The sequence below is a fragment of the Arthrobacter sp. R4-81 genome (assembly GCF_054792365.1).
On sequence record NZ_CP096445.1, the window covers coordinates 1144469 to 1200858 of the forward strand.

The 56390-nt window shown below is 62.3% G+C and carries 56 protein-coding genes (2 of these 56 running past the window's edge); 34 read left to right on the forward strand and 22 right to left on the reverse strand.

Features of this window, described 5'->3' with window-relative positions; translation table 11 throughout:
* Both M1E05_RS05360 and M1E05_RS05365 read right to left on the reverse strand, forming a co-directional pair.
* A protein-coding gene (locus M1E05_RS05360; protein WP_458111809.1) for a 1,4-dihydroxy-2-naphthoyl-CoA synthase crosses the window boundary here: on the reverse strand, positions 1-635 show its 5' portion. Its footprint begins 340 nt before the window's first position; the window shows 635 of its 975 coding nt (coding positions 1-635); its start codon is at positions 633-635; the stop codon falls past the left edge of the window.
* Positions 636-656: 21 nt separating this feature from the next.
* Complete coding sequence (locus M1E05_RS05365) at positions 657-1097, reverse strand: VOC family protein (RefSeq protein WP_458114555.1); 441 nt, start codon at positions 1095-1097, stop codon at positions 657-659.
* A 264-nt stretch (positions 1098-1361) separates the two neighbouring features.
* On the opposite strand from M1E05_RS05365, the gene M1E05_RS05370 reads away from it, so the two are divergent.
* From M1E05_RS05370 to M1E05_RS05385, 4 genes are all read left to right on the forward strand, one after another.
* Entirely contained in the window at positions 1362-2636 is a 1275-nt protein-coding gene (locus M1E05_RS05370) for an ABC transporter substrate-binding protein (RefSeq protein ID WP_458111808.1), read from the forward strand.
* Between the two features lie 3 nt (positions 2637-2639).
* Positions 2640-3584 (forward strand): carbohydrate ABC transporter permease, encoded by a 945-nt coding sequence (locus tag M1E05_RS05375; protein ID WP_458111807.1) that lies wholly within the window; start codon positions 2640-2642, stop codon positions 3582-3584.
* A gap of 3 nt (positions 3585-3587) precedes the next feature.
* On the forward strand, positions 3588-4505 hold the full coding sequence (locus tag M1E05_RS05380) for a carbohydrate ABC transporter permease (RefSeq protein WP_458111806.1): 918 nt from the start codon (positions 3588-3590) through the stop codon (positions 4503-4505).
* A 63-nt stretch (positions 4506-4568) separates the two neighbouring features.
* A complete protein-coding gene (locus M1E05_RS05385) occupies positions 4569-6392 on the forward strand; it encodes a hypothetical protein (RefSeq protein ID WP_461164679.1) in 1824 nt (607 codons plus the stop codon).
* Here the strand turns inward: M1E05_RS05385 and M1E05_RS05390 are convergent.
* The gene (locus M1E05_RS05390) at positions 6361-7110 is read right to left on the reverse strand and encodes a lysostaphin resistance A-like protein (protein WP_461164680.1); all 750 of its coding nucleotides are present in this window, start codon (positions 7108-7110) and stop codon (positions 6361-6363) included. The two genes, M1E05_RS05385 and M1E05_RS05390, sit on opposite strands and share 32 nt — an antisense overlap.
* A 52-nt stretch (positions 7111-7162) precedes the next feature.
* Here M1E05_RS05390 and M1E05_RS05395 point away from each other — a divergent pair, with 52 nt between their 5' ends.
* The 6 genes from M1E05_RS05395 (at position 7163) to M1E05_RS05420 (ending at position 13329) form a co-directional block, all read left to right on the forward strand.
* A complete protein-coding gene (locus M1E05_RS05395; protein WP_461164681.1) occupies positions 7163-8116 on the forward strand; it encodes a metal ABC transporter substrate-binding protein in 954 nt (317 codons plus the stop codon).
* On the forward strand, positions 8113-8865 hold the full coding sequence (locus tag M1E05_RS05400) for a metal ABC transporter ATP-binding protein (protein WP_458111802.1): 753 nt from the start codon (positions 8113-8115) through the stop codon (positions 8863-8865). The genes M1E05_RS05395 and M1E05_RS05400 overlap by 4 nt, the downstream gene beginning before the upstream one ends.
* A 2-nt stretch (positions 8866-8867) precedes the next feature.
* Positions 8868-9743, forward strand: coding sequence for a metal ABC transporter permease (locus tag M1E05_RS05405; protein WP_458111801.1), 876 nt, complete (start codon positions 8868-8870; stop codon positions 9741-9743).
* 4 nt (positions 9744-9747) lie between these two features.
* On the forward strand, positions 9748-9894 hold the full coding sequence (locus M1E05_RS05410; RefSeq protein ID WP_461164682.1) for a hypothetical protein: 147 nt from the start codon (positions 9748-9750) through the stop codon (positions 9892-9894).
* A gap of 128 nt (positions 9895-10022) precedes the next feature.
* Complete coding sequence (gene abc-f, locus M1E05_RS05415) at positions 10023-11729, forward strand: ribosomal protection-like ABC-F family protein (RefSeq protein ID WP_461164683.1); 1707 nt, start codon at positions 10023-10025, stop codon at positions 11727-11729.
* Positions 11730-11868: 139 nt separating this feature from the next.
* Complete coding sequence (locus M1E05_RS05420) at positions 11869-13329, forward strand: amino acid permease (RefSeq protein ID WP_461164684.1); 1461 nt, start codon at positions 11869-11871, stop codon at positions 13327-13329.
* Positions 13330-13461: 132 nt separating this feature from the next.
* Here M1E05_RS05420 and M1E05_RS05425 read toward each other — a convergent pair whose 3' ends face one another.
* Complete coding sequence (locus tag M1E05_RS05425) at positions 13462-13638, reverse strand: CsbD family protein (RefSeq protein ID WP_309108095.1); 177 nt, start codon at positions 13636-13638, stop codon at positions 13462-13464.
* A 137-nt stretch (positions 13639-13775) separates the two neighbouring features.
* Between M1E05_RS05425 and M1E05_RS05430 the strand changes: the two genes are divergently transcribed.
* The 7 genes from M1E05_RS05430 to M1E05_RS05460 all read left to right on the forward strand — a co-directional run bounded on the left by M1E05_RS05430 (position 13776) and on the right by M1E05_RS05460 (position 19060).
* Positions 13776-14234 (forward strand): SRPBCC family protein, encoded by a 459-nt coding sequence (locus M1E05_RS05430; protein ID WP_458111798.1) that lies wholly within the window; start codon positions 13776-13778, stop codon positions 14232-14234.
* Between the two features lie 17 nt (positions 14235-14251).
* The gene (locus M1E05_RS05435; protein ID WP_461165194.1) at positions 14252-14908 is read left to right on the forward strand and encodes a pentapeptide repeat-containing protein; all 657 of its coding nucleotides are present in this window, start codon (positions 14252-14254) and stop codon (positions 14906-14908) included.
* 153 nt (positions 14909-15061) lie between these two features.
* Positions 15062-16291 (forward strand): thiolase family protein, encoded by a 1230-nt coding sequence (locus M1E05_RS05440; protein WP_461164685.1) that lies wholly within the window; start codon positions 15062-15064, stop codon positions 16289-16291.
* On the forward strand, positions 16291-17082 hold the full coding sequence (locus M1E05_RS05445) for an enoyl-CoA hydratase/isomerase family protein (protein WP_461164686.1): 792 nt from the start codon (positions 16291-16293) through the stop codon (positions 17080-17082). The genes M1E05_RS05440 and M1E05_RS05445 overlap by 1 nt, the downstream gene beginning before the upstream one ends.
* Positions 17079-17963, forward strand: coding sequence for a 3-hydroxyacyl-CoA dehydrogenase family protein (locus M1E05_RS05450; protein ID WP_461164687.1), 885 nt, complete (start codon positions 17079-17081; stop codon positions 17961-17963). Before M1E05_RS05445 ends, M1E05_RS05450 begins: the two co-directional genes overlap by 4 nt.
* A gap of 32 nt (positions 17964-17995) precedes the next feature.
* Positions 17996-18610, forward strand: coding sequence for a GNAT family N-acetyltransferase (locus M1E05_RS05455; RefSeq protein WP_461164688.1), 615 nt, complete (start codon positions 17996-17998; stop codon positions 18608-18610).
* Between the two features lie 39 nt (positions 18611-18649).
* Positions 18650-19060 carry an SRPBCC family protein gene (locus M1E05_RS05460; RefSeq protein ID WP_458111793.1) on the forward strand — a complete coding sequence of 137 codons (411 nt, stop codon included), beginning with the start codon at positions 18650-18652 and terminating at the stop codon, positions 19058-19060.
* Between the two features lie 50 nt (positions 19061-19110).
* On the opposite strand, the gene M1E05_RS05465 is transcribed toward M1E05_RS05460, so the two are convergent.
* Complete coding sequence (locus M1E05_RS05465; protein WP_461164689.1) at positions 19111-19947, reverse strand: SGNH/GDSL hydrolase family protein; 837 nt, start codon at positions 19945-19947, stop codon at positions 19111-19113.
* Positions 19948-20172: 225 nt separating this feature from the next.
* On the opposite strand from M1E05_RS05465, the gene M1E05_RS05470 reads away from it, so the two are divergent.
* Positions 20173-20916: a tyrosine-protein phosphatase gene (locus tag M1E05_RS05470; RefSeq protein ID WP_461164690.1), complete on the forward strand. Its 744-nt coding sequence runs from the start codon at positions 20173-20175 to the stop codon at positions 20914-20916.
* 71 nt (positions 20917-20987) lie between these two features.
* Positions 20988-23696, forward strand: a complete 2709-nt coding sequence (locus M1E05_RS05475) for a S1 family peptidase (RefSeq protein ID WP_461164691.1) — start codon at positions 20988-20990, stop codon at positions 23694-23696.
* 5 nt (positions 23697-23701) lie between these two features.
* On the opposite strand, the gene M1E05_RS05480 is transcribed toward M1E05_RS05475, so the two are convergent.
* Positions 23702-24067 carry a PaaI family thioesterase gene (locus M1E05_RS05480; protein WP_461165195.1) on the reverse strand — a complete coding sequence of 122 codons (366 nt, stop codon included), beginning with the start codon at positions 24065-24067 and terminating at the stop codon, positions 23702-23704.
* A 299-nt stretch (positions 24068-24366) separates the two neighbouring features.
* Between M1E05_RS05480 and paaZ the strand changes: the two genes are divergently transcribed.
* Positions 24367-26487, forward strand: a complete 2121-nt coding sequence (gene paaZ / locus M1E05_RS05485; RefSeq protein WP_461164692.1) for a phenylacetic acid degradation bifunctional protein PaaZ — start codon at positions 24367-24369, stop codon at positions 26485-26487.
* A gap of 118 nt (positions 26488-26605) precedes the next feature.
* Here the strand turns inward: paaZ and M1E05_RS05490 are convergent, their stop codons facing one another.
* On the reverse strand, positions 26606-27865 hold the full coding sequence (locus tag M1E05_RS05490; protein ID WP_461164693.1) for a glycosyltransferase 87 family protein: 1260 nt from the start codon (positions 27863-27865) through the stop codon (positions 26606-26608).
* 191 nt (positions 27866-28056) lie between these two features.
* Here M1E05_RS05490 and M1E05_RS05495 point away from each other — a divergent pair, with 191 nt between their 5' ends.
* Together M1E05_RS05495 and M1E05_RS05500 are read left to right on the forward strand one after the other, a co-directional pair.
* Positions 28057-28464: a VOC family protein gene (locus M1E05_RS05495; protein ID WP_461165196.1), complete on the forward strand. Its 408-nt coding sequence runs from the start codon at positions 28057-28059 to the stop codon at positions 28462-28464.
* A gap of 475 nt (positions 28465-28939) precedes the next feature.
* Positions 28940-29278, forward strand: coding sequence for a hypothetical protein (locus M1E05_RS05500; RefSeq protein ID WP_461164694.1), 339 nt, complete (start codon positions 28940-28942; stop codon positions 29276-29278).
* 192 nt (positions 29279-29470) lie between these two features.
* On the opposite strand, the gene M1E05_RS05505 is transcribed toward M1E05_RS05500, so the two are convergent.
* The 3 genes from M1E05_RS05505 to M1E05_RS05515 are packed head-to-tail and all read right to left on the reverse strand — an operon-like array spanning position 29471 to position 32026.
* A complete protein-coding gene (locus M1E05_RS05505) occupies positions 29471-30076 on the reverse strand; it encodes a TetR/AcrR family transcriptional regulator (protein WP_458111785.1) in 606 nt (201 codons plus the stop codon).
* Positions 30077-30113: 37 nt separating this feature from the next.
* Positions 30114-31472, reverse strand: a complete 1359-nt coding sequence (gene paaK / locus M1E05_RS05510; RefSeq protein WP_461164695.1) for a phenylacetate--CoA ligase PaaK — start codon at positions 31470-31472, stop codon at positions 30114-30116.
* Between the two features lie 14 nt (positions 31473-31486).
* Positions 31487-32026, reverse strand: a complete 540-nt coding sequence (locus M1E05_RS05515; RefSeq protein ID WP_461164696.1) for a hotdog fold thioesterase — start codon at positions 32024-32026, stop codon at positions 31487-31489.
* A 115-nt stretch (positions 32027-32141) separates the two neighbouring features.
* Here M1E05_RS05515 and pta point away from each other — a divergent pair, with 115 nt between their 5' ends.
* The 3 genes from pta (at position 32142) to M1E05_RS05530 (ending at position 36811) form a co-directional block, all read left to right on the forward strand.
* Positions 32142-34277, forward strand: a complete 2136-nt coding sequence (gene pta / locus M1E05_RS05520) for a phosphate acetyltransferase (RefSeq protein WP_461164697.1) — start codon at positions 32142-32144, stop codon at positions 34275-34277.
* Positions 34278-34286: 9 nt separating this feature from the next.
* Positions 34287-35441, forward strand: coding sequence for an acetate kinase (locus M1E05_RS05525; RefSeq protein ID WP_461164698.1), 1155 nt, complete (start codon positions 34287-34289; stop codon positions 35439-35441).
* 212 nt (positions 35442-35653) lie between these two features.
* Positions 35654-36811: a glutamate--cysteine ligase gene (locus M1E05_RS05530; protein ID WP_461164699.1), complete on the forward strand. Its 1158-nt coding sequence runs from the start codon at positions 35654-35656 to the stop codon at positions 36809-36811.
* A gap of 57 nt (positions 36812-36868) precedes the next feature.
* Here the strand turns inward: M1E05_RS05530 and M1E05_RS05535 are convergent, their stop codons facing one another.
* The 3 genes from M1E05_RS05535 to M1E05_RS05545 all read right to left on the reverse strand — a co-directional run bounded on the left by M1E05_RS05535 (position 36869) and on the right by M1E05_RS05545 (position 40255).
* On the reverse strand, positions 36869-37291 hold the full coding sequence (locus tag M1E05_RS05535; protein ID WP_461164700.1) for a YybH family protein: 423 nt from the start codon (positions 37289-37291) through the stop codon (positions 36869-36871).
* Between the two features lie 151 nt (positions 37292-37442).
* Entirely contained in the window at positions 37443-39662 is a 2220-nt protein-coding gene (locus M1E05_RS05540) for a S9 family peptidase (protein ID WP_461164701.1), read from the reverse strand.
* 218 nt (positions 39663-39880) lie between these two features.
* Positions 39881-40255, reverse strand: coding sequence for a cupin domain-containing protein (locus M1E05_RS05545; protein ID WP_461164702.1), 375 nt, complete (start codon positions 40253-40255; stop codon positions 39881-39883).
* Between the two features lie 188 nt (positions 40256-40443).
* On the opposite strand from M1E05_RS05545, the gene M1E05_RS05550 reads away from it, so the two are divergent.
* Complete coding sequence (locus tag M1E05_RS05550) at positions 40444-40815, forward strand: hypothetical protein (protein WP_461164703.1); 372 nt, start codon at positions 40444-40446, stop codon at positions 40813-40815.
* A gap of 63 nt (positions 40816-40878) precedes the next feature.
* Here M1E05_RS05550 and M1E05_RS05555 read toward each other — a convergent pair whose 3' ends face one another.
* Entirely contained in the window at positions 40879-41589 is a 711-nt protein-coding gene (locus M1E05_RS05555; RefSeq protein ID WP_458111775.1) for an ArsR/SmtB family transcription factor, read from the reverse strand.
* A gap of 136 nt (positions 41590-41725) precedes the next feature.
* On the opposite strand from M1E05_RS05555, the gene M1E05_RS05560 reads away from it, so the two are divergent.
* A complete protein-coding gene (locus tag M1E05_RS05560; protein WP_461164704.1) occupies positions 41726-42556 on the forward strand; it encodes a methyltransferase domain-containing protein in 831 nt (276 codons plus the stop codon).
* Positions 42557-42651: 95 nt separating this feature from the next.
* Here M1E05_RS05560 and M1E05_RS05565 read toward each other — a convergent pair whose 3' ends face one another.
* The 4 genes from M1E05_RS05565 to M1E05_RS05580 form a co-directional block, all read right to left on the reverse strand.
* Positions 42652-43167, reverse strand: a complete 516-nt coding sequence (locus M1E05_RS05565) for a DM13 domain-containing protein (protein WP_461164705.1) — start codon at positions 43165-43167, stop codon at positions 42652-42654.
* Between the two features lie 60 nt (positions 43168-43227).
* A complete protein-coding gene (locus M1E05_RS05570; RefSeq protein WP_461164706.1) occupies positions 43228-43419 on the reverse strand; it encodes a three-helix bundle dimerization domain-containing protein in 192 nt (63 codons plus the stop codon).
* A gap of 57 nt (positions 43420-43476) precedes the next feature.
* A complete protein-coding gene (locus tag M1E05_RS05575; RefSeq protein ID WP_461164707.1) occupies positions 43477-44556 on the reverse strand; it encodes an LCP family protein in 1080 nt (359 codons plus the stop codon).
* A gap of 143 nt (positions 44557-44699) precedes the next feature.
* A complete protein-coding gene (locus M1E05_RS05580; protein ID WP_461164708.1) occupies positions 44700-45341 on the reverse strand; it encodes an arsenate reductase/protein-tyrosine-phosphatase family protein in 642 nt (213 codons plus the stop codon).
* Between the two features lie 205 nt (positions 45342-45546).
* On the opposite strand from M1E05_RS05580, the gene paaA reads away from it, so the two are divergent.
* The 7 genes from paaA to galU all read left to right on the forward strand — a co-directional run bounded on the left by paaA (position 45547) and on the right by galU (position 51801).
* Positions 45547-46539 (forward strand): 1,2-phenylacetyl-CoA epoxidase subunit PaaA, encoded by a 993-nt coding sequence (gene paaA, locus M1E05_RS05585; protein ID WP_458111769.1) that lies wholly within the window; start codon positions 45547-45549, stop codon positions 46537-46539.
* Positions 46536-46994: a 1,2-phenylacetyl-CoA epoxidase subunit PaaB gene (gene paaB / locus M1E05_RS05590; RefSeq protein WP_458111768.1), complete on the forward strand. Its 459-nt coding sequence runs from the start codon at positions 46536-46538 to the stop codon at positions 46992-46994. Before paaA ends, paaB begins: the two co-directional genes overlap by 4 nt.
* A complete protein-coding gene (paaC, locus tag M1E05_RS05595) occupies positions 46991-47827 on the forward strand; it encodes a 1,2-phenylacetyl-CoA epoxidase subunit PaaC (RefSeq protein WP_458111767.1) in 837 nt (278 codons plus the stop codon). Before paaB ends, paaC begins: the two co-directional genes overlap by 4 nt.
* 5 nt (positions 47828-47832) lie before the next feature.
* Positions 47833-48390, forward strand: coding sequence for a 1,2-phenylacetyl-CoA epoxidase subunit PaaD (gene paaD / locus M1E05_RS05600; RefSeq protein ID WP_461164709.1), 558 nt, complete (start codon positions 47833-47835; stop codon positions 48388-48390).
* Between the two features lie 14 nt (positions 48391-48404).
* Entirely contained in the window at positions 48405-49643 is a 1239-nt protein-coding gene (gene paaE, locus M1E05_RS05605; protein WP_461164710.1) for a 1,2-phenylacetyl-CoA epoxidase subunit PaaE, read from the forward strand.
* A gap of 66 nt (positions 49644-49709) precedes the next feature.
* Positions 49710-50498: an enoyl-CoA hydratase/isomerase family protein gene (locus M1E05_RS05610; protein ID WP_458111764.1), complete on the forward strand. Its 789-nt coding sequence runs from the start codon at positions 49710-49712 to the stop codon at positions 50496-50498.
* A gap of 418 nt (positions 50499-50916) precedes the next feature.
* The gene (galU, locus tag M1E05_RS05615) at positions 50917-51801 is read left to right on the forward strand and encodes a UTP--glucose-1-phosphate uridylyltransferase GalU (RefSeq protein WP_458111763.1); all 885 of its coding nucleotides are present in this window, start codon (positions 50917-50919) and stop codon (positions 51799-51801) included.
* Between the two features lie 31 nt (positions 51802-51832).
* Here galU and M1E05_RS05620 read toward each other — a convergent pair whose 3' ends face one another.
* The 4 genes from M1E05_RS05620 to M1E05_RS05635 form a co-directional block, all read right to left on the reverse strand.
* Positions 51833-52375: a VanZ family protein gene (locus tag M1E05_RS05620; protein ID WP_458111762.1), complete on the reverse strand. Its 543-nt coding sequence runs from the start codon at positions 52373-52375 to the stop codon at positions 51833-51835.
* Positions 52376-52563: 188 nt separating this feature from the next.
* Positions 52564-53145 carry an LPXTG cell wall anchor domain-containing protein gene (locus M1E05_RS05625; RefSeq protein WP_458111761.1) on the reverse strand — a complete coding sequence of 194 codons (582 nt, stop codon included), beginning with the start codon at positions 53143-53145 and terminating at the stop codon, positions 52564-52566.
* A gap of 165 nt (positions 53146-53310) precedes the next feature.
* Positions 53311-55011, reverse strand: a complete 1701-nt coding sequence (locus M1E05_RS05630) for a DUF4012 domain-containing protein (RefSeq protein ID WP_458111760.1) — start codon at positions 55009-55011, stop codon at positions 53311-53313.
* 212 nt (positions 55012-55223) lie between these two features.
* Positions 55224-56390 carry the 3' portion of a tyrosine-protein kinase domain-containing protein gene (locus M1E05_RS05635; protein ID WP_461164711.1) on the reverse strand. 336 nt of this gene lie beyond the right edge of the window, so the window shows 1167 of its 1503 coding nt (coding positions 337-1503); its start codon lies off the right edge, out of view; it ends in the stop codon at positions 55224-55226.

The following is a 56390-nucleotide window of genomic DNA, read 5'->3' on the forward strand; positions in this document are numbered from 1 at the left end:
CGGGCCAGCAGCGCGGAGCCGTACCCGGCGTCGAAACTTCCCACCGTGGCGTCTGTCTGTTTGAATTTGCCGTGCTGGCGGGAAGCGATAGTGAGGTCCGAGACCACGTGGAGTGAGTGGCCACCGCCGGCGGCCCAGCCGTTCACGACGGCGATCACCACCTTGGGCATGGTGCGCATGAGGCGCTGCACTTCCAAAATGTGGAGGCGGCCTGCACGGGCGGGGTCGATGAATTCAGCGGACTCCCCGGCGGCTCCTGAAGCGCCGTCCAACGCATAGCGATACCCATCGCGGCCGCGGATCCGCTGATCGCCGCCGGAGCAGAACGAATGCCCGTCATCCTTGGGGGAGGGCCCGTTGCCGGTGAGCAGGACGGTAGCCACGTCCGGGGTCATCCGCGCATGGTCCATCGCCCGGTAGAGCTCGTCCACGGTTGCGGGGCGGAAGGCATTGCGGACTTCGGGCCGGTCGAAGGCAATGCGGACGGTGGGCAAGTCCCGCACCACGGAACCGTCCCCGGAACGTTCCACTTGCCGGTGATATGTCAGGTCCTGGAAATCGTCGAAGCCGGACACCGTGCGCCAACGGGAAGGGTCAAAGACGTCGGAAACCTTGGCAGGTAGTTGGGTGCTCACACACCGAGTCTAGTAATCGCGCTAGCTGATGCAGAACTCGTTGCCCTCGGGATCGGCCATCGTGTGCCAGGAATGGGGTCCCTGATTGGCTGTCCAAAGGAACGTTGCGCCCCGGGCTTCCAGGGCTTTCCGCACCTCGTCCTTGTCAGCGCTTTCGATCCTGACATCCCAATGAATCCGGTTCTTGACGGTTTTCTCTTCAGGAACTGTCTGGAACAGGATGCGCCGCGTTGGCTGCTTGGCGTCGATCTCATCCGGCGGCCGGATTGCGGCGCCCTCGCGCCAGACGAGCCTTCCCTGGTGGAGCTGGGTCTCTGCCTCTGTTGCGAATCCTTGCTCGATCATGGAGCGAATGAAGGACTCGTCCTGTGGTTCCACCGCCCACTCGAGGGTCTCGGCCCACCAATCGGCGAGCTCATGCGGGTTCTTGCAGTCGACTGCTAGCTGGATGTTCAGTGCCATGGAACGAAAATACTTCGGCTGGATGGTTCCCGGAAGGGCTTTGCGGACAAGTGGGGACCTGATCACGGCCTTTTCCCAGGTGGAATAAAGGGACCTATATGCCCCCAAACAAAAGCTTGACAGATTGTCATGACATGGGTCACAGTGGAGGCGTGGGAAAGGCTTTTCCAACGAGGAGTATTGGGGGATTCTCCCACTTGTTCTCAGCCGCCCCAGCTTGGTGCGGATCTACGTGACCAACCACGGAACAGACAGGAAAGTCCAGTGTCAGAGAAGACAATCTTTAGCCAGCTCAGCCGTCGCCAGCTTGGAAAGGCGGTCTTTGGCTTGTCGGCCGCCACGTTGGCTCTCAGTGCCTGTGGAGGCGGTGGCGGTGGGGGCGCAGCCGACCCGTCCAAGCCGCTTCAGTTGGTCCTCTCGGGTGACACCAACCAGGGTGGCGCCTTCGCCGCGGCAGCCAAGAAGTACAAGGAAGCCACCGGCATCACCATCGAGGTAGTGGACGTTCCCACCGCGGACATCACCACCAAGCTGAAGAATGCAGCAACCGCCAACGACCTGCCGGCCCTGGCCCGCGTTACCGGCCTGGATCCACTGTGGGCCCCCCAGCTGCAGGACCTGACGGACATTGCCAAGAACCGGAAGATCGATGAGAACTTCCTGCAGGAAGCCCCGGACGGAACCATCCCGGCCATCCCGTCGGACCTTACTGCCGTGGGCTTGTTCGTCAACAAGAGCCTCTTCGATAAGGCCGGCGTCGCATTCCCCACAGGAATCGCAAACTCCTGGACCTGGGATGAATTTGTCGCAGCCGTCAACCAGGTCCGCGAGAAAGCCGGCGCGAAGTACGGTGTGGTCATGGACCGCTCCGGCCACCGTCTGCGCGCCATGATGTACCAGTTCGGCAGCACGGCATTCCCCAAGGAAGGCGACAAGTACACTGCGGACGATAAGGCCGTTGAGACGCTCGAATACTTCCAGAAGATCAACGACGACAAGACTATGCCGAAATCCGTCTGGCTCAGCGGCGAGGACGGAAACGCGATGTTCAAGAGCGGCCAGGTCGCGGCGTACTACTCGGGCAGCTGGCAGGTGGCGGACTTCAACAAGAACATCAAGGACTTTGAGTGGATGTCCGTGCCGCTGCCCAAGCAGCCGCTGAACGCCACCAACCTGGGCGGCGGCTTTATGGTCGCGTTCAAGGACACGGGCCAGGACGAGGAAGCCAAGAAGTTCATTGACTGGTTCTACGATGACGCCAACTACACCGAGTTTGCCAAGCAGGGCGGCTACCTGCCGCCCAAGGACCTGAAGGTGGAGTACCCGTTCCAGCAGGCTGCTTTTGAGCTGTACCAGCAGCAGATCGCCCAGAACGAAGGCAAGGGCGAGAACCCCATCAAGCGTGTGGTCTCCGAGGCCTATGCGGCCACCCCGTTCTCGGGAGACCCGCTCCGCGAAGAGACAGTCAAGATGCTCGGCGGCAGCCAGGACGCAAAAACCACGGTGGATAACATCGTGAAGCTTTACAACGGCGGCTAAGCCGTGGCTACTCCAACCACGGGCTCCACAGTGACGTCTGAGGCGCTCCGCACGCCGGCCGTGCGGAGCAAGTCCCAGCAAAAGCGCCACAACCGTTACGTCCTTGCCCCGCTGATCCTGATCGGCGTCAATGTGGTGCTCTTCCTCGTGTTCTTCGTCTGGCCCGGGGCGCTCGGGCTCATCTATTCATTCACGGATTACCGCGGCATCGGCAGGCTGAACTTCATCGGCCTGCGAAACTTCGAGACGCTCTTTGCGGACAGCACCTTCTATGCTGCACTGAGCCGCACCTTCCTCTACACAGTGCTGTCAGTGCCGCTGGTCTACGTCTCATCCCTCGGTGTTGCCGCCCTCCTTGTCAGCAGGGCGGTCAGGGGGCGGACGGCTGCCAAGATCATCATTTTCCTTCCCTGGCTGATCTCGCCCATCGTGGTGGGTGTCATCTGGAAGTGGATGTTTGGCCAGGACTTCGGCTTCGTCAACTTCATCATCTCCACGCTGGGCGGAAACCCGCTGCCGTGGTCCAGCAACGGCAACCTGGCTCTTACCGTGGTGATCTTTGCCGCGGCCTGGGGTGGCACGGCCTTCAACATGCTGCTGTTCATAGCTGCGCTGAAGAACATCCCGGAGGCCCTGCTGGAGGCGGCGGAACTTGACGGAGCCAATGCATGGCAGCGCTTCCGGCACGTGACGCTGCCTGGCATCGCGCCGACGTCGTTCATGGTTATTCTGCTTTCCACCATCCATGCGATGAAGGAATTCGCCATGATCCAGGCGCTGACCAACGGCGGACCGGGAACTGAGAACGTCCTGATCGTCCAGTACATCTATAAGACCGGTTTTGAGCAGTCCAAGGTCGGCTACGCAAGTGCCGCATCCATGGTGTTGATGGTGGTCCTGCTGGCCATCGCGCTCATCCAGCTTCGCTTCAACCGGAAGAAGGGCTGAACCATGACAACAGCTGCCAACCTGCCGCCCGTCTCGGACGAGGTAGTCGTCGTTGGGGCCGAGGAAGCCGCCCGCAACGCTGACAAACAGAACATGCGGCACGGCCGGGCCAAGCTGTCCGCGCCGCTGACCGGCCTCATGTGGCTGATCGTGGGCATCTACGCCCTGCCGCTGCTGTGGTTCATCCTCAGTTCGTTCAAGCCGGGAAGTGAACTGTTCACCTATCCGCTGTCCATGATCCCCAGGGAATGGACGTTCCAGGGCTTCATCGACGCGTGGGAGCGCGTGGACTTTGCCCAGTACTTCCTGAACACGGCAACAGTGGCGCTCGTGACCACGGTGCTGACGGTCTTCTTCAGCGCCTGCACCGGTTACGCCCTGGCCAAGTACAACAATGCGGGCACACGCCTGTTTTTCGTCTGTATTCTCGCCACCACCATGTTGCCCACTGAGGTGATCCTGAACCCGACGTTCACCGTGATCCGGGATCTCGGCCTGTACAACTCCCTGTCCGGCATTATTGTGCCGTCTGTGCTGACCGCCACGGGTGTGTTCATGTTCCGCCAGTTCTTCCTGACGGTCCCCGACGACCTGCTGCATTCAGCCCGGATCGATGGTGCCAGCGAGCTGGCAATCTTCTTCCGGATCATGCTCCCGCTGTCCCGGCCCATCCTGTTCACGCTGGCCATCTTCTCCTTCCAGTGGCGCTGGAATGACTACATCTGGCCATTGATCGTGCTGAACGACCCCAAGTGGTACACCCTCCAGGTGGCGCTGCGGAGTATCGTCGGCGCGGAGAACATCGACTGGCCTGTGCTGCTGGGAGCCTCGGTGATCTCCATCCTGCCCCTGGTGCTCGTGTTCTTCGTCTTCCAGAAATATGTCCTCAACGCCGACGTCAGCGCCGGCCTGAAGGACTGACCACCCCTGTAGAAACCCAGCTAGAAGCCTCCCGCGTCCTGCGGAGGAGCACGAAAGGCAGCAGTGCGGAGCGCACAGATCCTTCAGACCACCCAGACTGATCAGGCCTTCCTGGCAAAGATAACGGGCGACGCCGACCACGAGACAGCGGGCATTCTGCCGCTGCTTGCGTCCCGGCAGGAGCGCGCCGCCACGGCGGGAATGCCTCACAGGTCAGCAATGAGTCATCTGCTTGGGCTCGTCACCGTATTTACCTGGCCGGAATCCCGATTTTATGGCAGCCGGCAGCTGGTTGGTCCCATGATGGGCTGCCTCGAACGGCTCGAGCTGCTGCAGGGCCCCGACGGATTGTTTGGCGGAGACAACCTGAGCTCACCGCCGGACTCGGCCTTCACCGTCAACGACGCCTGTCTGGCGGTGCAGCTGCTCCGGGCCCAGGGCAGCGAGTCAGCAGCGGTGCTGCAGGAGATCGAAGCGCGGCTCTGGCGGATCATCGCAAAAATCACTCCGGCTCTTGTCGAGGGCGGAGTCCACACACCGAACCACCGTTGGGAATTGTGCGCCGCGCTCGCCCAGATCCACGGCCTGGACCCCCGGCCTGAAATTGACCGGCGAATCGACGAGTGGCTGGCTGAAGGCATCGACCAGTTGCCGGACGGCATGTACTCGGAGCGAAGCCCGCTCTATGCCTCGGCAGTCACCAACCCTTCCCTGCTGATCATCGCCGACTCGTCCGGGCGCCCGGAGCTGCTGGACCCTGTGCGGAAGAACCTTGAGGCGTTCCTGCCGTGGCTCAACCCGGATGGAACGGTGGAATCGGTCTTTTCACGCCGCCAGGATCAGTGGCTGGACTTCGGCGCAGCCGGGTTCCTGCTGCCGTACCGGCGCCTGGCCATTCAGGACGACCGCAGCGACTTCGCCGCGGTGGCCCGCTGGCTGTCCGGGTTCCCGCTGCTGGAACCGGCAAAATTGCTGGCACAGACCAGGGCCCAGCCAGGACTGGCCGGAGTACTTCCGCAGGGACAGGAACGCGTTCCGCAGGAGCACAAGGAACAAGTGCAGCAGGAGCAGCAGGCCGGGCAAGTCCAGATGCCCTCTGTGCTCCAGCCCGTACGGGCCGCCCTCGAGAGCTGCGGAACTTACCGCTTCCGGCAAGGGGAAACAGCCGTGACGGTCTTCGGCGGCGGCGACCATTCGGCGTCGGGCGTTGCCTCAGGGTTGTCGAACAACCCCACCTTCCTGCGGTTCCGGCACGGAAACAGCGTTCTGAGTGATGTGCGCCTCGCGCGCAACTTCTTCAACCTTGGCCCCTTCCGCAGCATGGAAACCGTGGCGGAGGGGGAGAGGGTCCGGCTTCACGAGAGGGTGGAAGCTTCCTTTTACCTTCCGCTGCCCGCTGAACGGCGCCGGGAGGACGGAATCTACGAACAGTCCCATGAGGGACGCTTCAGTGCAGCCATGGACTTTGCAGGCAGGCCCACCATCCGGCATTGGCTCGGTACCGAAGTGACTGTTGCAGTCAACGGCCATCAGGCCGACGTCGACATCACCTTCGACGGCGCTGACACTTCGTTTGCCCTTGAGCTGACGTTCCGGCCCGGGGGTGTGCTCGAGGGTGTGGAAGAAGTATCGGAGGGTGTGTACCAGTTGGTGGACTCGATGGGCCGCTACTCGGTGGGCGCCGACGTCATCGAGTTCGGCCCGGGCTCGGCGGCAGATCCGGATACTCCTCCGGTGTACAACCCGGGGGAGAACTACACGTACCTGCGCGGGACCAACGCCACGGAGGGCACGAAGGTCTACATCACGGGCCGGACGCGTGGCACCAGGCGGCTGACGCTCCGGGGGACAGGCGCTACGGCTGGAGCTGCTGCAGCTGGTCCATAAGCTCCGAAGGTATGGCGTAGATGAAGACCACAGCCAGCAGGTTCTTCAACGCATGTACGAAGTAGGAAAACATGAGGTTCTTGCCGGTCCACACGTACACAAAGACCAGTGAGGCTCCCATGGCCAGGTACGGCAACAGCACCGTCAGCGTGAGATCCTGCTTGCCGACCACATGGAGGGCAGCGAAGAGAACCACGGAGAGCGCGCAGCACACCCAGATGTTGATCCGCCGGCTCAGTTTGCCGATCAGGAGATGCCGGAAAAAGTACTCTTCCACAAACGGCGCCACCACCACGAGCAGCGGCACGATGAGCCAGGCGGGCACCTGTTGGATCAGTTCCTGGACGGAGGCCTGATTAACGGAGGGCTCGACAGTGCCTGCCAGGGCAACCAGGATTGACGTCACTATCAGCATGCCGAGCAGGCAGGCGGGCACCATGAGCAAGGTGAACCACGGACGGGTGCCCAGGATCCTGAGGTCGCGCGCCACAATCCGCCGTGCAGCGAGAAACGCCACAATTCCTACGCAAGCGTAGGAGAGCAGGTTGACCGAGTAGGTAGCTATGGCCGGACTGGGAGAGACTTGCTCAAGCAATGGCAGCAGGAGATCGCTGGCAAGCGCGAACAGGGTTATGTACAGGCCCAGCGCCGTGAGATCCAGGGATGAGACGCGCTGAAGTTCCGGTGGTGCTGGCGGAATCCGTTGAACTGTACCCATGTATTAAGCCTAGCGTTGCAGGGATCCTCCGCGTTCTCCTACAATATTCGGTATGCCTAACTTTTTGTTTCGGTGCGCCAAAGTAGTCCGCCGAACCTCCGTTGCAGTAGTAGCAGCGGCTCTGACCCTTTCCCTTGCCGCCTGTGGCGGCACCTCTCCCGGCGCTACCGGGGGAGATGACAACCGGCCCGTTGTACTGACCACCTTCACGGTTCTTGCCGACATTGCCCGCAACGTCGCCGGGGACAAGCTCCGCGTTGAGTCCATCACGAAGGCGGGCGCCGAAATCCATGGCTACGAACCCACCCCGGGAGACATCCGCAAAGCCGCCCAGGCAGATCTCATCCTCGACAACGGACTGAACCTCGAGGTCTGGTTCGCCCAGTTTGTGGAGGGCCTGGACGTTCCCCACGCCGTCGTCAGTGACGGGGTGAAAGCGATGCCCATCGGAGAGGATGCCTACGAGGGAAAGCCGAACCCCCACGCCTGGATGTCCCCGGTGAACGTGCAGATCTACATCGACAACATGGTAAAGGCCTTCTCCAAGCTCGACCCCGACAACACTGCCGTCTTCGAAGCTAACGGCAAGGCGTACAAGGCCGAGCTCCAGTCCGTGCAGGATCAGATGGTCCAGAAGCTGGCAGCTGTCCCGGAAAAGCAGCGGGCCCTGGTGACGTGTGAAGGGGCCTTCTCCTACCTCGCCCGCGACGCCGGGCTCCGGGAGGTCTACATCTGGGCAGTCAACGCCGAGCAACAGGCCACGCCGCAGCAAATCGCACGGGCCATCGAGTACGTCAAAGCCAACAAGGTCCCGGCGGTGTTTTGTGAATCAACGGTTTCAGACGCCCCAATGCAACAGGTAGTGAGTGCAACAGACGCTGAATTCGGTGGAGTTCTCTACGTTGACTCCCTATCGGAAGCGGATGGCCCTGTGCCCACCTACCTTGACCTGATCCGGCATGACGCCAAGACCATCACGGAAGCATTGACAGGCTCGCCGTCATGAACCCCCGAACCGGCACCCCTGCAATCTCCGTGGACAGAGTGACCGTGCACTACGGTGAGGTCCTGGCGCTCGATGCAGCCTCCCTCACCCTGGACCCGGCGCGCATCTGCGGACTGGTAGGCATGAACGGTTCGGGAAAATCCACCCTCTTCAAAGTGATCATGGGGATGATCAAGCCCGACGCCGGAAAGGTCCTCATCCAGGGCGAGTCGCCTTCCAAAGCGCGCCGGCAAGCCGGCATCGGCTATGTGCCTCAAAGCGAGGACGTGGACTGGCAGTTCCCGTTGTCCGTCCGCGACGTCGTCATGATGGGCCGCTATGGCCACCAAGGGTTCACGCGACGTGCGAGCAAAGCGGACCGCGCCGCCGTCGAGCATGCACTGGACCGTGTGGAACTGACGGAATTCGCCGACCGCCAGATCGGGCAGCTCTCCGGCGGCCAGAAAAAGCGGGCCTTCGTTGCCCGCGGCATCGCCCAGGGCGCCACCATGATGCTCCTGGATGAACCCTTTGCCGGCGTGGACAAGCGATCCGAGGCCACCATCACACGCCTGTTGCGCGAACTGGCCAGTGACGGCTGCACCATCCTGATTTCCACCCATGACCTTCACGCCCTGCCGCAATTGTGTGATGAGGCTGTACTGCTGATGCGTAAGGTCCTGATGCACGGTCCGCCGGACGTGGTGCTGCAGCCCGAGAATCTGGCCATGGCGTTCGGCCTGGACGTCCTCAACCGCGGAAGGGGCTGAGGATGGACCTAATCGACATCCTGCTGGAGCCCCTCAGCTACGACTTCATGGTCCGCGCTATCATCACCACCGCGCTCGCCGCTGTGGTTTGTGCCGTCCTCAGCTGCTGGCTGGTGCTGATCGGGTGGTCCCTTATGGGCGACGCCGTTTCCCATGCCGTCCTGCCGGGAGTGGTCCTGGCGTACATGGTGGGGGCGCCCTTTGCCCTCGGCGCCCTCGTGTTCGCGCTCATTGCCGTGACCCTGATTGGGGTGGTCCGCAACACCAGCCGGGTCAAGGAGGACGCGGCGATAGGGATCGTGTTCACGTCGCTGTTCGCGTTGGGCCTCGTGCTCATCTCCGTCACTCCCAGCCAAACGGACCTGAACCACATCATTTTCGGAAACCTCCTGGGCGTCAGTGTGCCGGACCTGATCCAGGTCCTGGTGTTGGGAGTGGTGGCGTTCGCCATCCTCATCTTGAAACGGCGTGACCTCACCCTGTATGCCTTCGATCCTGTTCATGCCCACGCCATCGGGCTCTCTCCGCGGCGGCTGGGTGCGCTGCTTCTGGGACTCCTGGCTTTGACGTCCGTGGTGGCGCTGCAAACGGTAGGCGTGGTGCTGGTGGTGGCCATGCTCATCATCCCCGGGGCCACGGCGTACCTGCTGACGGACAGGTTCTCGCGGATGCTGCTCATCGCCCCGGTGGTCTCGGCTGCCTGCTCCATCGCGGGCATCTACCTCAGCTACTACCTGGACACTGCCTCCGGCGGCATGGTGGTGCTGACGCAGGGCGCCGTGTTCGCCGTCGTCTATCTCTTCAGCCCGCGGCAGGGCCTGATCGGGACCCGCCTGGCCAAGGCCCGCCGGAAGAAAGTGGCGGCACTTTCCGCCTAGAAACATGGCTCAGGAGCGTGAAGTCGCCGGAACAGTGCCGGCTCGCCGGAAAGTTCCGGCGAGTCCGCACCGTTCCGGCGAGTTCGACGACGGCGGGACCCGCCTTGACGTTGTGGCTGGCACTTGGCAGTCTGGATCGATGAAGTCCTAGTTGAAGGCGCCGCTCAGCCGCGCCTCACTCCGTTTGCCAAGGCCTCCGTCACGCTTTCAGGGATCGTCGAGTTTCCAGGAATCCCGTGCACGCTCCGGGGCCACCCTCCTGACGTTCAAGGACTTCCCATGACCGAACATCTCTCTCTTTCCGGCGTTTCCCATGGCTATGGCGATCGCCAACTCCTGGACGCCGTCAGCCTGGTCATCACTGCGGGTGAGCACGTGGCCGTCGTCGGCGAAAACGGGGCAGGCAAATCCACGCTCCTCCGCATCATGGCCGGCCTGGAGGCGCCGAATGAAGGCACCGTGGCCAGCCACGGACGGGTGGGCTATCTGGCACAGGCACATGGTCTGCCGGAGTCGTTCACGGTGGGAGCTGCCATTGACGCCTCCCTGGCATCCCTGCGTGCCATCGAGGCTGAGCTTGACCGCCTGGAGGCCGGACTGGCCGACGCCGAAGCCGAGGTACTGGAAGCGTACGGAAGGCTGCAGACCGAGTACCAGCTGCGCGAAGGGTACGCGGCGGAATCAAGGGTGGAGGCGGCGCTGGACAGGCTGGGCCTGGGTGGCCTGGACCGGAACAGGGTGCTGGGCTCGCTCTCCGGCGGCGAACAGGAACGGGTGGCCTTGGCGTGCGTTCTGGCCGATCCCGCGGAGATTCTGCTCCTGGACGAGCCCACGAACCATCTGGATGCCCGTGGAACCGCTTGGCTGGAGGACCGGCTCGCCGCCCACCGTGGCAGCGTGGTGGTGGTCTCCCACGACCGTGTGCTGCTGCGGAAAGTAGCCACCACCGTGATCGAGGTTGATGCCGAGCGCCGCTCCGTTACCCGCTACGGCAACGGTTACGAGGGGTACCTTCGGGAGAAGGCAGCGGAACGCCAACGCTGGGTCCAGCAATACGAGGCCTGGCTGGACGCCATGGAGGCCGAACAACGCCAGGCCGCCACCGTTTCCGGCAAGATGGGCTACGCCCGCCAGCGGGACGGCGACAAGATGGGTTTCGATTTCAAGGCCGGGACGTGGCAGAAGGCAGCCAGCAGCAAGGTCCGCAACGCCCAGGAGCGGCTACGACGCCTGGAGGAGAGCCCCGTTGACCGGCCGCCTGTTCCGTTGCGCCTGGCCGCAGAGCTTGATGTGGAGCCGGACCCGGAGACCCAGGAGACAGCGGATGTCCCCGTGAAGGTTCTGGATGCCCGGAGCGTGGCGATTCCCGGCCGCCTCGAGCCCACGGACTTCCATGCCGACGCCGGCGAGAAGATCCTCATCACGGGACCCAACGGTGCGGGCAAGTCGACACTGCTTTCACTTCTGGCAGGCACGCTGGAACCTGTTGAAGGGACCGTGACGAGGCCAGCGCGGATCGGCTACCTGCAGCAGGAACTGGAGCTCCCCAGACGGCCCGGTCTCCGTCTCCTTCCGGCATTCGCGGCCGGCCTGGGCGGAAACATCGACGAACACGCCGAGGCGCTGCTCCGCCTGGGACTGTTCCGCACCAGCGAGTTCCACGTTCCGGTGGGTGGCCTCTCCGCAGGGCAGCAGCGCAGGCTTGCCCTGGCCAGGCTGCTGCTGGGCGGTTACGGCACGCTGATCGTGGATGAGCCCACCAACCACCTGGCCCCGGTGCTCGTGGAGCAACTCGAGGAGGCACTGGCTGGTTTTGCCGGGACGCTGGTTATGGTCAGCCACGATCGCGCTCTGCGGGAGTGGTTCGCCGGCTGCGCGCGGAAGAGCGATAAGGCAAGGACGGACGACGCCGGACGCTGGGTCAGGTACTCGATGGAGAACGGCTCACTGTTGCCCGGGTCACGGCTCCAGCGGGGAGTCTTGTAGGATGGATGAGCCGTGCCACCATTCGGCCCCATGTGAGTTCACGCACAGATACTGCCTTCAAAAGAGGTAAAACCCGAATATTCTGTGCTGAAACGGGGGCTGAGGCGCGCAGCCAAACCCCTACCCACAAGGATCAGCTGTGCCACAAACCACCCCCACAGAACTTCAGAGCGCGACGACGCAACCCGCCGTCGTCGACTCCACTCTCAGCGCCGAGGGCTACAAGAAGTCCCTGAGCGGCCGTCAGGTCACCATGATCGCGATGGGCGGCGCCATCGGCGTCGGCCTCTTCATGGGTGCCGGCGGGCGCCTTGCCTCCACGGGCCCCGCCCTGATTTTCTCGTACGCCATTGCCGGCGTCATCGCCTACCTGCTGATGCGCGCCCTGGGCGAACTCGTAATGTACCGCCAGACGTCCGGTTCCTTCGTCAGCTATGCCGGCGAAATGTTCGGCAAGAAGGGCGCGTACCTGTCCGGATGGATGTACTTCATCAACTGGGCCATGACAGGGATCGCCGAACTCATCGCGATCGGACTGTACTTCCAGTTCTTCTTCCCCAACGTCCCGGTCGAATTGTCCGCGATTGCAGCGCTCCTGCTGCTTGTGGGCGTCAACCTCCTGAGTGTCAAGGCGTTCGGCGAATTCGAATTCTGGGCCTCCTGCCTCAAAGTGGGCGCTATCGTCATCTTCCTGGCCGTGGGCACATTCATGGTTGTCACCAACGCCCTGGTGGGCGACGGAAATGCCTCGGTCAGCAACCTCTTCGCAGCCGAGGGCGGAATGTTCCCCAAGGGTGCCCTCGTCATGATCCTGGTCCTGAACGCCGTGATCTTCGCCTACAACGGCATTGAACTCGTGGGCATCACCGCCGGTGAAATGCAGGACCCGGCCAAGGAAGTTCCCAAAGCGATCCGCGCCGTCGTCTTCCGGATCGTGGTGTTCTACGTCGGCTCCGTGACCCTTCTGGCCATGCTGCTGCCCTCGGACCAGTACGTTGCCGGCACCTCGCCGTTCGTCACCGTGTTCGGCCAGATGGGCCTGGGCTGGATGGGCGATGCCATGAACATGATCGTCATCACCGCCGCACTGTCCTCCTGCAACTCGGGCCTGTACTCAATCGGCCGTATCTTCCGCACCATGGCCAACAACGGCCATGCCCCGGAATGGCTGACCCGGATGTCCAGGAGCCACGTGCCGTACGCCGCTATCCTGGCCATCGGTGCCGTTTATCTCGTCGGCATCCTGCTGAACATCTGGCTGGGCGGCTCACATGCCTTCGACCTCGCCTTGAACTCCGCATCGATCGGCGTGATCTTCACCTGGGGAGCGATCTTCGCCAGCCAGATTGCCTTGGGCACGAAAAAGGGCGACGTTTCCAGCCTGCCGATGCCGGGTTCGCCGTGGAGCAGCTGGGCGGGCCTCATTTCTTTGTTGGCCATCACCGTGCTCATTGGCTTCGACACCATGACCAGCAAGACCGGCGAAGTGTTCCACCTGGGGCTGTGGACGCTGGCTACCATCCCGTTCTTCGCGTTGCTTCTGTGGCTTGGCTGGCAGAAGGTCAAGAACAACGAACCCAAGAACGCACTGTTCAGCTAGCCCTTATTCAGGGCAGATATTCAGGCAGAAGAAAACCGGCGGCGGACCTCCCCCAATGGAAAGGGTCCGCCGCCGGCGCATCAAAACCAGCTCAGCAGCTGGGGCCTGCACGGCCCTCGCTGCTGTTCCTGCTTAGTCCCTCTTGAACTCGTCCTTCACGTTTTCGCCAACCTTCTTGGCGTCAGCAACAACCTGGTCCTTCTGGCCTTCTGCGCGAAGGCGGTCATTATCCGTGGCGTTGCCGGCTGCTTCCTTGGCCTTGCCGCCGAGGTTTTCCGCTTCGTTCTGAATCTTGTCGCCGATACCCATGGTGTTAACCACCTTTCGTTGCCGGTTGAAAAACTAAGCACAATTACCGTAACACGAAGCATACTTACTATTTCAAGTGGGGGTTTGGGTGGTTTGCCGGTCTCCTGATTGTCGCCGCCCACGGCTAGGCTCGGAGTATGGAGCACACAACCACCATCACCAAGCACATTAACGCCACCGCGGATAAGGTCTGGGTTGTAATTTCGGACATTCCGGGCTCAGCGGCCACCCTTTCGGGCGTTGATTCCGTCCAGCTCCTCACGGACGGGCCCTATGGCGAGGGGACCCGTTGGAAGGAGACGCGCACTATGATGGGCCGCTCTGAAACTGTCGAAATGTGGGTGTCCCAGGCTGACCCGCCCCGCAGTACCACCGTGAAAGCCCTGCAGGGCGGAGCCGACTACACCTCGCGTTTTACGCTTGCCGAGCGCGACGGCGGAACGGACCTGACGCTCACGTTCGGGGCCGAGATGCGCGAGCCCAGTGCGTTCAGCAAGGCCATGATGGCCATTTTCGGAAAGATCGGAATGACCTTTACGCGCAGGGCGCTGGCGAAGGACCTCTCTGAAATCGCGGCCAAAGCAGAGTCGCTGTAGTGGCTGCCGGTTCCGCTGTGAACTCGGCCAAAGTTGGAAGTCCCAGGCTGTCACCCGTCCGCTTGACGGAACTTCGGGAGGATCCTGCTCCGGACTTCCGCCGGGGTGAGAGGTACGACGGCGCCCGGTACAGCCGGGCGGCAGCCGACGGCCTCGAACTCAACGGAACTGATTTTGCCGAGTGCGAGTTCGCCGGTGTCTCCTTCAACGAGGCCCAGTTGCGGGGCGCTTCCTTCAAGGACTGCGTGCTGAGTGAGGTCTATGCTCCGGTGTTTGCCGCGGCGCGGACCACGTGGCGCGACGTCGAGATCTCGAGCCCGCGCTGGGGATCGGCGGAAGTCTACGAGAGCGGCTGGCAATCCGTGAGGATCGACGGCGGCAAACTCGACTACCTGAATCTGCGCGGTTCCAAACTCAATGATGTCCAGATCAGCGACTGCATCATCAATGAACTGGATCTGGGCTCTGTGACAGCCAACCGCGTCGCTTTGAGGAACTGCACCATCGGCACCCTTGATTTCAGCGGCGCCAAGCTGAAGGACTTCGACCTGCGCACTACGGATTTTCGGACTATCAACGGACTCGAAAGCCTGGCGGGTGTGGTCATTGATGATTACCAGCTCAGTCTCCTCGCCCCGTTGCTGGCCGCGCATCTGGGGGTCCGCGTCCTGTAGCCGAAGGGCTGTTGGTTGACCCCTTGATTCCGCCGTGTAATCTTTATAGAACGAACGGTCGGTAAATATTGCTGGTCGCCGGGCCCGCGTCTTGCCCGTGGAGCTGTTTGCCGTTCTGATGACAGTGCTGTTAATCGTGTGAAGGATGAACCAATGGCCCAAGCAGGAGCAGGACCCCAAGCATTTCTGGTGGGCGGTGTCCGAACCCCCGTCGGGCGTTACGGCGGCGCCTTGGCAGCTGTCCGCCCCGATGATCTGGCCGCCCTGGTGGTCCGGGAGGCCGTGTCGCGGTCAGGGCTGGATCCGGATTCCATCGAGGAAGTGATCCTCGGAAATGCCAACGGGGCAGGCGAGGAAAACCGCAACGTGGCCCGCATGGCTACTCTGCTGGCCGGACTGCCGGTGCACATCCCGGGAATTACAGTGAACCGGCTCTGCGCGTCAGGGCTGAGTGCCATTTTGATGGCGAGCCACATGATCAAGGCCGGAGCGGCGGACATCGTGGTTGCGGGCGGGGTGGAGTCAATGACCCGAGCGCCCTGGGTACAGGAAAAGCCGCAGGCCGCGTTCGCCAAGCCTGGAGCCATCTTCGACACCTCCATTGGCTGGCGCTTCGCCAATCCGCACTTCAGTAAGGGGGAGTTGTCCCGGGACGGGAAGATGACATTCTCCATGCCGGAAACAGCAGAGGAAGTCGGCCGGGTGGATGGAATTTCCCGCGAAGATGCCGACTCCTTTGCGGTCCGCTCCCATGAGAGATCCCGAGCGGCCATCGCCGCCGGCAGGTTCAAGGACGAAATCGTCCCCGTCACCGTAAAAGGCCGCAAGGGGGAAACGGTGGTTGACACTGACGAGGGTCCGCGGGAGGACACCACCCTTGAGGTCCTCGCCGGGCTTCGGCCCGTGACCACCGGTGGATCGATTGTCACGGCGGGCAATTCGTCATCCCTGAATGATGGTGCCTCGGCCATCATCGTGGCGTCGGAGGCGGCGATCGAGCGGCTCGGCCTGACGCCCCGTGCCCGCATCGTCGACGGCGGCTCCGCCGGCTGCGAGCCCGAGATTATGGGTATCGGCCCTGTTCCGGCCACCCAGAAAGTGCTGGAGCGTAGTGGCTACACCATCGGCGACCTTGGCGCCGTCGAACTTAACGAAGCGTTCGCAACCCAATCGCTGGCCTGTATCCGGCGCCTGGGGCTTGACCCGGATATCGTCAATAACGACGGCGGCGCGATCGCTTTGGGCCACCCGCTGGGTTCCAGCGGCTCCCGTATCACCATTACTTTGCTGGGCCGGATGGAACGCGAAGACGCCCGGATGGGGCTGGCAACCATGTGTGTTGGCGTTGGCCAGGGAGCCGCCATGTTGCTGGAGCGAGTGTAATGGGATCGGATTCCAACCTGCTCAGTTCCGGGGCCTTCGCCAGTCTCCTCGTTGAGGAGCGCGATGACAGGGTGGTGGTGCTGCTCAACCGTCCCGAGGTCCGCAATGCCATTGACCAGCAGATGGTGGATGAGCTCCATGTGGTTTGCGCCGCGCTGGAGCGGCAGCCCAAGATCCTCATCCTCGCCGGTGCGGAAGGGGTTTTCGCCTCGGGCGCGGATATTTCCCAGCTGCGGGAACGCAGGAGGGACGATGCGCTGCTGGGGATCAACTCCACCATTTTCGTGCGGATCGCCAAGTTGCCCATGCCGGTGATTGCAGCGGTGGATGGCTATTGCCTTGGGGGAGGGGCGGAGCTTGCCTATGCAGCCGACTTTAGGATCGGCACTCCCAGCGTCCGGATCGGCAACCCGGAAACGGGATTGGGGATCCTGGCGGCCGCAGGTGCCAGTTGGCGGCTGAAGGAACTGGTGGGTGAGCCCCTGGCGAAGCAGATCCTGCTCGCCGGGCTGGTGCTTCGGGCAGAGGAGGCTCTGGCTGCGCATCTCATTACCGAAATCCACGACGCCCCCGAGCTGATGGCTGCAGCACATCATCTCGCTGACAGGATTGCACAGCAGGACCCCCTGGCGGTCCGCATCACCAAGTCCGTGTTCCACGCGCCGCCGGACGCCCACCCTGCCATCGACCAGCTGGCGCAAGCGGTCCTGTTCGAATCTGAGGCCAAGTTCGACCGGATGCAGGCCTTCCTGGACAACAAATCTGCCAATCGGAAGAAGAAAAAGGCATGAGCGATTCCTCACTTTCCACTGGTGTGCCGCAGAAGCTTCCACGCAAAGTGGGCGTACTTGGTGGCGGCCGGATGGGTGCCGGAATTGCGCACGCGTTCCTGATCAACGGTGCCCACGTCACCGTCGTCGAGCGCGATGAACCGTCGGCCGCTGCCGCCCGCGAACGCGTGGAATCCGCGGCGGCGAAATCCCTAGAGCGCGGCTCCACTGACGGGAATCTGGACGAAATGGCTTCACGCCTGGCCGTTTCGGTGGATTATGCCGATTTCGCGGACTGCAACCTGGTGGTCGAGGCCGTGCCTGAGGACTTCGAACTGAAGGCCGGCGCGCTGAGACTGGTTGAGCAGCAGCTGCCCGACGGAGCCTATTTGGCGTCCAACACGTCGTCGCTCTCAGTCTCGGAGCTTGCCGAGCAGCTGCAACGGCCTGGGGACTTTGTGGGACTGCATTTCTTCAACCCTGTTCCTGCCTCGAGCCTGATTGAAGTGGTTCTCGGACGGGAGACCTCTGCCGAGCTGGCCGCTGCCGCAAAAGGGTGGACGGAGGCGCTGGGCAAGACGGCCGTCGTCGTCCGGGATGCTCCGGGTTTTGCCTCCTCGCGCCTGGGCGTTGCGATAGCGCTGGAGGCGATGCGCATGGTCGAAGAAGGGGTGGCCTCGGCCGAGGACATAGATGCCGCCATGGTGCTGGGCTATAAACACCCCACGGGACCCCTCCGGACCACAGACATCGTAGGGCTGGACGTCCGCCTGGGCATCGCCGAATACCTGCATTCCACCCTCGGGGAGCGTTTTGCTCCGCCGCAGATCCTGCGCGAGAAGGTGGCTCGCGGTGAGCTGGGGCGAAAGAGCGGTAAGGGGTTCTTCGACTGGACTGGCTAAGGGCCGGAGGGTGTTGTGTCTAGGATGGGGCGGTGAGCCGCATCGAACCCGTTATCCTGACCGGCAAGTACGTCATGCTGGAGCCCTTGAGCCACGAACACCACGACGGGCTCCAGGAAGCAGCCCGGGATGGCGAGCTGTGGAAGCTCTGGTACACCTCAGTCCCGTCTCCTGAGGACATGGCGGTTGAGATCCACCGACGCCTGGCTCTGCAGGAACAGGGTTCCATGCTTCCTTTCACCACCAGGCTGCTGGACCCTGCAACGGGCGGTCCCGGGAAGGTGATCGGGATGACCACCTACATGAACATCGATCATGAAACACCCCGGCTTGAGATTGGCTCCACCTGGAATGCGGCCTCGGCGCAGGGCTCCGGCACCAACCCCGACTCCAAGCTGCTGCTGCTTCGGCACGCCTTCGAAACCCTGGGCTGCGTCGCCGTCGAGTTCTGTACCCATTGGATGAACCATCAGTCCCGCGAGGCTATCGCCCGCTTGGGTGCCAAGCAGGATGGCGTTCTCCGCAGCCACACCCGGAGCCCTGATGGAGCTCTCCGGGACACCGTGGTGTTTTCGATCCTTGACCACGAATGGCCGATGGTCCGCAACGGCCTCGAGTACCGGCTGGCGAAGCAGCGCGGCGTATAGCGCATGACGGTCTACTTCGAGTGCAGAACGCGAACCGGCATGCCGAAATCAGAGTTATTTGATCTCGCCCGCAGCATAGATGCCCACAAGCTCTCGATGGCCGGTTCCCGGGAAGAAGCGGTTGCAGGAGTGACTTCTGGCCTCATTGCGTTGGGGGAGGAAGTGACCTGGCGTGCGTGGCACTTCGGCCTGCCGCTCCGGATGACGAGCAGGATCACGGCAATGGATATGCCTGACTACTTTGTGGACGAACAGGTCAGAGGGCCCTTCCGCAGGTTCCGCCACGTGCATGAATTCACAAATGACGGGGACGGGACGGTCATGGTTGACCGGATAGAGTTCACCGCACCGTTTGGACCTCTTGGACGACTTGCAGAGAAACTGTTCCTGGCCCGCTACCTCAGAAACCTCATCGAGTCCCGGAATCAGCATCTGACGAATTGTATGTAGACGGACCGCATCGGGGCAGCATTTGCCTGCTGCCCCGACGATCCATGGCCCTAGGGCGTGAACGCTCCGGCATTGGCGATGGCCGTGTAGTACGCCACGTAGCCTGCGGCGTTTGGATGCAGATTCTCTGGATCAAAGGGATTGGTGGGATCAAAGTTGAACCAGGGATCACCTGAACCGATGCCGTGACCGGCAAATGCTCCCGTGACGTCAACATAGGTGGCACCCTTGGCCTCGGCCACGGTCTCGATAACCGTGTTGAGCATCACGGTGAGCGAGTTGACGGCAAACGCCAAAGCAGGGTCCGAAAAGGCGGGGTCAAAGAGCAGCGGATAGCCGGTTACGTAGATGGTGGCGTTCGGCGCCTTTGCCTGGATGGCGTCGATCGTGGCGGTGAGATCGGCCACGAGAGGGCTGGACGCAGGGTCAAGGACCGCTTGCGCTAAGAGTGCTTGACGCTGGGCAAGAGCCGTAGCACAAGCAAGTTCACTCGTTGAGCAAGCAAGCACCAGGCCCGGGAGATCCAGGTTGTTCCCGCCCACAGTCAGTGTGACTACATCCGTATCCGGGGAGAGCCGTTTCAGCTGGTCCGCGACGACATCGTCGCTGCTGGCTCCCTCACACGCTGCGTTTTCGACGAGCCGCACCCATTTAGAGGCGTCCGCGAGGGCGGGATAACTGCTGGCGCTGCGCAGGCACGAGTCCAGATACGGCTCGGCCCCTTGTCCCGCCGCATAGGAATCGCCGAGGGCGACATAGGCCAGCGGCGGCGCGGGTGGCTTTGCGGCTTGAGCCGGAGCGGCGGCCAGACCGGCAAAGGCCAGTACCACGGTAGCGAGGCCGGCAGCGAAAACGGGCCGCCGACGTCGGACTTTCAGAAGTGCCATTATTTGTCCCCTTTTGTGAGTGGATGGCCGGGCCTGAAAATCCGACCTGAACCCCGTTAAATCCGGCGGTGCCAAGCGATAACGCGCCGGACAGCGCGGTCGTAGTGACACGATACGCCCGGACTCGGCCACAGACACGGGCAACCTGTACTCGAATTTCCGCTTCCCAAGGTGTCAGCCGGAACCGAGAGTGCGAGTACCCCATCGATGTGCTTAGCTGACGGAATGGATGAGACTGCGCGTCGAGCGGCAGGGAACGGGAACCAGGCTGCCGTTGTCACGTGGGAGGGCGCAGTCAACGCGTGGCGGATTTCCGGGGACGTCTACCGCATGGGCAGGCGCGAGTGGCTCACAGAGACCGGCTGGAATCAGGCGTACGACGCCGGCATCCGCACTGTTATTGACCTTCGCAACGCGGGGGAGCGGCTGCCACGGGAAACCGATCCGCTAGTCCGCCCCGAGGTGCTGGCGCGATTTCAGATTTTGCCGGCGCCGACTGAAGATCCGGAGAACGAGGAATTCCGGGCCATTTGCCGGCCGTATCTGAACGACCCGGCGGCGTACCAGGATAATGCGCGGCTTTTCCCGGACAAACTCGCAGCAGTCTTCAAGGCCGTGGCAGCAGCTCCGGGCGGTGTGGTCATCCATTGCTCTGCCGGCCGGGACCGCAGCGGAATGATCGCCGCGATGCTTCAGGATCTTGCCGGCGCCGAAGATCACGCCATTGTTTCCGGTTACCAGGCGGCAATGCGCGGGATCAACGAGCGGCACCGCACCCAAGGCGCGCCGCATGCCCACGAGCGCTACCTGGACGAAACCGCCCTTGCACCTTTGCTCGAATCCCGCGGTGAAAAGGTCCTCGAATTCGTGCGCCAGCTCAACACCCGGCAATATCTGCTCAGAAACAGGGTCACGGATCAAGAACTTTCTACAATCCTGGCCTTGCTGCGCGGTAGGGTGACGGTGTGAACTCTTGAGCCGCTCCTCCTGACGGCGGTGGCGTCAGTGTTCCTGCGAGCCATCGATCTTTGGGGGAGACCGTGAGTTACAGCGTGGTTAGGAACAGCTTGCGGCGGACTCTCGCCCTGGGCGCCGCGACGGCATTGGTCCTGGGCGCCACGTTGGGTGCCATTCCGGCCGCCGCCGAGGCGGAACCCACCTCTGACAGCTCGGGGACGACCGTGTCTACCTCCGGTGCTTCACCGGAACAACTGTCGGCAGGAATCAGCGCTGACGGCCTGCAAGAGGCCATCCTGCGCGATCTGGGGATGACTCCCGAGCAATTCGAGGCAGCCGGCGAGCAGGGCAAGCGCGCTGCCGACGTCGCTGCCACCTTGCGGGATCTCCCCGGTTTTGTCGGCATCAGCATAAAAGACGGCAAGATAGTCGTCGAAGGATCCGGACCGGAACTGCAGGCCAGGATTGCCCAACTGAATGACCAGGGACCTGAGGAGATAGTGCTCGTTGACCCGCCCTTGGCGTCAAAGCCCGCGGATCCAGAAACCTCTCCGGCAACAGACCCTCCGTCGACGCCTGAACCCTCATCGGCTCCCTCACCCGGGCCTGTCCCGGACACTGTGCCGGAGCTGACCCCGCAGGAATCTCCGGACCCAGCCCCGCAGGCTGCCCCGCAGGCTGCCCCGCAGGAGGCTGAGTCTGCCTTGATGGCTGCCAGCATCGACCAGTTGTATAAGGCGTACGTCCGGGAGGTGGGTACTTCAGGCCTGCAAGCCGTGGCGTTCAGCGACGGGCACTTTGTTATTCGCACCGGCGGCTCCAACTCGCCGGAGTCGTCCCGGCTGGCTCTGGTTCCATCTCCCGGGCAGGACCCTTCCGGTGAGAATCCTCCCGGGCAGGACCCTCCCGGTGAGGCAAAGATGTCGCCGTCGGAATTCGTGGCCAAATATGCCAACGTCAAACTCGAGGAAGGCGAACCCATCGCGCCCGAGGATGATTTCTACGTCGGGCAGGGATACTACATCGATCGCGGTACCGTCTGCTCGGCCGGCTTTTCGGCTTTCAGCCCCAGCGGCGCACCCTTGGTGCTGACTGCAGGGCATTGCGCCGACGACGGTGCTGCCCAGTTGGCGGAGGTGGCGCTCCCTGCAAGTGAACCTGCCGGCGGTGCCTCAGTCCCCCCGGAAATCACGGGGAAGCTCGGAACCTTCGGGTTCAGCCAGTTCGGAGGCCCCAACAACTCCTGGATAACCGGCAACCCCGAAAATCCGGACACTATCGGCAATATCGGCACGGACATCGCCGTCATTGAAGGTGTTCCGGCCGCCCTCAAACCGCAGCCGGCCGCCACGCAGTGGGGCGACCCTTCGGACCTCGGAGCCAGCAGCGTCAAGATCGTCGGCAGCACCCAGCCGTTCCAGGGGCAGTCTGTTTGCCGGTCCGGGCGCACTTCAGGATGGTCCTGCGGAACAGTGGACGAACTGGGAATTTATGTCATGGGCGGGCACAGCGGTCTCGCCAACGACTTCAGGGCCATCCGTGGATTCCTCTCCTTTTCGGTGCAGTCCAGCGGCGGCGATTCAGGTGGGCCGTGGATCAGCGGCAACTATGCCGTGGGTACCCATACTGCCGGCGATTCTCCCGGCTCGGCACAGAACTTCGCTGTTGCCACAACTCTCAATGACGCCATGACCCGCCTCCCCGGCGTGCAGCTGGAGGTCTTCCTGAACAAGCCGGTACTTACCAACCCGGCTTCTTGTGGAGTTGTCGCCGAAGGTGAGGCCATTACGGGGCTTGTTGAAGCATCTCCTGCCACGTCAGTTCCTACCAATTCAAGCGTTCGTATTATAGTTCCGGGGCAGGATCCCTTTGAGGTTCCCGTGGAGGAAGACGGTTCCTGGCAGTTCCAAGCGCCATCATCCGGCAATTTTTCCTTCACCGCTGAGACTGTGAACGGCTTCAGCAGATCGGGCGACGTCTCGTTCGAAGTCGTGGTCGGAACAGGTTTGCTGCTGGCACCAGTCGTGACAAGCCCAGAAGAGAATGCAGCGCGTACTTCGGTTGAACAAGTCGAAGGGAGGGGAGCACCGGGCGCGACTGTCCAACTCACAGGGGACATAACGGGTTCAGCTACCGTCTCCGAGGAATGCTCGTGGTCCGTCCCGGTGGAGGGGCAGTTGTCATTCGGCAAGCTCGCGGTCACGGCTATCCAGGCAGCAACCGGGATGCAGGACAGCCCGCCCGCGACCCGGAACTTCAGCCTGGTACCGCCCACGCCGTCAGTGACCAACGTTCAGGACGGCCAGCGTTTCGCCTGGGATGCCGTTCCTACGGAACTCACCGGGACAGGCCTCGACGGCGCGCTTGTCACTGTCGAGTTCGACGGCGTCAAGCTGGAAAGCGTCGTGGCAGACAAACCTACCGTGCATGCCCAGGACGCGGACGCCCTGGCTGTCGAAGCGAGCGGGGTGTGGAGCGTCTCCCTGCCTGCAGACGTCGCTGCAGGCGCGCACACCTTGGCGGTTACGCAATCCATGGAAGGCGTAGCGTCGGCCGAGGCCGTCCTCACGTTCATCGTGGATCCGAAGCCCTCGGTTACTGCGGTACTTCCCGCAAGAGGTGGCGATACCGCAGGTGCCGGTAGCGCCGGACGCAACCTCCCGACGTCGTACGGCTGGCTTGCGCTCACCGGCGCCGACGGTATCTGGCTTGTCACCGGCATCGGAGGGAGCGTTCTGCTCGTGGGTTCGATTGCGTTGTTTGCCGCCCGGCACCGCCGCGCTCGCCGCTAAGGAAATCAGTCTTCGGCCGAGGCCTTGCGGTCCAGCAGCAGGTTGGTGATCCGGAGGGTGCACAGCCGCTGACCGCCCTCGTTGGTGATGATTACCTCGTGAGCGGTGAGGGTCTTGCCGAGCTGGAGCGGTGTAGCGGTGATGGTGATGAGGCCTTCGCGGGCTGAGCGGTGATGGGTCGCAGACACGTCCACACCCACGGCAGTTTTACCCATCGTGCTGGCGTGAATTACCGCAGCCCAGGAACCGACAGCCTCTCCGACGGCCAAGGATGCCCCGCCGTGCAGGAGCCCGAATGACTGGCGGTTCCCCTCCACGGGCATGGTGGCCACCACCCGTTCCACAGACTCCTCGAGGATCCTGACCCCCATCTTCTCGTCGAGTTCGCCGAGGGTGATTTTCCAGAGCCCGCCGTTTTCCGCCCCGCCATATTCCTCTGGGCTTGCACCGGAAGATTCATCCTCGGCGTCGTCCTCCGGAATGCCGGGTTCGGGAATCATTCATCTCTCCTCTGCAGCGGTGCGCCCTGTATCGGGTTTACCTGGTGTATCCAGTGTGCGGGCTCTAGTGTGCGGCACAGCACATTCATGTACTCTAGTCATATTACCGAACGGACGGTCAGTAATACTGGCTGTATGATCTTGCCCCGCGTTGGAAGGACCCGTCAACGATGACCACCATTACAAGCTCCTTTGGAGACACCCAGCCCACGGTAGACGCAGTAGAAACCGTTCCCAGCTACGTGCAGGAATCCTGGTGGACGCCCGACGCCACCGCCGCCGAATCCGCGGTCCCGGTCCTGGATGCCAGCACCGGGGAGCTCCTTGCGAAGGTGAGCACTGAGGGACTGGACCTGGCCGCCGTCGTGGATTACGGACGTACCACCGGGCAGGAGGAGCTGGGCAAGCTGACGTTCCACCAGCGCGCGCTGAAGCTCAAAGAGCTGGCACAGTACCTCAATGAGCGCCGCGAGCAGTTCTACGCGTTCTCCTCGCAGACGGGCGCCACCCGGATTGATTCGATGGTGGATATCGACGGCGGAATCGGCGTCCTCTTCACTTTCGGCTCAAAGGGGCGGCGGGAACTTCCCAACGCCCAGGTGGTGGTGGACGGCCCCATGGAGGTCTTGTCGAAGGACGGATCGTTTGCCGGCGAACACATCTACACGCGCATCCCCGGCGTCGCAGTCCAAATCAACGCCTTCAACTTTCCCGTTTGGGGGATGCTGGAGAAGCTTGCCCCCGCCTTCCTTGCCGGGGTGCCCACCATCGTGAAGCCGGCCACGCCCACAGGGTATGTTGCTGCCGCCGTGGTCAAGGCAATCGTGCAGTCCAACATCCTTCCCAAGGGTGCCTTGCAGCTTATTTCAGGTTCCGCCCGCGACCTTCTGGACCATTTGGACTACCGGGACCTGGTGTCATTTACGGGGTCTGCGTCCACGGCCGTCAAGCTCAAGTCCCACGTCAACATAGGTGAAGGCGGAGTTCGTTTCACCTGCGAGACGGACTCCCTCAATGCGGCCATTCTGGGGCCCGACGCTGTCCGTGGCACCCCTGAATTCGACGCCTTCATCAAATCCCTGGTTGCAGAGATGACCACCAAAGCCGGGCAAAAGTGCACCGCGATCCGGCGGGCCCTTGTGCCCGGGGAACTGGTGTCCGACGTCGTCGATGCGGTGGGCGAACGTGTCCGGGAGCGCGTGGTCCTGGGTGATCCCCGGGCTGAGGGCGTCACCATGGGCGCCCTTGCCTCGTTGGAACAGCTCGCGGACGTTCGTGCGGCCGTTCAGTCAATGCTCGACGCCGGCGGCGAACTAGCGTACGGCACGCTCGATTCGCCGAAGGTCACCAACAGGGACGGGGGAGTGGGCGTCGTCGAGGACGGTGCCTTTATGTCGCCCGTGCTGCTGAGCTGGGCGGATGCAGAGGCGGAGGAGGTCCATTCCCTTGAAGCGTTCGGGCCCGTATCCTCCGTGATCGGCTACTCGGATATTGACGACGCCGTCCGGCTCGCCGCGCGTGGTGGCGGGTCCCTCGTCGCTTCTGTCTGCACCAACGATCCCGAGGTTGCCCGGCAACTCGTCACCGGAATTGCAGCCCATCACGGCCGCGTGCTCATGCTCAACCGTGAGGACGCACGCAGCTCCACCGGCCATGGCTCACCGCTCCCGCACCTGGTCCATGGTGGTCCGGGTCGTGCGGGTGGCGGCGAGGAGCTGGGTGGGATCCGCTCCGTCCTGCATCACATGCAGCGGACAGCCATCCAGGGTTCACCGAACATGCTCACCGCGGTCACGGGTGTTTGGCATGCCGGCGCCGACCGGAACTTCACCCTGGAAACGGAGCAGACACACCCGTTCCGGAAGTCGCTGGAAACCCTGCGGATCGGGGACGCAGTCCGTTCCGAGCTGCGCCAGGTCACTTTGGAGGACATCACGGCGTTCGCCAACTCGACCGGGGATACCTTCTACGCGCACACCAACCAGGAAGCGGCGGAAGCCAACCCGTTCTTCCCCGGCATCGTGGCCCACGGGTACCTGCTGCTGAGCTGGGCTGCCGGGTTGTTTGTTGAACCTGCTCCCGGCCCCGTCCTTGCCAACTATGGACTCGAAAACCTGCGCTTCATCACACCCGTGGCCGCAGGGGACTCCATCCGTGTGACGCTCACGGCGAAGAAGATCACGCCCCGCGAAACCGACGAGTACGGCGAGGTTGCGTGGGATGCCCTCCTGACCAACCAGAACGATGAAATCGTGGCAACCTACGACGTCCTGACGCTCGTGGAGAAGTAACCCTCCCCCACGTTTCGCGGGTTTTTTGGGGACGCTCCCTCACGTTTCGCGGGTTTTTTGGGGACGCTCCCTCACGTTTCGCGGGTTTTTTGGGGACGCTCCCTCACGTTTCGCGGGTTCACACTTGGGTGCTGCTGTGCTCAGCTGCTGTGTCCGGCGGTTCAGCGGCTGGAGTTCGTTTTCCTCCGCCCAAGGTATAGAGCCGTCGCAGCGAGCAGCAGAGCAGCACCACCAGCAAGAGATTCAGGATTGTAAGGACCAGGGCAGCCAAGGGGTCGTTTTGGCTGAGGGGCTGAAAGAGTACGGGGAAGACAAAAAAGGTGGTGACGGCGATAAGTGTCAGCAAAGCGGCCGGAACACGCCACTCTTTCCAGTTGTGGGCCAGTCCCACTGCCACTGCTGGGCCCAGCCACAGGATGAATTGAGGGGACCCCACCTTGTTGAAAACGACGAATGCCGTCGCTATGGCAAGCGATCCTACGAGCAAAAGTTCACTCCGATCCGGGACCTCTGCGCCTTTGCCGTTGCGGAGCGCCCAAAAAATCGACGCAGCAACCAAGAGAGCGACAAGAATCAACAATGGTTGCATCAGGACGGCCATGAGCTCGGTCCCTGGTCCATCCACCTGCATGGAGCCGATCCCAACGTTCAAATAAGTTCTGGAGCCATCGACGCCGAAAACTGCAAGCGATAACCAAGGAGTGCTGAAGGTGGCCTCGAGTTGCATGCCCCGGCCGCCTTGAAGCGTCAGAAAATCCATCAGCCTTGGGAGCCAGCCCATAAAGCCTGCAAGTCCGACCGCTATCCCTGTTACGAAGATTCCGGCAGGCAGGAGCCGGACCCGACCCCTGGTCACGGCAAACAACGAAAGCAGTATTGCCGCCGGCCATACCTTGATCCACGTCCCAACACTGAGAAGTACGGCGGTGATGAAAGGTGCAGACACTCCAAAAGCCAACGCAACCAGAACCATGGGAGCTGTGACGCCATCCACCCGCGAGAATCCCAAGAAGCCCAAAATGACGGTGAAAAGCAGCCACCACCAGGCTGCCCTGATCGATTTCTGCTGACGGCCCCAACTGGTCAACTTGGCTAAGGCGAGGCCATTGAGAACAGCGATCATCAAGACCCAACCGGAGAAGAACAGCTGGGATCCTGCGATGCCAGCGATTGCCATCGGCACCACTGCAAGGATCGGGTAAACGGAGGCGCTCGGCCCGCCGGTGGGATTCTCGCTGCTGAAGCCACCAAGCATCCATTCGCGGTAAATGGCAGTGTCGCCAAGTGCTGCACCACGCAGCGAGAACGCGAGTGAGAAAACCAGGAAGACGATGTGGATAATCAGGTACCCGAACAGCAGACCGCGGGGGGAGTTCAACGCCCGTTCGAAACGCAGCGGGACGATCAGGGACCGGAACCATGACAGTCGGCTAAAAAAGGCGTCAGTAGAAATGATTCGGTCCTGTCACTTGGTGGCGAGCACAGTGGCTAGTTTCTCACGAACGATATTTTCCAAGGTTCTCAACCGCGCTGAAGGGTAAAATTTTCAGCGTAGGAGGTAGCGAAATGATGACGCTAGGACTAAGCACAGCCACTACTGTCCTGCCAGTCGATGATGTAGAGCGTGCCCGCCGTTTCTATGCAGAGGCGCTGGGACTCCCGCACCGTGGAGTGGCAGACGACGGAAGCGAATTGTTCGGTATGGATGGCGGGCACATGCTGCAATTGAAGCCAGTCAAGGACGGCAAGCACTCGGAGCACACAACCTTGAGTTTCGAGGTACGGAACATCGAGGAGGCTGTCCAGGAATTGGAGCGGAAGGGCATCCGTTTCCAAGACTATGATGAGCCGGATCTCAAAACGGAGAACCACATTTGTTCAACCGAATCCGAGAAGTGCGCGTGGTTTATGGACACGGAGAACAACATCCTCTGCATCCACGAGACCTTGGGGCAACAGGCCGAATACCAGCTGTGAAACCAACGTTGAAGGCGTCACGCAGAGCGGGGCGCCTTCAGCATTCTTGTTCGTAAGTCGATCCAACGCTGCGATGCCGGTGTTGCATCCACCGTGCAGGATGAAGCTATGAACAACGTCCTTCTGGCCGGGCAACTCATCTGCAGTGACAAAGATGACGTTGCGATGGTGGTGCAGCACCTTCCTCCTCATGTACAGCTGACGCGTGCTGAGGAAGGGTGCATTTCATTCGAGGTGAAGCGGTCGAAGGCATGTAGCCGCTGAATCCGTGACTGGTGCAACAGCAACGGAGCGGAACGCCGTGTGCTTGTGCCGCCGTCTTGTCGGCTCTCAGAACTTGGCCCTGGGCGTCGGCGTAGGGTGTGATTTAGCGCTCGGAAGCCCGCCATTTCTGGGCGCCTGTTTGCCCCCGGGGCCTCTTTATATTCAACATTGCCGCTGTTACCGTGGACACACCAACAACGCAGGAGGAGTCATGAACCATTCCCCTGAACGGGATCAACTGCCGCTTCCGGACTACGATCACATCCCCCTTGGCACGCTTCCTTCCCGGATCCACGCCTTGGATGCAGCAGGCATCGAAGCCATTCTGGACTATGAACGGCACCACGGGGACAGGCTCCCCGTGATCCAGGTCCTGGAGAGCAGGCTGCACGCTCTACAGGAAGGTGCTGAACCCAGCGGGTCGGTGCCGCGGGAGATGCCGGAGATGTCCCAAAATCAGGGGGGCTCATCCGTTTCTCCCGCAACGTCCGGGCCACCCGTCAACCCACCTTCTCAGGGCGTACCTACCAACCCTTCCCAGCCACGCTGATCGGAGCCTCACGGACGTGAGCTAGCGTTGGGGAAAAGCCCGCGAGACGTGAGCGAGCGTTCGGGAAAAGCCCGCGAGACGTGAGCGAGCGTTGGGGAAAAGCCCGCGAGACGTGAGCGAGCGTTGGGGAAAAGCCGGCGAGACGTGAGCGAGCGTTCGGGAAAAGCCGGCGAGACGTGAGCGAGCGTTCGGCTAGGGGGTGGCGTGGAGCCCGCGGAAGGCCATGGTGATGACGTCGTCGGCGAGCTTTTCGGGGGACAGGGAACCGCCCGGTTTGTACCATTCCACGATGGAGTTGATGGTTCCGAACAGAAGCCTCGTTACCGTGCGGGGGTCGATGTCCTTGCGCATTGAGCCCTCGTCCTGGGCTGACGAGATCAAACCGGCAACGATGTGGTCGAAGGCGCGACGACGTTCCATGGCGTTCCGTTCGATCTCCGTATTGCCCCTTAACCGCAGGAGCAGGGTCACGAACGGCAGGCGGTCCACCAGCACGGAGATGGTCTGGCGCAGCACGAATTCCAGCCGTGCCTCCGCTGAACCTTCCTTGGCTTCCGGCTCGTCCAGGATGGCCTCCAACCCACCCAGGGCGTGTTCCAGAGCCAGCTTAAGCAGATCGCCCTTGGATGGGACGTGGTGGTAGATCGCCGACTTGGAGATGCCCAGGTTCTCGGCCAGGATCCCCATCGACGTGGCGTCGTAACCGTGCTTGTTGAAAACGTCGACGGCGATCAGCAGCACCGACTGCTGGTCGTAACCGGGCCGGCCGCGCTTCGTGGGTGCTGCTGTACTGGACATGTTGGCTAGTTTCTCATGAACGGTCGGTTGGTGCCGCTTAGCTGGACTGCCCCTTCCGGCGCAGATCGTAGATCCTCCGCAGCTTCCCGCTGGAGCGCTCCAGCGTTCCGGGCTCCACCACAGCAACCTCGCATGAAGAACCCACGTGGATCTTGATCTGCTCCCGCAAGGCCCGTGCCGCCGTCGAACTCTGCTCCGGGGTTACTGATTCCCGCCGCTCGATCTTGACCGTCATCTGGTCCATGCGCTGGCCTTCAGGGCGGGTGAGTTCCAGCTGGAAGTGAGGGCTCAGCTCAGGGATCCGGAGCGCGATCTCCTCGATCTGGGACGGGAACAGGTTGACGCCCCTGAGGATGATCATGTCGTCACTGCGGCCTGTGATGCGGCCCATCCTGCGGTGCGCGGGGCGGGCGGTGCCGGGCAGGAGCCGGGTGAGGTCCTTGGTGCGGTAACGGATGATGGGCAGTGCTTCCTTCGTGAGGGACGTGAAAACAAGTTCGCCGTGCTCGCCGTCGCCCAGCACCGCGTCCACGCCAACGACTGGGTTGAACGCGTCGATGATCTCAGGCCGGAAGTGGTCCTCCCAGATGTGGCTGCCGTCCTGAGTTTCCACGGCTTCCCCGGCCACTCCCGGGCCCATGACTTCCGAGAGCCCGTAAATGTCGCAGGCCTTAATGTTCATGGTGGCTTCAAGCTCGTGCCGCATCTCCTCGGTCCATGGCTCCGCTCCCAGCACGGCGTACTGCAAGGACGTCGAGGCGGGGTCAATCCCGGCGTGCACCATGGCGTCGGCGATGGTCAGCAGGTACGTAGGCGTGCAGAGAATGGCGTCCGGCTTGAAGTCCTGGATGAGCTGAATCTGGCGCTCGGTCTGCCCGCCGGACATCGGGATGACGGTACAGCCGAGGACTTCAGCTCCGGCGTGTGCGCCCAGGCCGCCGGTGAAGAGCCCGTAGCCGTAGGCGTTGTGGACCTTCATTCCGGGGCGGATGCCTGAAGCGCGGAGGCAGCGGGCCACCAGCTTGGCCCAGTCGGCGAGATCCTGTTTGGTGTAGCCAACCACCGTGGGGCGGCCGGTGGTTCCCGAACTGGCGTGGACGCGGGCCACCTCGTTTTGCGGCACGGCGAACATGCCGAAGGGGTACTCCTGCCGGAGGTCTTCCTTGGTGGTGAAGGGGAAGTTTCCCAGGTCGCCCAAATCCGCCAAGTCGCTGGGGTGGACGCCGGCCTCATCGAATTTGCGCTTGTACAGCGGCACCCGCTCATAGGCGTAGGCCACCGTGTCCTGGAGGCGCTTGAGCTGGAGGGCCTCCAGCTCGTCCCGGGACATGGTTTCTTCGCGGTCCAGGACGGCATCGCTGGAAGCTGATGCGGACTCGGTGGCGTGCAGGGTCATGATGGTTCTCTGTTCTATTGCCTGGTGGGGTTCTGTTTCTTGGCGATGGTCCGGCTGCGCCCGCGGAACTCGGCGATGAGTTCACCCGGAGCAAAGGCGGCAACGGCGTCGGAAGTTGGCGTCGCCGTTGCGGCGGGAGTTCCGGCGTCGGCAGCAAAGATCCGGATGTCGTAGAGCCCGGTTCGCCCCGCGCTCGCCCGGAGATCGGCGACGGCGGTGATCACCTGGCCTGTATAGGCAGGCTGCAGGAAGTTAATGTCGACGCCGGCGGCAACAGTGATGGTGTCCGCCTCCTCTGCTGTCGGGTTGACCGGGTTGCAGGCGAGGGCGAAGGCGGAATCGGCGAAGGCGAAGATCATTCCGCCGTGCGCCATGCCGAAGCCGTTGAGCATTTCCTGGCGGAGGGTCATCCGGATGGTGGCATGGCCGTCACTCAGCGCGAGGACTTCGATTCCCATCCATTCGGAGGCGTAGTCGTCCTTCAGTATCGGATGCGTGATGGCATCCTCTGGGGAGGCGCCTCTAGTGGTGCCAAGGATAGTGAGTTCAGCCATGCGTCATTGCCTCCAGCTTTATTTACCGAATGTTCATTAGGTAATCCCATTTGCGTGGTGGCTGTCAAGAGGTGAAAGTATGGTGGGACGGGACCAGCACAACCAAGGGTGGACCATGGCTAAAGGGATCTACGTCAGCGCAACAACTCCAGGCTCGGGGAAGTCGCTCGTTGCATTGGGCCTGGCAGACACGCTCCACAGGCATGCGGACCGGATCGGGTTTTTCAAACCGGTGGTGCACGGGGACGACCCCTCGGCTGACCCCATGGTGGCGCTGATGAACGCCCGCTTCGACCTGGATGATCAACGATGCCGGGGAGGCCTGACCTCCACCGAAGTCAGGAAGCTTCTGGCCGAGGGCAACCGGGCCGAAATCGACGCCCGGTGTGTGGAAATCTTCGCGGAAATGTCCCGTCATTGCGATGTGGTGATTGTTGAAGGCACAGACCTGACCGGCCAGGACGCCGCCGTCGAATTCGATCTCAATGCCCGCCTTGCCAACAATCTCGCCGCGCCCGTGGTGGCGGTGGTGGGGGCAAAAGGCCGCACTGTGGCGGAAGCAGCGGACGCCGTCGAGGTAGCCCGCAAGGAACTTGTGGCGGAGCGCTGCTCCCTCCTGGCCATCATGGCGAACCGCGCCGATGCCGGCGACCTTGAGGCCATCACCGCAGCCGTGCGTCCCGGCGCTTCCGGCCGCCCGGTCTATGTCCTTCCCGAACTCGAGGACATCGCCCGGCCTACCATCGGGGAAGTGGCGTCCGCCCTCGGCATCCGGCAAGTCGCGGGGCGCCAGGACATGGAACGGGATGTCCACTCCAACAAAGTGGCGGCCATGAACGTGGCGAACTTCCTGCACGTGCTCGACGACGGCGCGCTGGTGATCGTTCCGGGGGACAGGGCCGACGTGATGGTGGCCTGCCTGGCGTCATCGTTCTCTCCGGAGTTTCCGGTGCCCTCCGGCCTGATCCTCACCGGCAACCTCGCCCCGGATCCCACCATCTATTCGCTCCTGGCGCAGGCACCCTTCCCCGTGTTCACGGCGCCGCACGATACGTACACCACAGCCAAGCAGGTCTCGGAGGTCCGCAGCGAAATCTGGTCCGGCCACCGCCGCAAGGTTGCTTCTGCCCTTGGCTTGTGGGCCCGGCGGGTGGACGAGACGGAACTGGTGGAGCGCCTCCACCTGCCACGCGCGGAGCGGATGACGCCGCTGCGCTTCCTGCACGACCTGGTAGAGCGGGCAAGGTCGCAGCGGCGGCACATTGTGCTCCCTGAAGGCATGGACGTTCGGATACTGCGGGCAGCCGAGATCCTGCACCGGCGTGATGTCTGCGAGCTGACGGTGCTGGGCCGGGAAGCGGAGATCCGGGAGCTCGCGGCGAGCCAGGGGATCGACCTGACCGGGATCAACATCGTGGATCCCCTTATGTCCAGGTGGCGCCAGGAGTTTGCCCGGAAGTACGCGGAGTTACGGGCGCACAAGGGCGTTGACTTCGCCAGGGCGCTTGAGGTGATGCAGGACGAAAGCTACTTCGGTACCATGCTGGTCCAGCTGGGGGTGGTGGACGGGATGGTTTCCGGCGCCGCCCACACCACGGCCCACACCATCCGTCCCGCCCTGGAATTCGTGAAGACTCGCGACGGCGTCAAGATCGTGTCCTCGGTGTTCCTGATGCTCATGCCGGACCGGGTACTGGTGTACGGGGACTGCGCAGTGAACCCGAATCCGAATGTCGAACAGCTCGCGGACATTGCCCTTGCCTCGGCCGAAACCGCCGCCCAGTTCGGGGTGGAGCCACGGGTAGCCATGCTCTCGTACTCCACCGGCGGATCAGGGGCCGGTGAGGCGGTGGAGGCTGTCCGGCAGGCCACTGAACTGGTCAAGGACCGGCGGCCGGATCTCGCCGTCGAAGGTCCCATCCAGTACGACGCCGCCGTGGACGCCGCCATCGCCGAATCCAAGATGCCGGGGTCAACAGTTGCCGGCCAGGCAACCGTGTTCATCTTCCCCGACCTGAACACGGGCAACAACACCTATAAGGCGGTGCAGCAATCCTCGGGGGCTGTCGCCGTCGGGCCTGTCCTGCAGGGGCTGCGGAAGCCGGTGAACGACCTCTCCCGCGGCTGCACAGTGGAGGACATCGTGAACACCGTGGCCATCACCGCCATTCAGGCCCAGTCCACGGCCGCCCGGGCCGATGCCCCGCCGGAGGCCCCAGTACAAGAACTTTCAGCAGAAACGAAGGCTTAGGAGGCCCCCGTGCTCGTCCTCGTCATCAATTCCGGCTCGTCCTCACTCAAGTACCAGGTCCGTGATGTGGAAGCCGCCAACGTGCTCACCGAAGGGCTGATCGAGAAAATTGGCATGGGCAACGGAGGCGAGGGCGACGGTGAAATCATCGGCCCCAGGGATCACGCCGAAGCACTGGAGCAGGTGGACACCGCCATTCATCAGGAACTCGGGGAGCTGGAGCTCGCAGCCGTGGGGCACCGCGTTGTGCACGGCGGTGAGCGGTTTTCCGAGCCCGTCCTGATTGACAACGAGATCACCCGGGCGATTGAACGCCTCAACCCGCTGGCGCCCCTGCACAATCCGGCGAACGTGCTGGGCATCCGAGCCATCTCCAAAAAGTGGCCGGACATGCCGCAGGTGGCGGTCTTCGACACCGCTTTCCACCGCACCCTGCCCGAGCACGCGTGGCGGTACGCCGTCCCGGACGAGCTCTACACCAACCACGGCATCCGCCGCTACGGCTTCCACGGCACCTCGCATGAGTATGTGACGCACCGCGCCGCCGCCATGCTGGAACTTCCCGTGGAGGAGTTCGACGGCGTCATCGCCCACCTGGGGAACGGCGCCTCCGTCACGGCCATCCAAGCCGGAAAATCCGTGGATACCTCCATGGGCTTCACTCCCTTGGAGGGTCTGGTCATGGGCACGCGGTCCGGAGACCTGGACCCGTCCATCCTGGTTTTCCTGGCGCGCGCGGGCTGGTCCACCGAGGACATCGACTCGATGCTCAACCGCCAGTCCGGGCTGAAGGGCCTGGCCGGCAACAACGACATGCGCTCAGTCGTGGAAGCGTCCGAGGCCGGCGACGCCAAGGCGTCCATGGCGCTCGCGGTTGCTGCCTACCGGCTGGCGAAGTACATCGGCGCCTATCACGTGGCGGCCGGCGGAGCCAAGGCCATTGTGTTTACGGCAGGGATCGGCGAAAACTCCCATCAGTTCCGCGCCCTCGTCGGGGAGCATCTGGCCGCCCTGGGAATACAGCTCGACGCCGGTCTCAACCAGGTCCGGTCCAAAATGGCCCGCATCATCTCGGCAGCCGATTCGGCAATTCCTGTGCTGGTGGTTCCCACCGATGAAGAGCAGGCCATCGCGGAGGCAACTGCCGCCGTCGTCCGCGGTTGAGCGATGAGCCAGTTCACCGCCCTGGCTTAATGTTGGGGAAACTGGCTGGTAATTTTCAGCTCCGGCGCTGGGGACGCCCTAGACAGCCCCCTTATAATTGATTCACATCCTGGCCTGAGGAGATCCTTCAGACCCGGCTGGAAGGGATTGGTTTATGCTCTCCGGGTCGTGCAGCTGGCCCGTTAATCATCGTTCGACCATGGAGGTCAAACGTGAAGTATCAGCAGCCCGGGCATTTGCGCCAGTTTGGGGTCGAAGAGGAACTGCTGCTTGTGGATTCCCTCACCTTCAAGCCGGTGCCTGCCGTAGCCTCGGCCCTTGCCGGCCAACCTGCCGCTGTCAATGCGGCCTTCCTTGAACTTGAGGTCAAGCAGGAACAGATCGAAGTGGTTGGATCTCCCTCCCTGACCATGGCCGATGCCTTGTCAACCATCAGGCAGGGCCGACGCCTTGCCGATACCGCGGCGTCCAGTGCCGGGGCCAGGGCGGTGGCACTGGCAACCTCAGCCGTTTCGGTGGTTCCCCACATTGTCCGGACCAGCCGGTATCTCACCATGGAATCCCGCTTTGGCCGGACCATGAAGGACCAGCTCACGTGCGGGTTCCACGTCCACGTCGAGGTGGGCTCCGCAGAGGAAGGCGTGGCTGTTCTGGACCGGATCCGGATCTGGCTGCCGGTCCTTCTGGCGCTGAGCAGCAACTCGCCGTTCTGGAGTGGGACCGACAGCGGGTTTGCCAGTTACCGGTATCAGCTGTGGGGCCGCTGGCCTACAGCGGGTCCCTGCGAGATCTTCGGCTCCGCCCCTGCATACCGGCGGGAAGTGGCGCGGCTGCTGGAAACGGGTGTTCCTCTTGACCCCGGAATGATCTACTTTGATGCCCGGCTTTCCCGGCACCACCCCACGGTGGAAGTGCGGATCGCTGATGTCTGCCTTGACGCCGAACATGCAGCAGGGATAGCCGCTGTGGTCCGGGCGCTCGTCCAGACGGCCGCACGTGACTGGAAAGCGGGCCGGAAGCCCCGACAGGTCCCGGCAAGTGCCTTGCGCATGGCTTCGTGGAAGGCCAGCAAGTCGGGGGTGGAGGGCGATCTGATCCACCCGATCACGGGCCAGCCACGGGACGCGGCCGTGGTGGTCGCAGCGCTTTTGGACCACATACAGCGGGCCTTGGCCGAGGCCGGAGAAGTCGAAGCCGTGGCGCGTGTTGTCGGGGACATCCTCGCTGGCGGAACGGGTGCGGCCATACAGCGCCGGGCCGCGCTCGCGGCAGGTTCCCTCGCCGGGATGGTGGCTCAGGCCGTGGAACGGACGCATCGCCTGGGTGATGTCCCGCCGGAGGAAGTCTTACAGGAGCCGATGCGGTACTAGAGGAGCTTCGCTGCTCAACCCTCATCCATTGAGGTTACTCAAGCCCGGCGCTTAGCTTTATCTCTGCGGCCCCGCGTTCGGAGGTTGGGGATTCATGATCGGGTCTGCGTGCCTATGGACGAGCGCCCACGTGCCTCCTTCAGCCCGATAAACACTTGTCACGCGCAGGTCCAGCGTGGATTCCTCGTCACTCCCGCCTATCTTCGCCTGCCAATGTTCTATGTCCAGAAAGCAGGCGAGATCGGAAGCGACATGCCTGGTGAGGGACTCAATGGAAGAGACTCGCCCGTCTTTGAATCGTGCGGCGGCTGAATCCAGGGTCTCGGACACCAGGTCCCAGCCCACCGCGGGAGGGCCCCAAGGGTTGGCAAGGGACATATCCGCGCTGTGGGAGCAGATGGCCTTTGCCGGTTCCGGGTCGCCTTGGGCAAACTGATTTAGCGCCTTATGAAACTGGTCGATTACTTCGTCAAGCTGCATTGATCTGCCTTTCCGTAAGCTGATGCTCAAGTGCTTGAACTCGCCGGAGACGCTGGCAACGGGCTCCGGCTTCATCCATTGCTCCGTAAATGCCGTTTTGAGGGTCCAAAAGGGCACCTACGGAGCAGTCGATGGGGGAGATCGGGGACGGTTACTTCAGGCCGGCTCCGGGCAGCAGCTCGGTAGCGCCGAGGGCGTCGGCGATAAAAGCGTAGTCCCAGGCCCGCTCTCGCCACTGGACGTACCGGCCGGAGGCTCCGCCGTGCCCGCCTTCCATCTCGATCTTCATCAGGATGGGCTCGCTGCCAGTGGTGGCCTCGCGCAGGACCTGGATCCACTTGGCGGGCTCCACGTAGAGGACCCGCGTGTCATTGAAGGAGGTCACCGCGGCGATCTTGGGGTACCTGGCCGCGTGCACGTTCTCATAAGGCGCATAGGACTTCATGTAGGCGTACGCCTCGGGATCCGTAATGGGGTTGCCCCATTCCTCCCACTCCAGGGCGGACAGGGGGAGCTCCGGATCCAGTACCGAGGTGAGCGGATCCACGAACGGTACCTGGGCCACCACCGCTGCATACTTTTCCGGTGCGAGGTTGGCCACGGCGCCCATCAGGAGCCCGCCGGCCGAGCCACCCAGCGCAGCAATCCGTGCCGGGTCCACCCAGCCGGAGCCGGCGAGCCAGTCGGTGGCCGCGATGAAGTCAGTGAACGTGTTCTTCTTCCGCAGCTTCTTTCCGTCCTCGTACCAGTGCCGGCCAAGCTCACCGCCGCCGCGAACATGGGCGATCACGAAGATGATTCCGCGGTCCAGCAGGGACAACCGGGCAATCCCAAATCCGGGATCCATGCTCATCTCGTATGAGCCGTAGCCGTACACCAGCCCCGCGTTGGTGCCGTCCTGCTTCAGCGATGCGTGCCTGAGCACTGACAGCGGAATCCGGGTGCCGTCGTCGGCGATTGCCCACTCCCGCGTCGCCACATAGTCAGCCGCGGAGTAGCCGCCCAGCACCGGGCTTTCCCGGCGCAGCAGAAGCTCCCCGGCCGGCTGTTCCTCTGTGGGCAGCACAAAGTCATACACGCGCGACGGCGTGAAGTAGGACGTGTAGCCCAGCCTGATCACCGGCGCCTCGTAGTCGGACCCGCCCACTCCAGCCGTGTAGAGCTCCTCATCGAAGGCAGGCTCCACCGGAGCACCCTGCGCCGGCGTCCCCAGCCCGGCGAGCGGCAACACCTGCACACGCTCAATGGTGTCCTTGCGGACAGAGACTAGGAGGTGGGTTGAGGTCACGCCGGCACCGTTGACGCGGACGTCGTCGGAATGTTCGACGACGGTGGTCCAGTGCTGCCCGGACAGCGGCTTTGACAGTTCGGAAGGATCGATGAGCGAGACCATGGAGTTCACGGCGTTGCGGTTGTGCGTGATGAGGATCTGCTCGGCGCGGGCACCGGAGGCGTCTTCCAGCAGGAACGGCTCGGCCTCGTACAGGACGTGCTCGTTCCGGGAGACGACAGTGGTGAGCCCGGCGTCGTAATCGTCGAAGCGCAGGAGCCGGGTTTCGCTGTACTCCGAGCAGCCGATGCTCAGCACGAGGTGCCGCCGGTCCGCGGAGAGTTCAAAGCCCAACCACATCGCGGCGTCGTCCTCCTGGTAGATAATGGCGTCCTGTTCCACGGGCGTGCCCAAAATGTGGGCTTTCACCTGGTACGGACGCCAGGAATCATCCACCACGGTGTAGAAGACGCGGCTGCCGTCGGGGGAGAAGGCAACCCCATAGAACACGTTCTCAATGACGTCGGGCAGCATCTCGCCGGTCCGGAGGTTCTTCAGGCGCAGGGTGAAGCGTTCGTCGCCCGAGTTGTCCACGGCGTAGGCGTAAATGTTGCCGTCCACGGTGACGGCTGTCCCGCCGATGGAGAAGAAGGGCTGGCCTTCGGCCTCGACATTACCGTCCAGCAAAATCTCCTCGCCCGGGATTTCAACGCCGGCTTCAACCTCAGGCGGCGTCCAGTCGGCCACCGGGTTGCCGGTGTTGCTGGCGAGGACACGGCAGGAAATACCGTACTCCTTGCCCTCGACTGAGCGGGTGTAGTACCACCAGCCGTCTTTCCGGTGGGGTACGGAGAGATCCGTCTCCTGGGTGCGGCCCTTGATCTCCTGGAAGATGGCCTCGCGCAGGGGTTGCTGGTGGGCGGTCACTGCTTCCTGGTAGGCGTTTTCGGCCTTCAGGTGCTCCACAACTTCCGCGGATTCCTTGTTCCTGAGCCATTCATAATTGTCCACGAACGTGTCACCGTGATGGGTGCGCTCAGTGGGGACTTTTTTGGCAACGGGCGGAGCGGCGACGGTGGTCTGCAGCGGAGTTTCGGTCATTCCAACAATCTACCGCGACGCTCCGTTGGGCGCCTCCGGCTGAACCGGGTTCCAGCTGAGGGCTGAAACCCGGTCCGTGGCCTTCGCAATTCCCTGGCCGCCGCAGAAATGCGTCACTTTTGCAGGGTGGAGCAACCCCGTGCCCTGTGATTCCGGCGTCCCTCCCCGCAAACCAAGGTAAAAGTTACGCATTTCGGTGCGCGGAGCAGCGCGTGAACCTAGACGGGCTTGGCGAACGTGGCTGCACTCATGATCTCGTAGCCCACGAACGCCTCGTTGTTTTCGACCCAGGCATCGTGCCCGGGAGGAATGGCGTAGGCGTCGCCAGCGTGGATTGTGGTGCGGCTCCCATCCTCCAGTTGGACGGTGAGCGTACCGGCCGTGCAGAAGCCCAGATGGTTGCTCTGGCAGCTGTCGGTGTGGACCACGGTCTTGACGGTCTCGGACCACCGCCAGCCGGGCTCGAAGGTGAACCTGCCCAAGGTGGTCTCACCGATGTTGATCACGTCGACCTGAGTCTTCGGCGGGCGGCGCTTCTCATCGGGTTCGTCGAAGGACTTTGTTTCAAGAGCCTTTATGGTTACTGCAGGCATTTCAGTTCTCCTCAAAAAGGGAGTGGTTATTACTGTTCGTCCGGAGGCGTGTCAGGGGCTCCGGGAATGCAGCGCTCTTTGACGCAATCAGGCATCAATATGACGTTGGGTGTTGCGTAGATCACAAAGCGCTGTTTAGTGTTGGGGTTCGGTCGCAGCGTCGCGGCCACCCATAGAGGGGGATTCCATTGAACGACAAACTTCGGGTACTGGTCCGCGTGGACCTGGATTGCGGACAGGCCGAGGTAGCCGCCCAAGGTCATGTGACCGCTCAAAGCATCCAAGCACTGTATGTGGTTGTGAAGCGTGCCAATCATCTGCGGGAAGGGCTCGACGTCGTTGTTGACATCAGCCACGCAAAGGTGGATGCGGCCGCCCTGGAGCAGCTCCGTGAGTGCTCCAAATCCCACCATCTGCCAGCTTCTATCGATCCGTTCCAGTCCGAATGCAAACTCCGGATCGTGGCCCCCGCAGCGGAAAAGCCACTGCTTGCAGTTTCCGACGCCGGGAAGCGCGCTATGGCGGGACGCCGCTTGCCTGCCCTGGCAGCAGCAGCCTGACATACCGTCCCTGCCGCCAGAAAGGCGGCAGGGACGCGGGTTGCTCTCGCTCGGGGAACACGGCTATGTCCCGGATGCCTTATTGGGTGCCTCTACCGGGAGCCCTGCTTCTTTCCACTCCGGAAACCCTTCCTCGAGCCGCGCAGCCTTCATGCCGTGGCGAGTCAGAATCCGGACGGCATTATCCGCATAGACGCAGTAGGGTCCCCGGCAGTACGCAACGATCAGCCTGTCGTTAGGCAACTGATCCAGCCGGGTCTCCAGCTCCTTGATGGTCATTGACAACGCGCCTGCAATATGGCCCGCCCGGAACTCTGCCTCTGGGCGGACGTCGATGAGCATCAGGTCGCCATTGCCTATCCGTTCACGCAGTTCGCTTCGCGTCATGGTGGTCAGGCTGGACCGGTCTCCCAGGTAGGACGTGGCAAGCTCGTCAAGTTCGGCAAGGTGTTCAACGGCAACATCCCGGACAGCTGCCCATAGCCGGATTACGGCTGCGCCGCTGAGCGAGTAGTAAATCCTCGTCCCCTCACGCCGGCTCTTTACGAGTCCGGCGCGCAACAGCAGTTGCAGATGCTGGGACGTGTTGGCGATGCTCTGACGAATTTCACGTGAGATCTCATCAACTGGACGCTCACCCTGGGCCAGGATGTCCACAATCTCCGCCCGCCTTCCGCTGCTCATGACCTTGGCCACCGAAGCGAAACCGTCGAACAGCTCCTTCTTGGCCTCGTGGCTGCCTGAGGTGCCGCTGCTCTTCATGTGCCCGTTCATTGCCCGTCCCTCATGACTATTCAAGTAACTACTTGACAATGTACGCCGGCCAGGAAGAGAATTCAAGCATCTACTTGAATATGCCCCGGAGCTCCTCGGCCCTCGGGTCGGGTTATATCGAAAGAGGCGAACCGCAATGGAGGAAGTGCAGACCGTGGGTGCCGACATGGAAAAGTTGATTGAGGCCGGTCTGAGGAATGCCAGAGAGGCTCTTGACCGCGCCGACCTGGAGGCCAAAGTTAAAGGCGTTTACCGGCAGGTGGCCTTGGCCCCGGAGGGAAAGTATCACTTCGAGCTGGGTCGCTCGCTGGCAGAACGCCTCGGCTACCCTGTCCCACTGCTCGACGCCATACCTGCCGGTGCCATCGAATCCTTCGCCGGCGTGGGCTATTTCTTCGATCTGGCCGGACTTTCCCCCGGGGAAAGGGTCCTGGACCTGGGAAGCGGCTCCGGAACAGATGTCTTCGCTGCGGCGGTGTCAGTTGGCGCGAGCGGGTCCGTTGTGGGCCTGGATATGACGCCAGAACAGCTCCGCAAGGCAAGCGGGTTCCTAAAGGGCGGAGCCTTCCCCAATGTGGACTTCAGGCAAGGCCATATAGAAGAGCTCCCATTCGAAGACGCCAGCTTCGACGTAGTCATCTCCAACGGGGCAATCAACCTGTCTCCGGACAAGGCAGCCGTGTTCCGCGAGGCTGAGCGCGTGCTGCGAAAGGGTGGGCGGCTCGTTTTTGCCGACATCGTCACCAGCAGGCCGCTGACTCCCCAGATTGTTTGTGATGCTGACTTATGGGCTGCCTGCGTGGGCGGTGCTGAGCAGATAGATGTGTATCAGCAGCTAATCGCCGACAGCGGGCTGCGGCTGGGAGAGCGAAAGAGGAATCCATACGAATTTCTGTCCGGCAGGGCCCGCAACGCAACTGACAGGTTTGGCGTAATGAGCCTCTCTTTTGCGGCGACCAAGGACTGAGAGGCCCTCCTGAAGCTCTGGACGTCAACGAGAAGGTGTCCCGTGACGGGTCTGGTGGAGGCTTTACAAACCTGCAGTACTCGGGCTCGTCGCTGCTACCCATCGCCTGGTATGACTTGCTGGCCGGTGAGGTTGGCAGTGCCGTAGGCGGTCCTGTCGGCGTAGTTGTAAATCACCACACTCCTGACTGGTGAGGGCAGGGAGGACCACTGCCTGATGTCCATTTCGACGCGCTGGCTTCCGGTCGCGTCGAGCTGCCCTAGCTCGATCAAATCCTGGGATGTGAGTCCCAGTTCTCCACTGGCATTGGGGCTTAAAGTTCCCGGGCTGAGCATGAGGCGGAGGTCGTCGCCCTGCCCGGTTGAAATGTCTTTCAACTGAAGAACCGCGCTTGTGTCTGTGACGCGGACCGTGACGGAGCCGCTAGTGGCGGCAGCCTGGGACTGGAACTTTCCCTCAAATGTGGTTGGCGTAGTGGATGGGGCGGAACTTGAGGGCGCCGGAGGTTGCGTGGGTGTGCTTCCCGCCTCCGAAGAAGGGTCCGAGTAGGTGCAGCCGGCAAGGCCTGCAACAAGAAAGCCCGCGATCAGCGTAAGTCGAAACAGTTCCATGATTCCCCCAATATTAAGTTCCTTACAAACCATACCGGACGCTCATGGACAGGGACTTGGCTATTCAGCTAAGCGGCGCTTGGCCGCTCTTTCAACCAGTACAGGAATGTAATCCCGTATCGGGCCGGCGTTTAGTAGCCCATGTTCTTCAGCCACCACCATCTCGATGGTCGGGCGTGGCTTATTCGGGAAACGCTCGGCCAGACGGTCGATGACAGCCACCAGAGCGTGTGGCTCGTTGTCTCTTTGCATGCGCCAAGTTTCCGCCCGGCGGTTGAAGGGCGTCAATAAGAAATTCGCTCAAGCCCCCTAGTTCCCAGCACCCAAACCGTTGGCAGCAACATACTCGCCGATCCTGCCCTCAGCAAAGGCTGCACCAACAGCGGCTGTGGCAGCAGGGTCCTGCAGCACAATTGACTGGCCGTCGGGCGAGAAGCCTGTTCCGGCAGTAGGCAGCGTGAAGAAGACCACCTGACTGGTGCTGCGAAGGCTGTAGGCCAGCCAGGCCAGTGAAGTGGCATCCATGGATTGATCAACCGTCATGAGCGGGAACACCTGCGAGACCAGGCTCCGGGCGGCCGCTGGATCTGCCAGCCAATTCTTCTTGTGCGCCTCGGTCAGCACCGCTCGAAGCAAGGTTTGCTGGTTGCGGACGCGCTGATAGTCGCCGTCGGAAAATGCGTAGCGCTCGCGGACAAACTGCAGGGCTTCGTTTCCCATCAGGCGGTTCATGCCTGGTGGAAAGTAATGCCGGGACTCGCTGGTGGAAGTGAATGGCACCGTCACGTTTACCTCGACCCCGCCCACAGCATTCACCATCCACCTGAAGCCCTCGAAGTCGACCAGGACAGTGTGGTGGATCGGGGTGTTCAGCAGCGAGCCAACGGTTTGGGTGACCATCGGAACGCCGCCCGCTTCGAGGCTCGCGTTGATCTTGGATCCGCCGTAGCCCGGGATGTTCACCCAAAGGTCCCGCATCAGGGAGACGCCGTAGACGGCGTGCCTGTCAGCCGGGACGTGGACCAGCATGAGGGCATCGGCGCGATGATCGGGCCGTTGGCCTGTGGCAGACCGGGCAGCTTCGGCCTCGCGTGCATTGCCGCGGATGTCGCTGCCGATCAGCAGGATGTTCATCGCAGCCCTGGGAGGTTCGGTCTCCGGCGGGGGTGGCGGTGGGGGCGCAGGACTCGGCGTGGGTGTGGGAGTTGGGGTCGCCGTCACACTCGGAGTTGATGTTTCCGTAGGGGAAGAACCCTGACTGGATGTGGGTTGCCGGTTGAAAAAGAGGGCCGCGCTGATGATGCCAAGCACCAGTACGAAGGACAGGGCCATGGCAAGGAACAGTTGAGGCCGGCGCAATTCGCCACCGGGATCGGATGGGATGCTCAAGGCAAGAACCCCCTCTGGGATGACCCTTTTCAGTTACGTTTTCCGGGCCGGGCACCCTCCACACCGCGCCTATGACGGGACGGTACCACTTCTGAATTCGCCGCGAAATAGGTACTGACAGGGGTCTTGATACTGCTCGCGGGCTACCTTGTTGCCGGGGCGTTCAGCCGGGCAAAACGAAGGACTGAGAGGATTGCGGGCGCCAATTCGTCTTCCATCCGGTTGTAGTAATCGGCAGTGCGCCGGTACGGGTCCACCACGTCGTTGTCGGCGGGGTCTGCCGCCAGGGCCAGGTGCCGTACTGACGCTGCCCGTCCGGGAAGCTCCCGCCAGAGAGTCTTAAAGTCACCTCGTGAGGACGCGTCCGACGGCGGCACGCCGGTTTCGGTTCCCGGCGCGCCTCGCTCTTCAAGCACCTCGAGCATCCTGGCGAATTCCCGGATGGTGAAAGTCCGCCGCAGCAGCGAGGGGTCCAGTTTGAGGACTTCGCCCCGGTGTCCGGTGGACATGGTCAGCACCAGGTCGGTGTCGCGGAGGATTTTTGGTGTCAGTTGGCGGGCCGCAAACTGTTCCGGGTTGCCTCTGTACCGGGCGATGATTTCGGCCGAAAGCGGCTGGATGGGGTCCCCGACCATTGCCCTGGTCCCGGCGCTCCGCACGTCGAATCCGCCCGGGAGCACCTGATCCAGCCCGGCCTGAAGCAGCCGTTCCGCCACGGGCGAGCGGCAGATGTTGCCGGTGCAGACAGTCAGGATTCGGACGGTGGCTGGTGCGGGTGTTTCCAAAGGTGAGAGCTACTTCCGGAGGCGGGCAGACAGGTGATCGCTGGAGTTCAACTTAACATGCAGGAACGCCCCGGGCACGTGCCGAACCGCCAGTCCGGCGAGCCCGGTATTGATCAGTGTTGCTTGACGCTTCTCGGCGGTTCCGCATATCCTGAACGAACGGTCGGTAATTATTTGCTGACGTTCGGAATGCATAGGAGCAACCATGGCATCGCAGATTCTGCAGTCACAGCAGGACGAGGCCGCCCTCGAGGCTGAAGGCCAGGCCTACTTTGACCGCATCATTTCAGAGGACTCCCGGATCGAACCCCGGGACTGGATGCCGGCGGGCTACCGTAAGACTCTGCTGCGCCAGATTTCCCAGCACGCCCACTCGGAGATCATCGGGATGCAGCCCGAGGCCAACTGGATCTCGCGGGCTCCCAGCCTCAAGCGCAAGGCCATCCTCATGGCCAAGGTCCAGGACGAGGCAGGCCACGGGCTCTACCTGTACTCAGCTGCTGAGACCCTGGGCCAATCGCGCGACCAGATGATGGATGACCTGATTGCCGGCAAGGCCCGTTACTCCTCCATCTTCAACTACCCGGCTTTGACCTGGGCGGACATGGGCGCGATCGGCTGGCTGGTGGACGGCGCTGCCATCTGCAACCAGGTGCCGCTGTGCCGGGCATCCTATGGACCTTACGGACGCGCGATGGTCCGCATCTGCAAGGAGGAGTCCTTCCACCAGCGCCAGGGCTTCGAGATCCTCCTGGAACTGGCGAATGGAACGCCTGAGCAGAAGCAGATGGCGCAGGACGCAGTGAACCGTTGGTACGCGCCGTCGCTCATGATGTTTGGCCCGCCCGACGACGATTCCCCCAACTCCAAGCAGTCCATGGCCTGGAACATCAAGCGTTTCAGCAATGACGAGCTGCGCAGCCGGTTCGTCGGAATGATGGTGGAGCAGGTCAGGGTCCTTGGGCTCACCCTGCCGGACAGCGAGGTTCGTTTCAACGAGGAAACGAGGAAATGGGAACACGGACCCCTGGACTGGGACGAGTTCAAGGAAGTACTCAACGGCCGCGGCCCCTGCAACGCGCAGCGCCTTGAGCGCCGTCGCGAGGCTCACGAAGACGGCGCCTGGGTGCGCGAAGCAGCAGCAGCCTACGCGGAAAAGCAGAGCCGCAAGCAGGCAGAAAAGGAACTCGCAGCATGAAGCCACCACACGGAAATCCGGAGATGCCGGCGAGCGCCGGCGGCGGATCGGACTCGTCGTCGGCCCCAACCGAGGCCCCAACCGAGGCCCCAACAAAAAGCACAGCAACAGCCCCCGGCACTACGGCACCAGAGGCCACGCCTCAGAGCCAGGCCCAGACTATCCAGGGTCACCGCAGTGCCTGGCCGCTATGGGAAGTCTTTGTGCGCTCAAGCCGCGGCCTGTCGCACGTTCACGCGGGGTCCCTGCACGCGCCGGACGCCGCCATGGCCCTGCGCAACGCCCGGGATCTCTACACCCGCCGCAACGAGGGCGTCTCCATCTGGGTGGTCCCGGCGGACGCCATTGCCTCGAGCGATCCCGATGCCAAGGGTGCGTTCTTCGAGTCACCCCAGGGCAAGGACTACCGCCACGCCACGTATTACACCAAGAGCGAGGGCGTGAAGCACCTGTGACGAATGAATCAGCCACCCGCATCACTCCCGGTAATGCGCTGCGCCCCGAGGACATTGCGCTCGAGGTCAGCACCGGGCTGGTCAAGCCCGCCGAAGACGCAGCCGAATATGCCCTCCGGCTTGGTGATGACGCGCTGATCCTCGCCCAGCGCCTGGGCCACTGGATCTCACGGGCTCCTGAGCTGGAAGAGGACGTCGCCCTGGGCAACATCGCCCTCGACCAGCTGGGCCATGCCAGGTCCTTCCTCAGCTACGCCGGGGGAGCGTGGGGCAAGAGCGAGGACGATCTCGCCTACTTCCGGCGCGAGCCCGAGTTCCGCTCCGCCCACCTCTTCGAGCAGCCCAACGGGGACTTCGCCGTCACCATTGCCCGCCAGTTCGTGGTGAGCTACTACCAGTTCGAGCTCTACCGCCGGCTCACCGAATCCAAGGACTCCACTCTTTCCGCCATCGCCGCCAAGGCCGTGAAGGAAGTGGACTACCACCGGGATCACAGCGCCCAATGGGTACTGCGCCTCGCCCTCGGCACCGAGGAATCCCGGCGTCGGATCCAGCACGCCTTCAAGCTCATCTGGCCCTACGTTGATGAGCTCTTCCACGACGATGAGCTGACCACGCGCCTGGCTGAAACCGGCGTCGCCGTCGAACCTTCCAGCCTGCGCGGCGACTTTGACCGCCTGACGGGCGAGGTACTGGCCGAAGCCGAGCTGGAGGTTCCGCAGGTTCCGGCAGCGCCGGGCGGCGGTCGGCGGGGACGGCACTCTGAACACCTGGGCTACATCCTTGCTGAGATGCAGGTTCTGGCCCGCGAACATCCGGGAGCGAAGTGGTGACCGCCGTGACCATAACCCGGGAACCGACGCAGCCTCAGGAAAAGCAACAGGCCCGGCAGCGGGCCTGGAAAATTGCCGCGGCTGTCTGCGATCCCGAGATTCCGGTGCTCACCATCGAGGACCTGGGCATCCTCCGGAACGTAAAGGTACTGGAGGAAGGGGAGCCCGACGGCGGCACTCGCCAGGCGGTCCGGGTCACCATCACGCCCACTTACTCGGGCTGCCCGGCCATGGACGCCATCCGGGACGACCTCAAGGCCGCGTTCGCCAAAGAGGGCTACGCCGACGTCACAGTGGACATGGTGCTATCGCCGGCCTGGACCACTGACTGGATGAGTGAAGCCGGCAAGGCGAAGCTGCAGGAGTATGGCATCGCGCCACCGAGCGGGCGGGCCGCGGCTCGGCGCCATGCTGGCCCTGTCAGGCTGACCCTCGCCGTGAAGTGCCCGCAGTGTTCCTCCCTGAATACCAAGGAACTTACCCGCTTCGGCTCCACATCCTGCAAGGCCCTGTACGTCTGCCAGGACTGCAGGGAACCGTTTGACTACTTCAAAGTTTTGTAAGGAACAGGTGTCCCATGACTGTTGTCCGCCAGACTGCCGCTGAGTCGGCCGCAGCCACCGGCCGCCGTCGTGCGTCCTTCCACACCCTGGCTGTGACGGAAGTCCGCCGGCTCACGGAGGACGCGATCGAGGTGACGTTCGGGGTGCCGCCGGAGCTGGCGGGGCAGTTCGACTACCTCCCCGGCCAGTACGTGGCATTGCGCACCACTTTGCCGGATGAGAAGGGTGAGCCGCACGAGGTCCGCCGGAGCTACTCCATCTGCGCCGAGCCGCGGACCTTCGAGGATGGCAGCAGTGAGATCCGGGTGGCCATCAAGAAGGACCTCGGCGGGCTGTTTTCCACGTGGGCCAATGCCGAGCTCAAGCCGGGGGACACGCTGGACGTCATGAGTCCCATGGGGGCGTTCGTCTCCCGCCACGGCAAGGATGGCAAGGCCGTGGAGCAGAAGCTGATGAACTCCATGAACAACCCGCTGGAGATGGCCGGCGAGCGGGACGGGCAGCCCGGCAACTTTGTGGCCATCGCCGCCGGTTCCGGCATCACCCCCGTGATCGCCATAGCCCGCACCCTGCTGGCCGCGCATCCGGACACCCGCTTTGACCTGATCTACGCCAACAAAGCCGCCATGGACGTGATGTTCCTGGAGGAGCTCGCGGACCTGAAGGATAAATACCCTTCGCGGCTGGCGCTTCACCATGTGTTGTCGCGGGAGCAACGGATCGCGCCCCTGATGACCGGCAGGATCGACGCCGAGAAGCTTCAGGCGCTGCTGGGCACCGCGATTCATGCGGATGACGTGGACGAATGGTTCCTGTGCGGGCCGTTCGAACTGGTGCAGCTGTGCCGGGACACCCTTGCCGAGCGCGGGGTGAAGCCTGAACACATCCGCTTCGAACTGTTCTCCTCGGGCAAGCCGGACCGCCCCGAGGGAAACGCGGGCCGTCCCGTGGTGGCGGACGAGTCCAAGGAAACGTACAAGATCACGTTCAAGCTGGACGGTCTGCAGGGCGAGGTGGCGAGCCCCACCCATGCCCGCGAATCCATCCTCAACGCAGCCCTCCGCGTCCGGGCTGATGTTCCCTTTGCATGCGCCGGGGGAGTCTGCGGCACCTGCCGGGCCAAACTGGTCAGCGGCAGCGTGAACATGGACGAAAACTACGCCTTGGAGCAGGATGAGCTGGACAGGGGCTACGTCCTGACCTGCCAGTCGCACCCCACGACGCCGGAAGTCACCGTGGACTTCGACGTCTAGCTTCGCCGCCTTGCCCGCTCGCCGGGTCCGCCCCTTCAACCGCCCGCTGAACCCCCGAGGAGCCTCATGATTTCCCTGTCCACAGCCGACGGTGTTGCCGAGATAGTGCTGAACGCCCCGCAGAAGCTGAACTCGCTGGATGAGCAGGCGCTCCGGGATCTGGCTGAAGCGTACGACGCCGCCGCTGCCGCCGCCTCCAGAGGCGACGTGCGGGCGCTGCTGCTGCGGGGTGAGGGACGCGCCTTCTGTGCCGGGCGGGACATTTCCGGCGTAACGCCTGAGACGGACGACGCCGCCGCTTACCTGGGCGGGCTGGTGCAGCCGCTGCTGCAGAAGATGAGCGCGTTCCCGGCTCCCACGTTTGCGGCCGCCCAGGGCGCCTGCCTGGGCGTGGGACTGGGCCTGCTGCTGGCAACGGACGTGGTGTACGTGGCGGAGGACGCCAAGTTCGGCTCCCCATTCGCGAAGCTCGGCGCCACCCTTGATTCAGGTGGGCACTGGTACTTCACCGAACGGCTCGGAATGCACCGGACCCTGGACCTCATTTACACAGCCGAGCTGATGAGCGGAGCGGAGGCTGTGGCCCAGGGAATGTTCAGCCGGGCAATGCCCAAGAATGAATTGCTGGAGAACACCCGCCGGATTGTGGCGGGGGTAGCCTCTGGGGCCACGGGAGCCTTCAATGTGAGCAAGGAATTGGTGGCCCATATCCGTGACGAGAGGCTGGGACTTTGGGAAGCCATGGAAGAAGAAAATGCCGAGCAGGCCCGCTTGTGCAAAACGGCTGACTATGCCGAGGGATTCCGGGCTTTCCAGGAAAAGCGGGTTCCGAACTTTAAGGGGACACGGGTCTGAGAAGGCTCGGTTTTGGGGCCTGGAATGGATTAGGAAAATGATTGTGAAAATAGGCGAGACCTTTTGAGGACCCGCCACATTAACCAGATGTAGGACCCACGGGGCGCTCCCATTGGGGGATGAAGGAAGAACGGCCTTCATATAGTGGTTGAGCGCCCCAGGGCCCTGCTGTATTCCGTCCCCCGTCCCGGTGAAGTGGAAAGTGCATTTTGAAGTTTTCGGGCTGATCTTGAGACCTTCAGTCCTCCCGCCACATTAGTTACTTGAAGGGCCTGGGGAGCTCCCGCTGGAAGAAGGAAGAACGGCCTTCGTCCCGCTGGTCGAGCTCCCCAGGGCCCTTCCCAAGTAGTACCTGTCTTGGTACTCGTTTTTCCCATCGCTGATTTCGCTTTTTCAACCCGGATTGTAAGGTTCAAAGATGACTACGGGGAAAGTTCGTAAAGCAGTTATTCCGGCGGCAGGGCTGGGAACTCGTTTCCTGCCAGCAACCAAGGCCATGCCGAAGGAAATGCTGCCGGTGGTTGATATGCCGGCAATCCAGTACGTGGTGGAGGAGGCCGTCAAGGCCGGGCTCACTGACCTGCTCATGATTACCGGGCGAAACAAGCGTTCCCTGGAGGATCACTTCGACAGGACACCCGCCCTGGAGCGTGCACTGGAGGAGAAGGGCGACAGGACACGTCTGGAGGCTGTACAGCACTCCTCTGAGCTGGGACCCATCCACTATGTCCGCCAGGGCGAAGCCAAAGGCCTGGGTCACGCTGTTCTGTGCGCCCGCCAGCATGTGGGGGACGAGCCCTTTGCCGTCTTGCTGGGTGACGACCTGATTGACGAGCATGATGAGCTGCTCACCACCATGATCGAGGTTCAGGCAAAGACGGGCGGTTCCGTCATTGCCTTGATCGAGGTGGATCACCCGCAGATCAGTGCCTATGGTTGTGCGGATATCTCGGTGGTGGAGGGCGAAGACTACGTCCGCGTGAACAGTCTCGTTGAGAAGCCGTCCGCAGACGAGGCTCCCTCGAACCTCGCCGTCATTGGCAGGTATGTGCTCCACCCCGCCGTTTTCGGTGTTCTGGAGAAGACCGGGCCCGGGCGCGGGGGAGAGATCCAGTTGACTGACGCACTGCAGACTCTCGCTGTTAACGGCGACGGCGGTGGCGTGTACGGCGTGGTGTTCAAGGGCCGGCGCTTCGATACCGGGGACAAGCTGAGTTACCTGAAGGCGGTGATCACGCTGGCAGCGGAGCGCGTGGAGTTCGGCGAAGAGCTCCGGGCCTGGATGAAGGCCTTTGTGAACTGACGTCTGTGTTGGTGGAGTCTTTTAGGCAGGTTCAGTGCGCCGCTTGGTAGCGCTGGGCCTGTCTCCTTTTAAGCCACCAGGTCAGGGCGTAGACGAGGAAAATGCCGGTTACGGTACCTGTGGTGTTCGTGACGAGGTCCTGGGGGCTTGGGTCACGGCGGTCCAGGAAAAGGAACTGTCCCAACTCCATGGACGCGGAGACCATCACCCCGATTGCAACGTTCTGGAACCACCGGTTGCGCCGGAAGGCGGCCACGCACAGTGCGCCTACCGGAATAAACAGCAGCACGTTGGCCCCTGCTTCCAACAGTTGGTAGCTGAGCCAGCGCGGTGCACCACTCTGATGCAGCCACTCGAAGAAGTCTTCCAGTGCGTCCCGGGCCGGCTCATCAACCGGGGTGGGCCAATATCCGATGATTGCCAGTGCAGCGAAGTAAGCGACGAGTACCCAGCCCCAGTGGTTCACCCTCCGTGCTGGGTACTTTCCGGCGGTCAGGTTGTCCTCGCTAGGGCTACTGCCGCCGTTCCCACAGCGGCCACGGCCAATAACGCCAGCCAGATGTAGGGAAGCCATGTCCGTGGCGGCACGGTGATGGTCCGGCCCGGTCTTACATTGGTGTTCCGCCAGTGTCGCCCCATAGGAAAATGACTATCACGGGGTGGCACTTGGTGAATACGGGTAGTCAGACGAAAAAAGCGGGTGGGTCTCCGGTTTACCGGAGAACCACCCACCTTGTGATGCTTGATGTGCTTATTGCGGGACTAAGCGGTCTCAGCCTTTGCGCGGCGGCGAGTAACAACAACGGCTCCAGCGCCGAGGCCCAAGGCACCAATTCCAGCTGCTCCCCAAAGGAGAAGGCTGGCGTCAGTGCCCGTGTTCGCCAAAGGTGCGCCACCGGTGCCAGCGAGAGGGGCGGCAGCTGCCACAACTGTCACATAAACCGGGCCAACCGTGATGCCGGATGTATTGCCGGTAGCCGTGAGTGCGTACGTACCTGGCGTGTCGATGCTGAGAGTGATGCTGAACCTGCCCTGCGCATCGGCAACTGTGCTGAAGGTCTGCGTTGCCATCGGCAGTTTGATCTTGCCTGAGACGGTCTGGCTACCACCCGCAATGCTCGCACCGGTTGCTGCCGGGTTTGCCCCGGGTGTAACAGAAATCGTGAGTGGTTCATTGGCGTGCATGCCCTGGCCCGAGAAGACGAATTCTTCGCCTGGGCCGACCGTACCGTCAGAGACTGCCGCCTGGGGCGGAAGCGGCGGGTAGTTTGCGGCTACAGAAGGAGCTGCGCCGACGAGTGCAATTAATCCTGCGAGTGCGATTGCTGAAAATGCTTTTTTCATGAGTGTCCCCCCGGAGACCTGATGCCTATATATTTACCCGAAATTGAGGAGATTCCCTCTCCGCCCTGAGACCAACTGCGGAACTGCCGGATATGTATCCCAAAATTGACCGTACCACTTTGTCTTGATCATCCGCAAAGGTTAATCCTGACGATTTACTTGGGCTTATCTTGAGGTTCTACTGCTAGCAGTGCAAGCTTTGATTTCGTTATCCAGAATTACATCGTTGACATTTTGGACAGTGGGGGTGACAAGGACTTTCGGTTCTGTGTGTTGAACAATTTTTCCGAAAGTAAAGTCCATAGTACTTTCTTGGCCTGGCGCCAAACTGGTTGCCACCATGCCTACCGGACGCCCACCGTGAATATGAGAGCCGAAGGGGACTTTGGTCCCGTTGTCGTGCGCGGTTTCGATCTGTGATTGAGCAGGACCATAAACAACGATGTTTGTTTGCACGGTCCCCGCAGGTACCCCGTAACGCCCGCCACCAGTCACTAATTCGGGTAAGGAAGTAGCTGCGTCGATGGGGGCGGTGTTGGACGTAGTTACCCGAACGGTGACCTCAGAATAACCATCAGTTTTGCACTCTTGTATCAGTTGCACAGTGCGTCTGACGTAGTAGTCCATTTTGGCACCCGTTCCGTCATTAAAGAACACGCCGAAGGAATTCCCACCGGCTGCCGGTCCGGATATCGAACCACCAATCCCCGTTTTCCCTAAAATGTCCTGTTCTCTGTTGTGGCCGCTCCAGACGTGCAACCGGTTCTCCCGTGCACTCGTCGTCAGGGCTTCAATGAGTTGGTCCCCGGCAACCTTTCCGGAAGCCAAAGCAGAGAAGACTTCTTTTGAAGCCGATGCAAAATAGGCGTCCTGTAGCTCATTACTGTCCAATTCCTTGTAGACATCGGAGAGAAGGGTCTTTACAACGTTTGCTTCTGTCAAGGTTGTGGGCAACCCGGTTGCTATCGCCGCATCAGGAATAGGGATAGTGAGCGGGCCAGAGGCCTTCAGAATGTGGGCCAGAACCACCGGGTCCAAGGCGATAACACCGTCCACCGGAGTTCCCTGCCGGGCTTCCCACATGGACTTTGCGGCTTTTGCTGCCGTGGGAAAGTCCGGCGTAAGGTTGACGTCGCTGATGAAGGTTCCCAGCCTCTTTGAATAAATCTGAGTCTGCACTGGATCCGCGTCAACAGGAGGCGTGAACCTGCCCATAGCGGAACCGGTGGACTGCGCCTCAAGCCGGATTTCACCGTCCTCCACGTGCAGCACGGCGAGGGCGCCAGGCAGTCCGCCGGTCGCACGTATCTCAGCGTTGTTCTGGATTAGGACCAGGTAGTTTCTGGGTCCGGTCGCCCCCATCATGGCTGGCAGTATTTTCGATGTGTCAGCGGCAGTATTGAGCGTCTGCCGGAGATCGTCCAGCGATTGCGTTGCTTCTGCAAGCGGACGCGAGACTTCGGGGAACAGCCCTGAATGGTCTATGCCCGACAAGCGTGCATGCGTCAGTTCAACAGTGTTCGCGGCGGCCACGATGGTGGGTGAGGACGATTCCAATGGTGAAACATCGAACTTGCCGTTCACCGGAGTCATTTTCTGCCAGTCCAACGAGCTAACAACTCCCAGCATCGGCTGGGCGGCTCGGTCAACCACATCGTCAGCAGATAGAACCAGTTCGGCCGTGACTGAAAAGTTCGGCCCAACAAACGGAAGGGCCCCGGCTGCTTTCCACAGCGGATCGATCGCCGCTCCGCGTGCCGTATCAATGTGTAGCTGTATCTGGTCGAGTGTTTTTTGTGCCGCTTGGTTGTCCTTGGCCAGCAGTTGGTCCTTGAACTCAGGCATGAGTTGGCTGACCGCTGTCATCTCATTTCTCAGCTCGGTGGCGCGGTAGGCCAGCCAGGCTGCTGCGGCTCCGACCAGAACCGCTAGTGACCCCATTACTGCTGCCGTTCGTACTAGAAGCCGGCGTCGGCCGCTGCGACGCGACCACTTGGGACCTGGCCTTGACGGACGAGTGGCACGAGGTTGTTCGGTAGATTCTGACACGACCAAAGGATCCCCCAAATCCTTAGCGGTCACTGCGGCTGCCTGCCGAGACCGCTTCTTATACGGGTAGGCTCTCGGGTCTCTCCGTGCAGTATTTCTTCGGCAAAGCGTCCTTCGTCCTCATCTGGCGCCGCTTGAGAATCCGGGTCAGAGGGTTTCATGGTTTGGGCACCGCTCGTTGTGTTGCCGTAGCTGTAGTAGCCGTAGGCGTAAGCATCGGGTCCCTTAGTAGGAAGCCGGTTGAGTACCACGCCCAGGACATCAGCTTGCACCATCTCCAACGCAGCAAGAGATTTTTCGAGGTCGGTGGTGCGTACCTTTTGCGTCCCCACGACCACTACCACTCCGCCTACTTGCTGGGCGAGAACCGCGGCATCAGTCACAGGCAGAAGCGGCGGCGCGTCGATGATCACGGCGTCAAAGGTGCCCTCCAACTTGGATATTAGTTGCTTCATTTTTTCGGATCCAAGCAACTCACTCGGGTTTGGAGGTATTTGACCTGACGCAAGAACATACAGTTGCTCACTGCCCCAGGGCTGCAGCAGATCGACGATGTCCGCTCTCCCGATGAGGGCTGTGGTCAACCCAGCATTGCGCTCCAGACCCAGGTATTCGGCGATGATAGGTCTACGCAGGTCGGCATCCACTAAGGCTACAGTCTGTCCCGCCTGGGCCATGGCAATGGCAAGGTTTAGTGCTGTTGTACTTTTGCCTTCGCCCGGAACCGATGAGGTGATGAGTACGGTTTTTGAGTCATGGCCCACGTGGGCGAACTGCAGATTCGTGCGCAGCTGGCGGAAGGATTCTGCCCTTGGACTTTGAGTCGCCGCTTGCGTAAGCAACGGCTTCTTCACGGCATCTGAGTCAAAGCTGACCCCGCCGAGTACGGCCGCCGTCGTGACCCGGCGCAGATCTGCCTCGCCGCGAATTCTAGTGTCCAAAACCGATCGGAGGACGGCAAGCGCGACGCCGGCAGCAATTCCCGCCAGCAATCCTAGAATCAGGTTCAGGCGGACGTTGGGAGACGACGGTGCTGTGGGTGCGGTCGCCGGTGTAACGATCGAGAGCTTCACGGGGGACGGTTCGCCCGCTGCTGGTCTCTCCAGTTCGTCAACAGCCTCTACCAAACTTCGGCTTACAGCCTGAGCAATGGCTGCCGCTTGGACCGGCGACTCATCGGTGACTGAGATGCTTAT

Excerpts from the sequence above, each read along its gene's own strand:
- M1E05_RS05365 (WP_458114555.1), bottom strand. The coding sequence starts at position 1,097 with ATGGCACTGAACATCCAGCTAGCAGTCGACTGCAAGAACCCGCATGAG.
- M1E05_RS05380 (WP_458111806.1), top strand. The coding sequence starts at position 3,588 with ATGACAACAGCTGCCAACCTGCCGCCCGTCTCGGACGAGGTAGTCGTC.
- M1E05_RS05390 (WP_461164680.1), bottom strand. The coding sequence starts at position 7,110 with ATGGGTACAGTTCAACGGATTCCGCCAGCACCACCGGAACTTCAGCGC.
- M1E05_RS05395 (WP_461164681.1), top strand. The coding sequence starts at position 7,163 with ATGCCTAACTTTTTGTTTCGGTGCGCCAAAGTAGTCCGCCGAACCTCC.
- M1E05_RS05400 (WP_458111802.1), top strand. The coding sequence starts at position 8,113 with ATGAACCCCCGAACCGGCACCCCTGCAATCTCCGTGGACAGAGTGACC.
- M1E05_RS05405 (WP_458111801.1), top strand. The coding sequence starts at position 8,868 with ATGGACCTAATCGACATCCTGCTGGAGCCCCTCAGCTACGACTTCATG.
- M1E05_RS05410 (WP_461164682.1), top strand. The coding sequence starts at position 9,748 with ATGGCTCAGGAGCGTGAAGTCGCCGGAACAGTGCCGGCTCGCCGGAAA.
- abc-f (WP_461164683.1), top strand. The coding sequence starts at position 10,023 with ATGACCGAACATCTCTCTCTTTCCGGCGTTTCCCATGGCTATGGCGAT.
- M1E05_RS05425 (WP_309108095.1), bottom strand. The coding sequence starts at position 13,638 with ATGGGTATCGGCGACAAGATTCAGAACGAAGCGGAAAACCTCGGCGGC.
- M1E05_RS05430 (WP_458111798.1), top strand. The coding sequence starts at position 13,776 with ATGGAGCACACAACCACCATCACCAAGCACATTAACGCCACCGCGGAT.
- M1E05_RS05440 (WP_461164685.1), top strand. The coding sequence starts at position 15,062 with ATGGCCCAAGCAGGAGCAGGACCCCAAGCATTTCTGGTGGGCGGTGTC.
- M1E05_RS05445 (WP_461164686.1), top strand. The coding sequence starts at position 16,291 with ATGGGATCGGATTCCAACCTGCTCAGTTCCGGGGCCTTCGCCAGTCTC.
- M1E05_RS05450 (WP_461164687.1), top strand. The coding sequence starts at position 17,079 with ATGAGCGATTCCTCACTTTCCACTGGTGTGCCGCAGAAGCTTCCACGC.
- M1E05_RS05460 (WP_458111793.1), top strand. The coding sequence starts at position 18,650 with ATGCCGAAATCAGAGTTATTTGATCTCGCCCGCAGCATAGATGCCCAC.
- M1E05_RS05465 (WP_461164689.1), bottom strand. The coding sequence starts at position 19,947 with ATGGCACTTCTGAAAGTCCGACGTCGGCGGCCCGTTTTCGCTGCCGGC.
- M1E05_RS05470 (WP_461164690.1), top strand. The coding sequence starts at position 20,173 with ATGGATGAGACTGCGCGTCGAGCGGCAGGGAACGGGAACCAGGCTGCC.
- M1E05_RS05480 (WP_461165195.1), bottom strand. The coding sequence starts at position 24,067 with ATGGGGGTCAGGATCCTCGAGGAGTCTGTGGAACGGGTGGTGGCCACC.
- paaZ (WP_461164692.1), top strand. The coding sequence starts at position 24,367 with ATGACCACCATTACAAGCTCCTTTGGAGACACCCAGCCCACGGTAGAC.
- M1E05_RS05495 (WP_461165196.1), top strand. The coding sequence starts at position 28,057 with ATGACGCTAGGACTAAGCACAGCCACTACTGTCCTGCCAGTCGATGAT.
- M1E05_RS05500 (WP_461164694.1), top strand. The coding sequence starts at position 28,940 with ATGAACCATTCCCCTGAACGGGATCAACTGCCGCTTCCGGACTACGAT.
- M1E05_RS05505 (WP_458111785.1), bottom strand. The coding sequence starts at position 30,076 with ATGTCCAGTACAGCAGCACCCACGAAGCGCGGCCGGCCCGGTTACGAC.
- paaK (WP_461164695.1), bottom strand. The coding sequence starts at position 31,472 with ATGACCCTGCACGCCACCGAGTCCGCATCAGCTTCCAGCGATGCCGTC.
- M1E05_RS05515 (WP_461164696.1), bottom strand. The coding sequence starts at position 32,026 with ATGGCTGAACTCACTATCCTTGGCACCACTAGAGGCGCCTCCCCAGAG.
- pta (WP_461164697.1), top strand. The coding sequence starts at position 32,142 with ATGGCTAAAGGGATCTACGTCAGCGCAACAACTCCAGGCTCGGGGAAG.
- M1E05_RS05535 (WP_461164700.1), bottom strand. The coding sequence starts at position 37,291 with ATGCAGCTTGACGAAGTAATCGACCAGTTTCATAAGGCGCTAAATCAG.
- M1E05_RS05540 (WP_461164701.1), bottom strand. The coding sequence starts at position 39,662 with ATGACCGAAACTCCGCTGCAGACCACCGTCGCCGCTCCGCCCGTTGCC.
- M1E05_RS05545 (WP_461164702.1), bottom strand. The coding sequence starts at position 40,255 with ATGCCTGCAGTAACCATAAAGGCTCTTGAAACAAAGTCCTTCGACGAA.
- M1E05_RS05555 (WP_458111775.1), bottom strand. The coding sequence starts at position 41,589 with ATGAACGGGCACATGAAGAGCAGCGGCACCTCAGGCAGCCACGAGGCC.
- M1E05_RS05560 (WP_461164704.1), top strand. The coding sequence starts at position 41,726 with ATGGAGGAAGTGCAGACCGTGGGTGCCGACATGGAAAAGTTGATTGAG.
- M1E05_RS05565 (WP_461164705.1), bottom strand. The coding sequence starts at position 43,167 with ATGGAACTGTTTCGACTTACGCTGATCGCGGGCTTTCTTGTTGCAGGC.
- M1E05_RS05570 (WP_461164706.1), bottom strand. The coding sequence starts at position 43,419 with ATGCAAAGAGACAACGAGCCACACGCTCTGGTGGCTGTCATCGACCGT.
- paaA (WP_458111769.1), top strand. The coding sequence starts at position 45,547 with ATGGCATCGCAGATTCTGCAGTCACAGCAGGACGAGGCCGCCCTCGAG.
- paaB (WP_458111768.1), top strand. The coding sequence starts at position 46,536 with ATGAAGCCACCACACGGAAATCCGGAGATGCCGGCGAGCGCCGGCGGC.
- paaE (WP_461164710.1), top strand. The coding sequence starts at position 48,405 with ATGACTGTTGTCCGCCAGACTGCCGCTGAGTCGGCCGCAGCCACCGGC.
- M1E05_RS05610 (WP_458111764.1), top strand. The coding sequence starts at position 49,710 with ATGATTTCCCTGTCCACAGCCGACGGTGTTGCCGAGATAGTGCTGAAC.
- galU (WP_458111763.1), top strand. The coding sequence starts at position 50,917 with ATGACTACGGGGAAAGTTCGTAAAGCAGTTATTCCGGCGGCAGGGCTG.
- M1E05_RS05620 (WP_458111762.1), bottom strand. The coding sequence starts at position 52,375 with ATGGCTTCCCTACATCTGGCTGGCGTTATTGGCCGTGGCCGCTGTGGG.
- M1E05_RS05625 (WP_458111761.1), bottom strand. The coding sequence starts at position 53,145 with ATGAAAAAAGCATTTTCAGCAATCGCACTCGCAGGATTAATTGCACTC.
- M1E05_RS05630 (WP_458111760.1), bottom strand. The coding sequence starts at position 55,011 with ATGACAGCGGTCAGCCAACTCATGCCTGAGTTCAAGGACCAACTGCTG.